We start from the raw sequence: 57,671 nt of genomic DNA, 5'->3' as shown, positions 1-57,671 counted from the left end.
AGGCCGCGAAGCGGCTGTGGGATAACAGCGACATAGGTACTTCACTTTCTTTCTCGAACCGCCGGGGCACCGGATGGTGCCGCGGCAGAGTCTCTGAGGCCTGCCCGCACGGTCAGGTCCGCAACGCCGGGTCGGTATCGAGCAGCGCGGCAACCTCGGCCCAGCCGCCGTCGGCGACGATCCCGAAATGGGTGTAAGGCAACCGGCGCGGGATGATCCGGGCGCCGGCAGCGCGCCAGCCGGCCAGCTGGGCGGCGACGCGCGGGGCGTCCTGGTCCTCGCCGAGATCGGCGGCGTAGAGCGACATGTGCCCGGAATACCGGGGTGCCTCGGATTTCGTGACCATCCGCAGCAATTCGCCGGCGGCGCCGCGGACGAGCGCAGCGAGATCCGGGGCGTCCTCGGGCAGTTCCGGAAGCAACCGGTCCAGCCGGGCCGGATCGGCCAGCGCCTCGGTGGCCTGTTCGGCGAGGTCGGCGAGCGGATGCGAATCGACCATCCCCACGAATGCGACCTCCGCGCCGGCCGCGGTGAGCGCGGCCGCCATGGCGTGCACGATATTGCCGCCGAGCGAATAGCCCAGCAGGTGGTACGGGCCCTCCGGCTGGATTTCGCGAACGGTTTCCAGGTAGCGGGCGGCCAGTTCGTCGATGGTCTCGGCCCCGGAATCCACACCGCGCAGGGCGGGTAACTGGAGGCCGATCAGCGGCCGGTCGGCGCGCAACCGCCGGGCCAGCGGAGCGAACTGCCAGGCCGTTCCGCCCACGGGATGCACACAGAACAGCGGCTCGGCCGCGCCGCGGTCACGTAACCGCAGCACATGGTCGAGGCGCCGGCCCAGCATCGCAATCTCCTCGGACACCGTCTCCGGCGACAGCGTCTCCAGCACTGCGGGATTCGTCGCAGCGGTCGCCGGTGGCACATGCTCCGGTGCCACAGTCTCCGACACTGCAGTCTCCGACACTGCGGTGTTCGGCGCTGCGGTTTTCGGCGCTGCGGTTTTCGGCGCTGCGGTACTCGAGACAATGGAACCCGCGTCGGCGGAGCCGTTTCCGCCGACCGCCACCGCTTCGATACGTGTCGTGAGGGCGCGAACGGTCGGCGCCTCGAAAACGTCGTCGACGACGACCCCGTATCCGGCGCGGCGCAACCGCCCGACCAACCGCACCGCGGTCAGGGAATGACCGCCGACGGCGAAGAAATCGTCATCCGGCCCGATCGCCGCGATACCCAGCACCGCGGCCATGGCCGCGGTAACCGCGCCGGCCACTCCCGGCACTCCCCCGGGTTCGCCGGGAACCGCCGTCAGCGACCCGGAAGCCGCGGTCTGCACACCCGAAGGCGCGGTCTGCGCTTCCGGAGCCACGGTCTGCGCTTCCGGAGCGGCCGGGCCGCCCTGTGCCACGGTCGATGCGCTCGAAGACATGGCCGGCGCGCCGAGGGCGGCCGCAGATACATCCGGACCCGCCGTCTGCCTCCCCGGAGCCGGCGCCGGTACGCCCGGACCCGCCGTCTGAGCCGCAACCGGTGTGCCTGGAACGGCGGTCGGGGTCACGACCTGTCCAGTGGCGGCCACATCCACCGGGTATTCCGGGACGGGCAGCGCCTTGCGGTCGAGTTTGTCGCTGACGGTCATCGGGATCGCGTCGAGCTCGACGAATGCCGCAGGAATCATGTAGGAGGGCAGCACATTCCGGAGCGCGACCCGCAGTTCCTCGGTATCGACGGTGGCGCCGGACCGAGCGCGGAGGTAGGCGACCAGGCGTTGGTCGCCGGGAATATCCTCCCGCAGGATCACCGCGGCCTGGGCGATCTCGGGGCGGCGCAGGACCGCCGATTCGATATCGCCGAGTTCGATCCGCTGGCCGCGCAGTTTCACCTGACTGTCGGTGCGGCCGATGTAGTCGAGTTCGCCCTCGGCGCCCCAGCGCACCAGATCACCGGTGCGGTACATGAGTTCACCGCTGCCGGCGGGGTCGGCGACGAAGGTATGCGCGGTGCGCGCCGGTTCGTGCAGGTAGCCGCGGGCGAGCTGCACGCCGGTGAGGTAGAGCTCGCCGACCGTGCCGAACGGCACCGGGCGCAGTTTCTCGTCCAGTACGCGCACCCCCGCACCGCCGGGCGGGCGGCCGATGGGGACCGTGTCCAGATCGGTGTCGTCGGTGACGTGGTAGGTGATGCAGACCGCGGCTTCGGTGGGGCCGTAGAGGTTGTTCACCTTGGTGCCGGTGACTTCCCGGAACCGCTGCGCGGTGGCCGGTGGTAGCGGTTCGCCACCGGTGAACACGCAACGGAGCGCGGAACATCCGGTGAGATCGCTTTCCTCGGCCATCGTCGTGAGCATCGAGGAAGTCATCTGCACCGCGGTGACCTGCTCGTCGGCCATGAGTTCGGCCTGGTAGTAGGGGTCGCGGTGGCCGTTGGGCCGGGCGACCACGATCCGGGCGCCCACCAGCAGCGGCAGGTAGATCTCCAGCAGCGAGGCGTCGAAGGTGGCCGGGGTGCGGTACAGCATGGTGTCACCCAGCCCGAACCGGTGGTGTTCCTGCAGCCAGGCGAAGGTGTTGACGATGGCCGCATGGCTCACCGATACGCCCTTCGGCACACCGGTGGACCCGGAGGTGAACAGCAGGTAGGCGGCATTGTCCGGGCGCAGCGGTGCGAGCCGGTCCGCGTCGGTGAGCGTATTCGCCGCGAAACCGGTGAGGTCGAGGGTGTCGGTCGCGATGACAGGCGCCCGTCCGGTCGCGAAATCGTCGGTGCTCGTGGTGAGGACGAGTGCCGGAGCGGCGGTCTCGAGAATCGTGTCCAGCCGCTCGGCCGGCTGCCCCGGGTCCACCGGAAGGTAGACCCCACCGGCGCGACTGATCGCGTGCGCGGCGATAACAGCCTCGCCACAGCGCCGCATCGCGACCACCACCACCGTCTCCGGGCCGATCCGCTGGGAAACGAGCCAGCGCGCCAGGCGATCGGCGCGTTCGCCGAACTCACGGTAGGAAATGGTCATGCCCTCGGCGGTGAGTGCCGGGGAGGCGGGATCTATCTCGGTTGCCGAGGTCCAATCGGCCAGCGTCGCACCGTGACTGTCCGGGTGCCGGGTTCGGTCGAGTACCGCACCGACGGTGGCGGCCGGATCGCCGACCAGCGCGGTGAGCACGGCACCCAGCCGCGCCGCCATCCGCTGCCCGTTCGCTTCCTCGATCGCGCCCGGCGCGTAGTGCAGCATGAGCCGGAACCGGTCACCGGGCAGTGCCGTCACGGTCACCGGATAGTGGGTGAGGCTGTGCACGGCGACGTCGGCAACGCCGACCTCGTGTGTTTCCTTCGGCGCCACACCGGTTTTGGGGAAATTCTCGTAGACGACGAGCGTATCGAAGAGCCGCCCGACCCCCGCCGCGCGTTCCACGGTCGCCAGGCCCAGATAGCCCTGGTTCTGCAGTTCCAGTGTGGTCCGCTGGAAGGCGGCGAACTGCTCGGCGACCGGCCGCCCGGTATCGAGGGTCATCCGCACCGGAACCGTATTGCTGAACAGGCCGACCATGCCGCCCACACCGGGCAGGTCCGCGGGCCGGCCCGACACCACCGCACCGAACACCACATCGGTCCGGCCGAGCTGTTCGGCCAGCACCATCGACCACGCACCCTGCAGCAGGGTGTTCATCGTGAGCCCGTGGGCCCGGCCGAAGGATTCGAGCGCGGCCGCGGTCTCGGAGCCCAGCGGTACCTGCAACCCGACCGCGGCCGAACGTGGCCCGGGTGCGCCGATCAGGCTCGGTGCCTCCAGCCCGGCGAGGTAATCGCCCCAGCGGCGGGTTTCCGCGACCGTATCGCGGGCGGCGAGCCACGCCAGATAGGTGCCGTAGTAGCCGGGTTCGGGCAGTTCCTCACCGTGATAGCGGGCGAGCATCTCGCGCAGCACGATCGGGATCGACCAGCCGTCGGCCAGCAGGTGGTGGGCGGTGAGCACCAGCCGGTGCACGGTATCGGAGAGCCGGATCAGCAGGGCGCGCAGCAGCGGCGGATCGCCGATATCGAACAGTTCCGCGCCCGCGGTCTGCTCCAGCGTCAGCGCGCGGTCCGCGGCGTCCGGCCGGTCGCGCAGATCCTCGACCCGCCAGGCGATCTGCGGGTTGCGGGGGATCACCTGGACCGGTTGGTCGACGCGGTCGTAGTGGAATGCGGCACCCAGGTTCGGGTGCCGGTGCAGTACTTCGGTGAACGCGGCGGCCAGCCGGTCGGGGTCCACCGGGCCGGACAGTTCGAACCGTGCCGTCAGGGTGTAGACGTCGGCGGCGCCGTCGCGCAGCGCGTGGAACAGTAACCCTTCCTGCAGCGGTGACAGCGGCAGCACATCGGCGACGGGCCCGTGCACGGTGGCGAGTTCCGCAAGATCCTGCGGCGGTAACGCGATCGTGACGGATTCCGCGCGCGGCACCGGCGCCGGGCGGTTATCCGCCGAAACCGGCACGGGGTCGGCCGCGGCCGCCAGATCCGCGAGACCGCGGCGGGTCAGCAGATCCTGCGGTGCCAGGACGAAGCCGCGTTCGCGCAGTTTCGCGCAGACACCGATCGCGGTGATGCTGTCGCCGCCGGCGCCGAAGAAATCGTCGTCGATATCGACGGTATCGCTGTCGCGACCGAGTAGTTCGGCCACCACCTCGGCGATCGCCTGTTCGGCCGGTGTAGCCGGTGCCCGCCCGCCGGTGGATTCCACCGGATCGGGTAACGCGGGCCGGTCCACCTTGCCGTTGACCGTCCACGGGAGTTCGTCGAGCACCACGATCCGGGTGGGAACCATGGGGTCGGGCAGCGTATCGGCCAGCCGGTTGCGTAACCGGGCGCCGAGATCCGCGGCACCGTCGTGTATCTGCGCTGCGGCCTCGCCGGTGGCGACCACATAACCGATCAGGCTCTGCCGGCCCGCGAGCTCGCGGATATCGGCGGCCGCGGCGACGACCTCGGGCAGCCCGCTCAATGCGGCTTCCACCTCACCGATTTCGATCCGGTGCCCGCGGATCTTGATCTGCGCATCCGCCCGGCCCGCATAGAAGTAGCCCTGCCCCGGCACCCAGCGCGCCAGATCGCCGGTGCGGTACATCCGGGCACCCGGCGGGCCGAACGGGTCGGCTACGAAACGTTCTGCGCTCAGTCCGGGCCGGCCCAGATAACCCTGCGCGATCCCGGCCCCCGCCAGGTACAGCTCGCCGGGCTGCCCGTCCGCGACCACCTGTAAACCGTTGTCCAGCAGGTAGGCTCGCACTCCGGGTAGCGGCACCCCGATATGCGGATCGGTGCCGCATACGGGTGCGCCGATGGCGTCGACCGTGGCCTCGGTGGGCCCGTAGAGATTGACGGCGCTGATTCCGGCGGTCTGTACCTGCTGCCAGAGGTCCGGTGGGCAGGCCTCACCGCCGAGGACCAGCAGGCGCGGCGCCACCTCGGCCAGCCCATGTGTGAACAGGGCGGCGGCAAGTGTGGGGGTGCCGTCGGCGACCTCGATCCCGTCCGCGCCGAAGGCGGCCACGAGCGCGGCGGGGTCGCGGCGGGTCACACTGTCGTACAGGTGGATCCGGTGGCCGTCGAGCAGCCACAGCAGCGGGTCGAGCGCGGCGTCGAAGGCGAACGAGGTGGTGTGGGCGATGGCCAGCCGGTGGCCGCCGGCCCGCTCGACGGTTTCGGCGTAGATACCGGACCGGTGCCCGGCGACCAGTTGCGCGAGGGCGTTGTGGTCGATCACCACACCCTTGGGAGTGCCGGTGGATCCGGAAGTGTAGAGAACATAGGCGGCGTGGTCGCCCCGGATGGCGGCTTCGGCCGGGCGGCTGTCCGGATACTCCTGCACCGCGGCGCGTACCTCGGCGCCGTCCACTGCGACCGTACGGCAATCGAGTTCGCCGACCAGCGTGTTGTCGGTGAGGACCAGCACCGGAGCGGAGTCGTCGATCATCGTCTGCAGCCGCGCCGCCGGATGTTCCGGGTCCAGCGGTAGATAGGTCGCGCCGGCCCGCCAGACGGCCAGCAGCGCCACCACCAGATCCGCCGTGCGCGGTAGTGCGACACCCACCCGGTCTCCCGGCCGCACGCCCTGGTCGCGCAGGTACCGGACCAGCCGATACACCTGCGCGCCCAGTTCGGCACCGGTATATCGCCGCGCGCCGGCGACCAGCACGGTATCGCCGGCGTATTCGGCGACCATCCGGTCCAGTGCCGCCGGAACCAGCTCGGTTCCGGCCGCGGCCGCCGGCCCGCGACGCTGTGCCAGCAGCCGGGCCCGGTCGTCGGGGTCGATCAGTTCCAGCGCACCGACCTGTACCTTGTCCAGTTCGGTGAAAGCCTCGATGACCCGGACCAGCCCTGCCATGCGGCGATAGGCGGTCTCCGGATCGTTGGTGCGCGCATCGCATTCGAAGTTCAGCAGTACGGATTTGTCGGGCAGCGGAGTCGCGACTAGGCCGAGATCTTCCGGCGGCCCGCCCGCCACATTGCGCAGGACCCCTTTGGCGCCGTCGAAGTCGAGGGCGAAATCGAAGACCTTCAGGTTGATCCCGACCCCGTGCAGCAACTCGCCCGCACCGAAACCGCTCAGGTCACGGGCCAGGTCGGCACCGCTGTAGCGCTGGTGCCTACGCATCTCGCGCAGCGATTCCGCCACCCGGACGCCCAGTTCGCCCACTGTTTCGTGGGCGTGCACGGCCAACCGCAGCGGCAGCACGTTCACCGCCATCGACGGTGTACTGAGCGCGACCCGCCCGACACGGCCCATCATCAGCATCGACAGCACGACATCGGAGGTGCCGAGCTGTCGTTGGATATACGCGGCGTAACAGGCGATCAGCCCGTCCGCCCAGGTGATCCGGTAGCGCTCGGTGCATTGGCGCAGCCGGTCGAGGGTGGCGACCGGCAGGATCGCCTCGGCGCGGATCGTACGTTCCACCGCGCCGCCGAGGGCGGTACCGCGCCCGTCCAGCGCGGGTGCGGGGCTGAGCTGGTCGCGCCAGTACTCCTGGTCGGCGGTGAAATGCTCGCTCTCGCGGTAGGCCTGCTCATCGGCCACCAGATCAGCAATGGTGCCGAAGGTCGCCTTGGGGGGTTCGGTGCCCCGGCGCAATGCGGTGTAGTGCGCAGCCACCCGGCGCGACAGCAGCGCCGCACTGTAGCCGTCGACGATCAGGTGGTGGTACAGCTGCACACACCACACTTCGCATTCGGTGAGCCGGATCAGCGTGTAGTTGTAGAGCCGCCGATCGACCATGCCCCGGCACCGCTGCGCGGCCTCGTGCCGTTCGAGGGCGACGGCCTCGTGGGCCAGGGAAATCGGGTCTGCGGCGCCGCGCAGGTCGATCATCGGCCGCAGGACTGCGGGTTCGTTGCTGACGAATTGCCGGGGGCCGGAATCGGTATCGCGGAACCGCAGCCGCATGTTCTCGGCCTCGGCGACGGTCAGCGCGATGGCCTCGGCCAGTGCGTCGACATCGATCGGCTCGGCACCGGATATTTCGAGGACCTCGCCCACCAGGTAGCGGCCGGATTCCGGGTCGAACTGCTGCGCGTTCCAGATTCCCAGCTGGGGGCCGGTGAGCGGTAGTCCTGCACCGCTGATCGTCGACGCGTTCTGCACTGCCGCCGGCACGGCAACTCCCTTCGCTGTGAACCACTTTCGTCTGCCGTGCCACCGGTGGGAACACCGCGGCACAACACACGACCACAGTTGAGGTTAGCCTAACCTTTACTAAAGTGAAACATCTTGACTGTAGTCGGACTTTGCGCTCAGTTTGTTCGATCAGCCCACCCGGACCGCCTTCTCACCGAGCGGAACCACCAGTGGCGTGCCCGTTTCCGGATCGTCGATCACCCGGCAGCCCAGGTCGAAAACCTTCTGCACCAGTTCCGCCGTGACGATCTCGCGCGGCGCCCCGGCCGCGACCACCGCACCGTCGCGCATGGCGATCAGGTGATCGGCGTAACGGAACGCGTGATTGAGATCGTGCAGTACCGCGACCACTGTCCGGCCGGTATCCCGGTTGAGTTCCCGGCACAGGTCGAGCAGCTGGATCTGGTGCGCGATATCGAGGAAGGTGGTGGGCTCGTCGAGCAGCACGATCGGCGTCTCCTGGGCGAGCACCATCGCGATCCACACCCGCTGCCGCTGCCCGCCGGACAATTCGTCGACCAGCCGCCCGGACAGATCCGTCACCCCGGTGGCGGCCATCGCCGCGGCCACCGCCTCCTCGTCGTGCCGCGACCACTGCCGGACCAGTGATTGGTGCGGATACCGGCCCCGAGCCACCAGATCGGCGACCCGGATCCCTTCCGGCGCGGTCGAACTCTGCGGCAGCAGCCCGATACGGCGGGCCACCTCTTTCGCCGGATAGGAACCGATGGCCTTACCGTCCAGCAGCACCGCGCCGGATTCGGGTGCCAGCAGCCGCGACAATGCCCGCAGCAGCGTCGATTTACCGCAGGCATTCGGCCCGATGATGGCAGTGAAGGTGCCGTCGGGGATATCGACGGTGAGCTCATCGCTGATCACCCGGTTGCGGTAGCCCAGCCGCAGCCGGTCGGCCCGTAACCGGGCGTCCGTGGCGGCGGGCGGGGTGACGGTTTGCTGCGCAGATTCGCTGCGCTCTAGTTTTTCGTCCACGAAGATTCCTCAGTTCCGTCGAGCCTCGACCACCAGCAGATAAGCCAGATATGCACCACCGACCGACGCCGTCACCACACCGACCGGCACGGAGGTCGGCGCGAAGACGCGGCGCGAGATCCAATCACATACCGCCAGCAGAAACGCCCCCATCGCCGCCGCCGGAAGCAGCGCCGTCGTCGGTGTCCGGGCCAATCGGCGGCCCAGCTGCGGGGCCGCGAGTGCCACGAAGGCGATCGGCCCCGCAACGGCCGCACCGACAGCGGTGAACGCGACACTGAAGATCGTGAGGAGCAATCGCGCCCGGCCCACCCGGACCCCCAGCGCCTGCGCCGCATCGTCGCCCAATTCCAGGATCGGCAACTGATGTGCCGCGGGCACCACCGCGAGTGCGAGCACGGCCAGCACCACCAGCGCCGGCGTGATCTCGGCCCAGGTCAGCCCGTCCAGCGTGCCCACCCCCCAGGCCGCGGCCGACATGGCGGTATCGAGGTCGGCGCGCAGAATGAGCCAGGTATTGGCCGCGGCCAGCATCGAACCGATACCGATACCGACGATCACCAGCCGGAATCCCTTGATGTTCTGCCGGAATGCGAGCAGGAAGATCGCCAGCGCGGTGACCAGTCCGCCGCCGATCGCCCCGGCCGCGGTGGCGTAGTACCCACCGCCGGCCAGGATGACCAGCAGTGCACCCGTATAGGCACCGTTGTTGAACCCGATGATATCGGGGCTGCCCAGCGGGTTCCGGGTCACCGACTGCAGGATCGCGCCGCTGATTCCGAGCGCCGCGCCGAGCACCAGCGCCATCAATACCCGCGGGAACCGCCACTCCAGCACCACGAGTTCGTCACTACCGACCCCGCTGCCCAGCAGCGCCCGCAGCACCCGGTCGGGCGGGATATCGAAATCCCCGGAGCCCAGCGCCAGGAGTGAGACGACACAGGCGGCGACGAGCAGCACCGCCGACACCACCACGCTGCGCACGCCGAACCGGGCCGTGAGGCGGCGCAGCCGCAGTACACGGACCGTGCGGCCGAACTCGATACTCGCCACGGCGCCGATCCGCGGTTTTTCACGCAGGGTCACGACTACCTCATCTCCGAACGGCGGGCGAGCCAGATGAGTACCGGCGCACCCAGGAAGGCGGTGACCACACCCGCCGCGATCTCGTCCGGCGGAATGGCGATCCGGCCGAGGACATCGGCGAAGAGCACCAGCGTCGGCGCGAGGAGCAGCGAATAGGCGACGATCCAGCGATAGTCGGGTCCGACGATCCAGCGGGCGATATGGGGTACCGCCAGGCCGACGAAGGTGATCGGCCCGACCGCGGCGGTCGCCGTACCGCACAGCAGGATCAGCGCCAGGGCGGTGAACGCCCGGGTCCGTGTCACATGTACGCCAAGCGCGCGCGCCATATCGTCGCCGAGCGCCACAGCGTTGAGCGAGCGGGCGGCGACGGCCGCGAAAACGATACCGATGAGAATGAAGGGGGTTGCGCCGGCGAGAACGTCATAGCCGCGGCCGGTCAGTGCACCGGCGTCCCACTGCCGCATCTCTTCGAAAGCGCTCGAGTTCAGCAGGATCAGCCCCTTGGTGATACCGGTGAGCACGGCTGTCACCGCAACACCGGCCAGGGTGAGGCGAATCGGGTCGGTACCACCGCGACCGACGGTCCCCAGCCGGTACACCACCACCGACACTACCGCCGCGCCGGCGAATCCGAACCAGACATAGGAGGCGATCCCACTGGCGCCCAGATAGGCCACCGCGACCGCAATCGCAAAGGCCGCACCCGCATTGATCCCGAGCAGCCCGGGGTCGGCCAGCGGGTTTCGCGTCAGCCCCTGCATGAGACATCCGGCGATTCCGAGCGCGCTACCCGCGAGCAGGCCCAACAGGGTGCGTGGCAGGCGATATTCACTGATGATCAGATCGTCCGGTGAGCCGCCGGGCTGCCACAGCGCAGTAAAGATCTCCGTGATCGGAATAGGCTTCACACCCACCACGAGGCTGAGTACGCAGGCAAGTATCAGGAAGGCAGCGGCAAGTAACCAGCCCATCCACCTGCGGACCGAGACCCGGGTGTGGTATTCATAGGATGAACCGGCCGTCATGACGCGGTGCTACAGGAACTGTGCATCGAACCCGTCCCTTCCCGGCGTATATGAGATACGTCACGGTCATAGCTCACAAATTTTGTTAACTAACCTTTATAGTGAGCGCAGGCTAACCTAACCTGAACAGGCTTAGCAACAGACTGTGCCGAGGAGCGAAAGGATAACGGGATGTACTCCGCTGCCGGCTGTATCGCCTCCCCATCCGCTCCGTCCCGGCTCGGGACCACCGGCCACACCTGGCCGGGTTGTAAGAGATACACAGGGATGAGGGATTTGATGGCGCAGCATTTCGTCACCTGATCGCCCAGGTTGAGACGATCCGAACCGCCGGTGGGCATTTCGTACCCACCGGATTTCACCTGCGAGTGCGCAGCAACCGAACCTGACCCGCGTTTTCGCGCGTCCGGATCCGGAATTTCGTGCTGCCGCTTTCGCCGGCTCCCGCGGCCACGGCCGTATCCGGCGACATTCGCTAGACCATGAGGGACACACGATGAACATCAAAGGGATTGCTGCCGGTGCGGCGATGACGGCGGCGGCGGTACTCGGCGTTGCCGGTGGAACGGCGACCGCGGACACCTTCGTGCCGCTGCCGGGCGGCGAGAAGGCCGGGCCGAACGGGAAAGTCGCGCGCGTCAACGAGAGCGCGCTGATCTCGCCGTCGATGTCGGCCAACGGCGCGGGCCGGGTCGCCTGGGTGAGCGGACAGATTCACGCGGACGTCACGCAGACCCCCGAGGGCGACCCGGGACCGTGGAAGGGCCCGACCAACTCGCCGGGTACCAACAACTCCTCCACCCACGGCTCCTCGCGGCTCAGCACCGGCTACATCATCGGCTGCCAGGTCAGCATCGCCGAGAACGCCTTCCAGGCCGGTATCGGTGGCACCCTGAGCACCTCGACCCTGGGTGGCAGCGGATCCCTGAGTGTGAAACTCGGTCCGGGCGAAGTGAAATTCGTTCACATCGAGGGCGTCGACATCAAGAAGCCCGGTCCGTACTGGATCGACTACAAGGATGTCGAGATGAACGTCGAGGGCTGCGGCGGCTTCGCTCAGGCCCGGTCCTACACGGTTCTCGAGATCATCGGTGACCACTACTCCAAGTCCACCCTGTACGGAGCCCCGTTCAGCATCGGCTGACGCTCGTCACCACTGGTCGATCAATCCGTCGCTGAACGGAATATCTCTTCCGAGAGGGAAAATCTCATGTCTGTAGTGAAGAAGAGCGCCGTGCGCATCGCGAGCGTCGCCGCCGCGGCCGTCGCCGCTGTCGGTCTGTTCTCGACCGGCGCCGCCAACGCCGATACGTTCGTGCCGCTGCCCGGCGCCGAACTCCACCACACCCTGCCCAACGGGCTCGGGGTCACCGCGCGGATCGCCCACGAATCCGCGCTGATCAACCCCTCCATGGGTTCCACCCCGCTGCACCGCAACGCCTGGGTCTCGGCCAGCGCGCAGGTCGAGGTGCACGGTGAGCACAACGGCACCAAGATCACCCCGGGTTATGTCGTGGGTTGCCAGGTCGATATCAGCGGCGGTGGCGCCAACGGCGGAGCCGACGTCACCTCCGACTACGCCGGCGAGAACGTCACCGGCAAGCTCAGCACCGGCGGCAACCTGACCCTGGGCCCCGGCCAGGCCACCTCGTTCCTGCTCCTCGATATCGAGAAGCCGGACGTGTACGGCAACGAAGGCCATACGTTCGCCACCAAGTTCACCGGCCCCACCGGCTCGGTGACCTGGTCCGACAGCACCATCGGCCTCAACGGCTGCGGTGGCTACGCTCAGGCCCGCGCCTTCGTGCGAGTCGAGGTGGCAACCGATAACGGCACCTCCGAGTTCCGTGTCTGGGGTCAGCCCTTCAGCCTCGGCTGATCGAGTACGGTCTGCAGAATCGACGTAGCCCCGGCCGTTTCGGCCGGGGCTACGGTCGTCTCCCGGGCGCTGCGGCCGGCATTCTGGTGGCAGCAGCCGCCCGGGCAGTTACCAGGTCCGCCTATTAGGCTGGCCTGCCTATGGCTACCGGCGCGACTCTGCACACCTTCGCAGTCCAACTCTCCGACGTCGATCGCGGCGTTTATCAGGAATTGGAGTTGCGCCTGGCCCGGCATCCGTCGGAAACCGCGGAATTCCTGATCACCCGGCTGCTGGCCTTCTGCCTCGAATACGAGGACGGGATCACGTTCAGCGACGGCGGGGTGTCCTCGACCGATGAACCCGCCGTGCTGGTCCGCGATCTCACCGGGCAGATCACCGCATGGATCGAGGTCGGTGCGCCCGATGCCGACCGGGTCCATCGCGGCAGCAAACTCGCCGGCCGGGTCGCCGTCTACACCCACCGTGACCCCGCGAAGGTCCTCGCGGCGCTGCCTGGGAAACGGATCCACCGGAGCGAGTCCATTTCTCTCTACAGCCTCGATCGCACCTTCGTCGACGCCGCAGCCGCCGCCCTGGAACGCCGCAACACGGCCACACTGTCGGTCCTGGAACGGCAGCTCTACCTCGAGCTGAACGGCACCGACCTCACCACCCCGATCGACGAGCACCGGCTGCCCTGACCCGGCTGTTGACATCAAGTCAACTTCAGGTTTCAGAGTTGTCGTATGCATCCGGACGACGAACAGACCATCAGGACGACGCTCGCGACCCATACCGCGCTGTGGACAAGCCATGAGATGGACGAATGGGGCACCTACTTCACCGAGGACTCGGATTTCATCACCCACCGCGGAATCTGGTGGCGCACCCGCCGGCAGAATATCGACGGCCACAAGGACGTCCCCGAGTCGGTGTTACGGCAGAAGAAGAGCTACACCCAGCAGGTACTGGATATCGCCATGATCACGCCCGAGGTGGCCCTGGTCCACACCCGCTGGAGCTGGCCGGAGCATCGGCTACCCGGTGCGGACGCGACCGAGGACCGCACCGGCCTGATCACCTTGATCATGGTGAAACGTCAGGGCCGATGGCTCATCAGGGCCGCGCACAATACGCGGACCAACGGCCTCGACGACTTCACTCCGGGCCGCGGAACCGGTGCGTAGCGAGCGCGAACGCGACGGCTTCGTCCGTGCCGCCCGGGATTTCGACGGTCCGCCGGATCGGGCTCTACGGCGGCGCGGCCCGGCGATCAGGGTTCGATGAGGCCCGCGCGAATGGCATAGCGGGTGAGGGCGAGGCGGTCGCGCAAGCCCAGTTTCTGCAGGATGTTGGCGCGGTGGCGGTCCACGGTTTTCACACTGATCACCAGGTCTGCCGCGATCTCGCGCGAGGAATAACCCTCGGCGACGAGTTTGACGATCTCCTCCTCGCGCGGTGTGAGCAGGGTCTGCGGAACGGGTTCGTCGCGTTCGGCGCGTTGCAGCCATTCGCGGATCAGGGAATTCACGGCACCGGGGTACAGGTACGGTTCGCCGCGCAGGGTGGCGCGGCAGGCCTCGAGCAGATCGCGGTCGGCGACGGATTTCAGCACGTAGCCGGAGGCACCGACCCGCAGGGATTCGAAGAAGTACTGTTCGTTGTCGTACATCGACAGCATCAGGATCCGCACCCCGGGGGTGTTGCGGTGGATCTCGCGGGCGGCCTGGATACCGGTCAGCCGGGGCATGGCGATATCGAGGATCGCGAGGTCGATGGGTACGGCTGCGGCCTGCTGGACGGCCTCGTGCCCGTTGGCGGCTTCGGCGACCACGGTGAGATCCGGTTCGGCGTCGAGGATCATCCGCAGCCCCGACCGGACCAGTGCGTGATCGTCGGCGAGCAGGATGCGGGCCGGTGCCGGTGCTGTCATGGCGCACTCCCTTCCCCGCGGTGCGGGATGGTCAGGCAGACCACCGTGCCGTGTCCGGGTGGTGAATCGATGGTGAGGGTGGCGTTCACGAGCAGCGCGCGTTCGCGCATCCCGCGGATCCCGGAACCGTCCTCGGCGACCCCGCCGCGGCCGTCGTCGGTGACCCGCAGTATCAGCGCTTCCTCGCCGACACGCAGACTCAGCCCGACCCGGCCGGCGTCGGCGTGGCGGGCGATATTGGTCAGGCTCTCCTGCGCGACCCGATAGCAGACCAGTTCGATATCCGGCGCCAGCCGCGGCAGGTTCCGGTCGACCTCGCGATGCACCCCGATCCCCGCGGTGGTGGAGAACTCACTGCACAGCGCGCTGAGCGCACTGGAGAGCCCGAGATCGTCGAGCACATCGGGGCGCAGCCGCCGGGCGATCCCGCGGACCTCGTCCAGGCAGCCGCGCACCGTCTCCTGAGCACCGTGCAGGACATCGACCACATCGGTGGGTGCGCGGTCGGCGGCCCGTTTCATCGACAGCAACGCCACCGTGAGACTCTGCCCGATCTCGTCGTGCAGTTCGCGGGCGATACGCTGCCGTTCGCCTTCCTGGGCGGCCAGGGCGGAGGCGCTGGCCGCGGCCCGTTCGGTTTCGAGCCGGTCGACCATGGCGTTGAACGAATCGATCAGATGGGACAGATCGCCGTTGCCCCGGCCGTCGACGCGGCCACTGCGGCGCAACGGGTCGACCCGCCGCATGGAGGCGATGAGTTCGTCCAGCGGCGCCAGGCTCGTCCGCAGCAGGAAGGCGTTGGCCGCGAGGATGACCGCGAGACCCACTGCCAGCACCGGTATCTCGGTCAACCGCACCCGCGAGGACACCGTCGCCGGTGACAGTGCGAGCACCAGCGTGCCCAGCGTGAACACCAGTCCGTTGATGAGGAAGATCCGCCGGAACAGCGCATCCGCCGGGGTCCGGGTGTGCCGCCGGAACAGGCCGATACCACTTTCCGGACGGTCCATGACCTCAGTCTGGCCGCTGACCGCCGGGGTGTCCATGAGGCCGGGCACCCATTTTCCGGGCGGCGGACTACACAGTGCCGGCCACCACAGATGGGTACCGGCACCGATGGTCGGCGGCACCCTCACTCGCGAAAACTGAGAGCGAAGTCAATCGGTGGCGGGAGGAGCGTTCGGGTGTATATCGACCGCAGCACCGTACCGGGCCAGGGCACCGTGCACCATCTGCAGACTCGCAGCGGTGACCGGTTCGCACTGGTCACCGCCGCCGACGGCGGGAAACAGATCCTCGTCTACCACGGCGCCGGCGACGAACCCGTCCAGTCCGTTGCGCTGGGCACCGATGAGGCCGACCAATTCGCCGACCTGCTGCACAGCGCACCGCTACCCGACCGGGTCGCCCGCCTGGAGCGGTTGGTGGACCAGCTCACCGGCGACGGGTCGCGGCCATGACCATGCTTTCCCCGCACGCGCGACGGGACCCTCCCATGCAAGCTCACGATATCGCCGTCCACCTGCCGACCGTCCGGCCCGAAGATCCTGTCGCGAAGGCCATGCGCCTGATGGTGGTGAACCGGCTGCCCGGCATGATCGTGGTGGACGAGGCGGACCGGCCGGTGGCCGTGCTGCCCGGTACTCAGGTGCTGCGGCTGGCGATTCCCAGCTCCTATCAGAACGATCCGGCTCTCGTGCGCACCATCGACGAGCTGAATTCCGAACTGTTCTGGCGCGAACCGGGCCATCTCACCGTCGGTGACTGTCTCCCGCAGCACGCGCCGCGGCCCGCGGTCGTCCGGCGTGACGCGACTCTGCTGGAGATCGCGGCGCTGATGGCACAGCGGCACAGCCCCCTGGTAGCCGTGGTGGACCGCGCGCACGCCCTCATCGGCGGAATCACCCTCGAACGATTGCTGATCAGCCTGGCCGTCGCCGGGCCCGAGGACTGAATCCGCCGGGCCGAGGCGAGGTAGCCGATGAATCAGATCCTGGCGGTGGCCATTTTCGTCGGGGCGTTCTGGTTCATCGCGACCGAACGCGCCGACAAAGTCAAGGTCGTGCTGATCGCCGCGGCGGCCATGACCGTACTCGGGCTGGTGCCGGGTGAGGACGTCTTCTACAACGCGCACGCCGGAATCGACTGGAATGTCATCTTCCTGCTGCTGGGCATGATGGTGATCGTCGGCGTCGTCAAACACACCGGCCTGTTCGACTTCCTGGCTATCTGGGCCGCGAAACGTTCCCGCGGCAGCCCGTTCCGGCTGATGGTGATGTTGATGATCATCACCGCGGTCGCCTCCCCGCTCCTCGACAATGTCACGATCATCATGCTGGTCGCGCCGGTGACCATCGTCGTATGCGGGCGGCTGGGTTTCGCCGCGCAGCCGTTCCTCATCGCCGAGGTCCTCGCCGCCAATATCGGCGGCGCCGCCACCCTGGTCGGCGACCCGCCCAATATCATCATCGGCAGCCGGGCGGGACTGAGCTTCAACGATTTCCTGATCCACATGGCGCCCGCGGTGACGGTGATCTTCATACTGTTCGTGCTGTTCACCCGCTGGCTGTTCCGCGCGCATCTGCGGGAACCCTCGAAGCACATCACCACGGTGATGACCTTGCAGGAACGCCGCGCCATCACCGACCCGCGGCTGCTCACCCGGTCGATGCTTGTCCTCGCCGGGGTGGTGATCGGGTTCGGGCTGCATTCGTGGCTGCATGTGGCGCCGTCGATCGTCGCGCTGCTCGGCGCCGGCGCCATGGTGCTGATCTCCGGGCTCGATATCCGCGATATCCTGCGCGAAGTCGAATGGGCGACGCTGGTTTTCTTCATGGGCCTGTTCGTGATGGTGGCCGGTCTCGTGCACACCGGTGTCATCGGCCTGCTCGGTGATGCCGCCGTCGCCGCCTTCGGCGACAACCCGCTCCTGGCCTCGGGTGTCCTGGTCTTCGGGTCCGCGGTGGTGGCCGCGTTCATCGACAACATCCCGTACACGACCACCATGGCGCCGGTGGTCGAAGGTCTGGTCGAACAGACACCCGACCCGAAACAAGGACAGGCGCTGTGGTGGTCGTTCGCTTTCGGCGCGGATTTCAGCGGCAACGGCACCGCGGTCGCCGCGAGCGCAAATGTGGTCGCGCTCGGGATCGCCCAGCGGGCCGGGCATGCGATCACGTTCTGGCAGTTCACCCGATACGGGATCGTGGTCACCGTACTCAGCAGCGTGCTCGCCTGGGCGTATATCGTCCTCCGCTATTTCTGACCTGCCGCCGTTCGTCCGCTCCGAAGAACCGGCCGGGCGGTTACCCGGTGATGCGGCGCACCGGTTCCCGACGGTCGCCGGATCAGGACGACTCCAGCGGGACACCGTTATCGGCGAGCCACGCGCTGATCTCCGCGAGGGCGCGGCCCGCCGCCGCGGTCCGCAGCGGCGGCGGGGTCATGAACAGATAGCGCTGAAAGGTGGCGCCCTGCCCATTTCTGGCCGCGGGGTCGGCGCCGGCTCGCAACAGTTCGAGGACGCTCTCGTGCTCGTCCAGTTCGGCGGCGACGTGTAACGGGGTCTCACCGGAGTTGTCGGCGATATCGGGGTTCGCGGCGGCGGCGAGCAGGGCGCGAATATTCCTGCCGCGCTGGTGGAAAACCGCCGTCAGCAGCGGGGTCCGGCCGTTGCGCGGATTGATCGCATCGGGGCCGGTGTAGTCGAGAAGATTTGTCAGGCATACGGAGTCGGCGGTCGCGGCCGCCAGGTGGACGGGGGTATCGCCGTCGTGATCCGGCCGGAGCGCATCGGCGCCGGCGGCCAGCAGCACGGCACATGCGGCATCTGCCCGGTTCAATACGGCCCAGTGCAGCAGAGTGATCCCTTCGGCACCCGCAATATCCGGGTCGATACCGCACGCGAGCGCCGCGGCCAGGCGTTGCTCGTCGCGGGCCGCGATCGCCGTCGCCGCAGATTCGATATCGGTTCCGTCGAACGGTGTCGCCATCGGCGGCCTTCCCTTCGATCCAGGCGCTGTCCGGAAATTCAACTGGCGGGCCGATCCGACCACGGTTGCGTCAGGTCCAGCGCGCGGCGCACACCCGGCATCTCGTGGATATCGATCGCATGCGCCATCCGGCCGTTGTTCTCGGCGAGCAGCGGATCGGGCAGATCTATTCTCGCACCGAGCGCGGGCCGCACCTGAGCGAGCCCACCCGCGGTACCGGCCGCGCCGGCCGTACCGCCGATCGCCGCACCGACAGAGGCCCCGACGAATCGGCCGGTCGTACTCCCGGTTACCCGGCCGGTGGTCCCGCCGATCGCACTGCCCACCGCACCGCCGAGCGACGACCCCAGGATCCCGCCGGCGAGCCCGCCGATCATCGAACGGTGTACCCGGTGCGAGTCCTGTAACACCGTCAGCGGGTCACCGGCGACAACATAGGTGCGGATATTCCCGGCCGCGGCGTACTCCCGTGCCGCCGTCGCGTCGATACCGAGACCGCGGATCGTCTGATCGGACAACCCGGCGGCGTTGAAGGTCACCGCCGGTGCGCCCGATTTGAGCGCGGCCGTGGTCGCCAGCCCGCCCCCGAGGGAATGACCGGTGATGACCAGCTCGTCACCGAAGGCCCCGCGGGCGAGTTTGCCCAACCGGCCCGCCAGAACATACTGGCGGGCCGGTATTCCCAGGCCCTGGGCGAAGTTGGTTTTCCAGCTGCGCAGGCTGGTCCGGTAGGTGCCCGCGAAGGCCAGGACGTACCGCCCCGCATCGTCGCGGTACAGCGCACTGGTCAGCCCACTGGGCAGGTCGTTCATCGCTTCCGGCGGGATTCCGGCCCGTTCTGCTTCCGCCTTGTCGAGCCGGACGAACCCGGCTATGGGGCGGGAGCGGTCCGGGAAATAGACATCATCGGCCAGATCGGCCAGTATCCGGTCGGCCGGTTGCGCCTTCCGGGAACGCATACCCACGGCGAAGGCGCCGCTCCCCCGGGCTCGGGAGTCGCTACCGTCACCGGATCGCCGCAACGGGCCGGCATCGGCCGCATCCAGCCGGTCGGCACGCCGGAATTCGCCGGCCCCCGAGTGCGCAGTCCCGGATATCGCGCGCACCCGTCCCGCCAGGTCGCCACACCCCTGGTGCACTGCCACCCGGATTCGGCCGGCCATATCGGCGAGCCTCTTCGCCGGTATCACCGCCGGAGATGCGGCGCGCGCCGGCCCGTCAGACCTCGACCGACGGAGAGAAGCAGGCCCGGACCCGGCTGTAACCGGCCGATATCTCCGCACATTCGGCAACAGTGGCCGCGAGGTCGCCCCGAGGCGGAGCGTTGTCCCATATTTGCGCGGTCACCGGAGCCATGGCGGCAACTGCGCCCCCCGCCGGTTCCGCACCGACAAGCCTGGAACAGTGCGAATCATGCGATTTCCTCTCGAGGGATGATGACCGATGACGCAACTCGACGTCACCGGCTGTTCCACCGTGTTCCGACGGTAGGCAGCGCCGGTCGGCAACGGAATGTCCCGCGTGACCACAACTTGTGCCGCCGGTAGTGCACTGTGCACATTCGACAGCCCGCGAAATCACTGTGCACTATGCACAAAACCGCCTCCCAACTGTGGCTCGCCGACACCTTTCCCGATCTCGTCCCGCTGGTTACCCTTCGGGTCACGCCGGCCAGGAAAGCTGAGGAAGGCACCGCCATCGGCCTACTCGTTCGCCATACCGTGAAAGGTCCGCGCCATGACCGTTTCCGCCGGACCCCCGACGCGCCGGGACGGAGCGGCCGAAGAACCGCTTTCGGCGCGGGTTTCCGCCCTCAGCGTTGAGATCGGGACGGGATTACGCACGCGGGAGTCGGAGATCGCAGCGGTCATGACCCGGCGGATCACCCAGCAGATCGATTACACCCGCGCCGAACCACGGCTCACGGAGTTACGCGCCGCCAGCATTCACGCCAATGTGGCGACCATGATCGAGGTATTGGCCAATGACATCCCGGTCGATCATCTCCAACCGCCGATGGCGGCAGTCGAATACGCGCGGCGGATGGCGCAGCGGGAGCTGCCGTTCAACTATCTGATGCGCGCTTACCATATGGGCCAGGACGTCATGATGCGTATGTGCCATGACGAGGTGGACCGGCGAGCCCTGCCGGCCGGGCTGGGACTGGCGGTACTGCAGCGACTCACCGAAAGCGTCTACGCGTATACCGACTGGGTCAGCCAATACGTCTGTGACACCTACGAGACCGAACGCATGCGGTGGGTGAACGCCCGCGGCACGGTACACGCCGCCACGGTGCACGCATTGCTGGGCGCGACGACACCGGACCCGGCGGGGTTCGAATCGGAAACCGGCTACCGGCTCGACCGGACACATCTGGCGGTAATCCTCTGGTACACCAGCGGCGACGAGTCCGGCACCGCCGCCTCGCTGGATGCCTGCACCCGAATGCTCGCACGCGCGTTACGCGCCGACGGCCCACCGCTGGTGACGGCCATCGACCGGCGCACGATGTGGGTGTGGTTTCCGTTCGGCCGGCGACCCGCCGTGGACCCCGGCGCGCTGCGGGCGGACGCCGGCCTGCCGGCAGGAGTACGGCTGGCCGTCGGCATGCCGGGCCGAGGTCTCGCCGGATTCCGCCGCTCCCATCAGCAGGCCGCGGCCGCGTACTTCGTCGCCACCGTGCCGGGAACGCCCGCAGACCACCGGACGATCGGGTTCGGCGATCCCGGTGTGGCGGTGGTCTCGCTCCTGGCCAGGGACCTCGATTCGACGCGCGAATGGGTCCGCGAGGTGCTGGGGTCACTCGCCGACGACACCGATCAGGCGGCGGCCCTACGCGATACCCTGAGCACCTTTTACGAGACCGGTGAAAGCCATGTCCACACGGCGCAACAGATGACCCTGCACCGGAATACGGTCAAATACCGCATCACCAAGGCGGTCGACGCCACCCGCGGCACCGGAACCGGGCACGAGAAGCTGGATATCGCGCTCGCCCTGAGGATTTGCCGGTTCCTGGGCCGGAACGTGCTCCGGCCACCGTCCTGACATTGCCGCCGCCCGGAAGATTTTCCTGGGCGCCGATCGCCGACTCGGGACACCGAACGATCACCGAACAAAGACAGGACAACCGATGCCCCACCCTTTTCCACCCGGCGGTTTCACCGGCGGCGGAAAAGGACTCGTCGCCCATCTCGTGACTCGGCTACGTGCCATTGCCGAGAATTCCACCGACGTCCTCGGAAACAGGCATATCCGCGGTATCTCAGGCACGCTCGTCAGCGGGTCGCGAATCACGACCGATCGTGACCGCGACCTCGCGGCGCGGATCGCTGCCGTGAGCCGAGACGGCAACGAACGAGATCGCGCCATCGACCGGCACCTCGATCCTGGCACGCACCAGGACATATACGGGCGACCGCTCCGGCGGCGGACCTTCACCAAGGCTGAGTACATCACCATGTGGGAGCGCCGGACCGGGCGGCGGATGACCGCGGACGAACTCGGAACCCTGGACCGCGGCTGTGTCGGAATGACCATGTTGCGGCTCGGCCGCACCAGCGGGAACCCACCTCTGAATCTGATGTTCGGCCATCCGAGAACACCGCGGCACGACACCGCGCTTGCGCTCGGCGAAGCCGCCAATGCCGAGATCCGCCGCTGTCGTGCACTACGGGTGGCCGCCTACGACGATCTCGCGGAGGCCCGGCACCGCCCGGGTGCCGACGACGCGAGTCCCGCTGTCCGGCAGCGAATCGATCGGGTGATGGAGACCGAGTACGACCTGCAACAGGCACGGGTAGCTGCCCGGAACGCCTGGGTGGATATTCCGGCCGAGCGGGTCCTACAGGCCCGTTCGGACCGGGCCGAGGCCCGTGTCCACGACGGTCAACAGGCGCTCGCCCTCGCCAGGAACTATGCGGCGAAGTTCGAGGACCTCTTCGCCACCCGGCCGGCCGGCACCACCGACCTGCTGCGCCGGATACAGGACGACCCGGACCTGTCGAAACTGTCCGGTGTCGCCGACAACCTACCCACAACCGGCGCCCCCGCCGACTGGGAGCCGGTCATCTTCGCCAAACATCTCTGGTCCGGCCAGGATTATGTCCGCGACCGGACCGGCCGGGAGATCCTGCACAACGGCCGCCCCCGCGGTGAAGCGACCGACACCCCGAAATACGGCCGCTTCACCCCCAGACAGGAAACCGGCCAAGTGAATATGTGGGGCGATTTCAATCAGAACCGCCTGGGCTTTCTCAACTTCGATTACGCCTGGTACGACACGCCGACGGATACCTGGTGGCGCGCCAACCACTCCGACACAGGAGACCCACAACGGCCGATGCTCGTCTATCAGAGCACCTCCGAAGATTTCCTCGCCGGCAGCGCCGACTTCGATACCACGGTCGTCGGAATCGGATTCACGGATACACGCCGATAGGTCGCCGCGCACATGTCCCGGCCGCGTTCATCAGCGGCCGCGTGAACCGCACGGCCCGATCCCGGGCACCGGTTATCACCGGTCGGCTCCCGTATCGAAAACCGCCTTCAGATAGCGGTCGCATCGATCGGAACCGATCAGCCCCGTCGCCATCCGGTTCATCGTGTAGGCGAAAGTGATCCGCCGGTCCAGATCGTTGACCACCATCGAACCGCCGTAACCCGACCACCAGCACACCCGCCCGTCCGGCACGTACGGCACGGTCTGCGGATGCGGCAGGCCGTAGCCGATACCGAAACGCAGCGGGGTCAGCAGTGCTTTGTCGATACCGTCGGCCTGCTCACGGAAGATCAGGTCGAGGGTGTCCGGTGACAGGTGACGCCGCCCGTCGAGCACTCCCCCGCACGAGATCAGCGATTGCACCCGGGCCACCGACCGCGCGTTGCCGTGCCCGTTGACCCCGCCGATTTCCGCCGCCCGCCAGGCCGGGGTCGCGGTTTCGGCAATATCGAGCAGCGGGCTGGTGAGGGTTTTGACGAGCACGCTGTCGCGGTCGAGTGCCGCCATATCGAACCGGGTTGCTCCCGGCGGTATCAGGGTGGCGATGCGGCCGGCCTCTTCGGGGCCGGTGCCGATGGAGAAATCGGCGTTCAACGGTCCGGCCAGTTCCGCGGCGAAGAACTGCCCGAGCGTTTTCCCGGTGATGCGGCGGACCAGTTCCCCGATCAGGTGGCCGTAGTTGAGTGCGTGGTAACCCGATGCCGTGCCCGGTTCCCACCACGGCGCCTGCGCCGCCAGCCGGGCCGCCGCGGCCTCCGCGTCGTAGATATCGGCCAGCTCGATCGGTGGTTCCCAGCCCGATACGCCCGAAGTGTGCGACAGCAGATGCCTGACCTCGATCTCGGCTTTCCCGTTGGCGGCGAACTCCGGCCAGTAGTGGGCCACGCGTTCATGAACGTCGAGTTCGCCGCGATCGACCAGCAGCAGCGCGCACAACGCGGTCATGGTCTTGGTGACGGAGAAGACGTTCACCAAAGTGTCGGCTTCCCACGGTGTCGTCCGGGCGGGATCGGCGTAGCCACCCCACAGGTCGAGCACCGGCTCCCCGTCGACAGTCACGCACAAGGCCGCACCGAGCTCGGCCTGCGATTCGAGCTGCTCGTCGAATACCGCACGCACCTGCGCGAATTCGTCACGGCAGAACCCGGCGGAACCGCTCGTCACCGCGCGCCCTGCATCGCAGCGGCGGACACGGGTAGCGCATTGCCCGCGGCGGCGGCACGGGCAGCACCGGCCTCGAGTTCCTTGGTCAATCGCTGGACATAGGGCTGGAACTCGACCTGGATGGTATGCCGCGGCGACTCGTAATACCGTCCGCTGCGCCGGGATTCCTGCTCACGTAGTTGCCGATCGATCTCCGCGCGCGCCGGCAGATGGTAACGCCCGGTCAGGTAGGCGGCGACGAATTTGCTCTGCTGTTCGGCGAAGTTGACCAGTGTCGGCAGTGGCTGGGCCAAGCCGAGGAAGAAGAGGTTGTCGATCTCCGGTTTCATCATCATCGCGAACAACGGAAACCGGTTCTCCGTATCCGGGAGCAACGTGGGGTCGGCGAAGAACGGGAAACTGATGTGATACCCGGTGGCGCACAGCACTACGTCGATCTGCTCGCTGCTGCCGTCGGCGAAATGAACACGGTCACCGGCCAATTCGGTGATCGCGGGTTTGAACTCGATATCGCCGCAGCCGGCGCGATGCAGAAATTCTTCACTTGCCGACGGATGCGCCTCCAGCGGTTCGTGGTCCGGTGCGGGCAGCCCGTAGTTCTGCATCTCCCCGCGGAATTTGCGCACGGCCCGCTGCCGCAGTTTCAAGCCGAGCTTCGGCGGAATCCAGGGCGGCAGCGAACGGCGGTCGCTCGCCTGGCCTTTCACATATTTCGGCAGTACCCAGACACCACGGCGCGCCGAGACGAACAGTTTCTCGGCGAGGAACCGTTGCGACAGCTCGGAGGCAATATCCAGACCGGAATTTCCCATACCCACCACGACGATCCGCTTACCGCGCATATCGATCGGGTCGAAGGGGTCGTTGTAGGCGTGACTGTGCATGAGTACGCCGTCGAATTCGCCCGGATAGTCGGGGAATCGGGGGTCCCAGTGGTGGCCGTTGCAGACGATCAGCGCGTCGTAGACCTCGGTGTCACCGGCGCTGGTCGTCACCGTCCACAGGCCGTCGGCGGCGCGTTCGGCGCCGGTGACCAGCGTGTTGAAGCGAATCCGGTCGCGCAGGCCGAAGTGGTCGACGTAATCCTTGAAGTACTGCAGCAACTGCGAATGGTGCGGAAAGTCCGGCCAGTCCGCGGGTGGCGGGAAGTCCTCGAATTGCAGCCGGTACTTCGACGTATCGATGTGGAGGCTCTGGTAGCAGGCCGACATCCCGTTGGGGTTCTTGAAATACCAGTTACCGCCGACCTCGTCGGATGCTTCGTAGCAATCGAACGGGATCCCGTATTCGGCGAGGCGTTTGGCGGTGGTGATCCCCGAGGGACCGGCGCCGATAACGCATACCTTGGGCAGTTCCGGTGAATTCATGCACAACTCCTGTCCGGCCGCGAGGAACGGCGCCGTGACCTGAACCACAACGTAACACTCGCTGGACACACCGTCCAGTGAGTGTTCACACCCTCTAGGATGGCGCTCATGCCGACCGAACCGCCCGCAGTGCGCCGCGGCACGCTGCGCGAGGAACAGAAGCGCTCGACCACCGCGCGCATCGTCGACGCCGCCCGCGACCTCTTCGAAACCCGGGGCTATTCCGCGGTGCGCGTCGACGACATCGCCGCCGCTGCGGGTTGCAGCAGGGCCACCTTCTACCTGCATTTCACCGGTAAGCCGGAAGTGCTGCGGGCGATTGCCAACCAGGGCCCGCAGGCCGCCGGTGTCCGGTTCTTCTACGCCGATCTCGACCGAGTTCTCACCACCGGGTCGCGGGAAGAATTCGCGGCCTGGATGGCCCGCGCCATCGATTGGTTCTTCGAGAACAAGGACATGCTGCCCGCCTGGGACGAGGCCACCGCCCTCGAACCGGAATTCCGCCGGACCGTCCGCGAGGGCATCATGACGCTCGCCGACAGCATGCCGCATTATCTCGACCGCTGGCCCGCCGCGCGCCGCGACGAGGCGCGGTTACGCATCGAACTGCTGGTGGCGCAGCTGGAACGTTTCTTCACACGCTGGGCCATGCAGGGCACCATCGAGGTCTCCGCGGAGCAGGCGGCCGAAGTTCTCACCGGTATCTGGTTCCCGGCCCTGCAAGCACCCGGGCACGAACAGGAGGCCGGGACACCGGGGCGGCCGGGATAGCATGGCCGGACGCCTCCTCGCTCGATCGGAGCCGCATGGACGCACCACCGCTCTACTACCTGACCGGCCCGGCAGGCCACCCCAACTACGGGGATGAACTCATCACCGCCGGGTGGCTGAACCACCTCGCCGAAACCGCGCCCGAGGCGGAGGTGTGGGTCGATACGCACTCCCCCGGGCCCGCGCAGGTACTGCTCGGCGATCTGCATCCGCGGGTGCGCTTCACCGATACCTTGTGGCGGCTGTGCCGGGAGGCGCCGTCGGACGACCCGTGGCACGTGGCCGCATGGGTGCGCCGGGCCGTCGCCGACCCCGGTCTGGCCCCGCGGTGGGATCGCGGTATCGCGCTGCTGCGGCGCGCCGACATCATCCATCTACTCGGCGGCGGCTATATCAACCGGATCTGGCCACGACATATCGGGCTGCTCGCCGGGGCCGCCGCAGCCGCCCGCGCTTCAGGTGCCCGCTGCGCGGTGACCGGCCTCGGATTGTTCCCGGAGCCGGAAGGCGCCGCGGAGCTGGTGCGGGCCACCGCCGCCGAATTCGCGATCGCCGACGTCCGCGACCGGGCCTCCGCGGACCTACTCGGGACCAGCCCCGGCATCGACGATGCGTTCCTGGCGCAGCCGAAGCTCCGGACGAACGCGGACGATCCGCCCGACGTGATGCTCTGTCTGCAGGGCGATCAGGTCGATATCGGTCTCGACGTGCTGGCGTCGGCCGTCTTGCGGATTCTGCGCGCCTGGCAGATCCCGCCCGAACGGATCGGGGTGGTCGAGGCGATCCCGGGCGAAGACCGGAAGGTATTCGATCTCATCGAACACCAGCTACCCGGTGCACGGTTCTATCCGTTCGTCGATATCTGGGAGCACGGGTTACCGGTCGCCGCCGGACAGACCTGGCTGACCACCCGATTCCATATGCATCTGGTCGCGGCGACGGCGGGCGCCACCGGGGTGGCGATCCCGGTCAGTGCGGATTTCTATGCCACGAAACATCGGTCGCTCATCGAGCTCGGGTCGGGTTGGACGATGCTCGACGACCTCCATCAGGTGCCGCGGCGGCCGGCGGGCACCGGCTTCGACGACTCGGTGATCGCGGCAGCACGCCAGGCGAAGCTCGCACTTGCCCGGACCGTCTACGCGCCTACAGCGACGACCGACGATACTTTCGCGACGGCGCCCTGATCGCTCTCGGCGTGTGGCCACCGCACCGGCCGCGAACTCAGGGCAGCAGACGGTTCAGCGGTCGGCGGTCAGGACTACGGCCGAGTTCGGCGGCGCCGATTATTTCGCGGCCGGTGCGGCCACCGGGTGGTCTCGGATTACTCCGGGCTCGGTCCGCCCGGCACTAGGGTGGCGCTATGCGTGTTCTGATCATCGGAGGAACGCTGTTTCTGGGCCGGCGAGTGGTCGAGCGTCTCCACGCACGCGGCGACCAGGTACTGCTGATCCACCGGAGTCACAGTGAACCCGCGGACTGGCTACCGGTCGAGCACTTATTCACCGATCGGCACGATCTCCCACGGCATCGCGACCGAATCCGTGATTTCGCCCCGGACGCCGTTATCGACAGCTTCGCGCTGACCGGCGCGGATGTCGATGCGGTACTTCCGGTGCTACCCGAGGTACCGACCGTGGCGCTGTCCAGCCAAGACGTCTACCAGGCGCATGCGGCGCTGCTGGCCGGTCGTTGCGATTCGCCGGTGCCGATTACCGAGGATTCGGAGCTGCGCCGTAACCGTTATCCGTACCGCGGCGCGGACCTGCCGGAGGTGCCCGACGACTACAGCAAACGCGATGTCGAAGACCGCTGGCTCGCGCGCGGCGCGGTGGTGTTACGGCTACCGCTGATCTACGGACCGCACGACCGGCAGCATCGGGAAGACCTGATACTGCGCAGGTTACGCGCCGGCCGCACCCGGATCCCGATCGGTGCCGGAAATCTGCTCTGGACCCGTGGATACGTCGACGACCTGGCGACCGGAGTCCTCGCCGCCCTGGACAACCGGACAGCGGACGGCCTCCCCGTCAACCTCGGTGAAACGCAGACCGTGCCGGTCCGCACCTGGTTGCACCAGATCCTCGACGCTGCCGGGGCGACCGCGGAACTGGTCACGGTCCCCGACTCCGTCCTGCCACCGGACCTGGCCCTGACCGGCGCACCTGCCCAACATCTGCTGTTCTCCGTCGCCCGCGCGCAGGACCTCCTCGGCTGGGCACCCGCCGATTCATTCCAACGGGTCGCCGAGTCGGTGCGCTGGCATCTGGAAAACCCACCATCCGGCGCCGGATGGACCGATGCGGACACCGCCGCAGACGACGCAGCCCTGGCTCACGCAGAATGAACAGCCGCATCGAAGTGATATCCGGCGGAGCCACCATGAGGCAGTGAACCGGGCTCGGCGCACTCTGCCCGAACATCGGGCGCTGAAAACTCCCTCCAGGACCCCGGTGCGTGACCTCTGCTGGGCGCTTCGATGAATTGCATCTGAACTTGCAGGACTTGCACTCATTGCAAGTGAGATTGCGCTTAGCGTGACGGCGTGCTGATCACCAACCTCGCCAAGGCGCGCGGAGCTCAACTGACGGTGACGGACCGTCGCCTGGTCGCCGTGTTGCAAGCGCATCCGGCCGAGGCAGCATTCTGGTTCGCGGCCGATCTCACCGAACCATTGGGACTGCACCAATCCGCGGCGACCCGGTTGGCGCAGCGGCTCGGTTTCGACGGGTATCCCCAGTTACGCGAGGCGCTGCGCCAGGACTACCTCGCCGGCGACGGACCGTCACAGCGAGTTCGCGGCCGCCTCGACCGGCACCCTGACGATGTCCTGCAGGGGTTCGTCGATGATGAGATCGCGGCGCTCACCGCGCTGCCCCGGCATATCACCCAGACCGAGATCGACGATCTGGCGACTCGTATCGCCGGCGCCGAACACATTTTCCTCTTTGCGCACGGTAATGCCACGGTGCTTGCCGAACTGTTCGCCCGCCGCCTGCGCCGGTTCGGTATGCGCTCGACCATGTTGACCGGCGCCGATCGTGAACTCGCCGAACACCTGTCGTCCATGCAGACCGGTGATCTACTACTCGCCTGCGCGTTCCGCCGGGTGCCGGCCGCACTTCCGCCGGTGCTCGAGATCGCACTCGGCCGGGGCACATATTGCGCGCTCATCACCGATACGTTGCTCACCTTGTCGCCACAGCCCGACGCCGTCCTCGCCGCCCCCCGCGGCGGCAGCGACGACTATCTGTCGCTCACCGTGCCGATGGCGATCGCCAACGCTCTGGTGCTCACGATCGCGCGCCGATCCCCGGACCGCGCCATCCGCTCACTCGACCAGCTCGGCACGCTGCTCGAACGCTTCGACCGCTGACCACGCTCCCTACCGACCGTTGATTCACTCGAAAGAACAGGATCACCCATGTCCGCCACCCGATTCCGCACCCGCGGCACCCTCGCGGCACTGCTGGCCCTCACCGTCGGTCTCACGGCCTGCTCAGCCACCGATTCCACCGGCGGCAGCGATATCGACTGGGACGCCCTCGGTCACGAAGAACTCGTCGAACTCGCCAGGCAGGAGGGCGAGGTCGTGGTCTACGCGTTCACCAGCCGCATCGCGGCCGTCGAGAAATCGTTCGAGGCCGAATACCCCGGTATCGACGTAATCGCCAGTGATATCTCCTCCAGCGAGCTGATCACACGTCTGGACACCGAACATCGGAGCCGCAGCGCCACCGCGGACGTCGCCTATGTTTCCGACGCCCCTGTCGTCGTCACGGAACTGATGGCCGACGGTGTGCTCGAACCGTATCTGCCGAGCCGGGTCGCGGACGCCGTCCCTGCCGAGTACCGGGAGCCACTACTCGCCAATCGTCTCTCCACCAAGGTGCTGATGTACAACGAACAGGCCCACCCCGACGGCGCTCCGGTATCGAATCTCTGGGAGCTGACGGAGCCGCGCTGGGCGGGCAAAGTTGTCCTGGTCGACCCGAATGTGCGCGGCGACTACCTCGACCTCGCCACCGAGCTGTCGCTGCGTAGCGACGAGATGGCCGCCGCCTACGCCGACCATTTCGGCCGCGAGATCGCGCTGGACGACGGCGTACCCGATGCCGGATTGCAGTTCCTGAAGAACCTGTACGGCAACGACGCCGTACTGGTCGACGACACCGATACGGTCAACGCGGCCATCGGCGCAGTGGGACAGCAGGATCCACCGCTCGGGTTCACCTCCTACTCCGACCGTCGCGACAACGAAGACGAGGGCTGGGCACTGCAGGTCGCGGCCGGAGTCGCGCCGTCGAACGGGATCGTCTTCCCCGCCTACCTCGGCGTCACCACGAACTCGGCGAACCCGGCGGCGGCCCGGCTGCTCATCGACTACATGATGGGTGACGACAGCGAAACCGGTGGTACGGCATACGAGCCTTTCTACGTCGCCGGCGACTACCCGACACGCACCGATCTCACAGCACCGGCGGGGGCGCTGCCGCTCGGCGAACTCGGCGCCTGGCAGATCGACCCGGAGGCCTCCGCCGAGCGGCGCGACGAGGTCGCCGATTTCCTCCTGACCATCCAGTGAAGCCGCTGTCCCGCGCGGGCGCGGTGGCGCGCCGACCGGTCACCTGGCTGGCCGGCGCCGTACTCGCGGTTCTGCTGATACTTGTCGCGCTCCCCCTGTTCGGCCTGGTACGCGCCACACTCACCGACGGGGACGACGCATGGAGCGATGTCCTGGCAAGCCCGATGTCCGGGTCCCTGTTCTGGACACCGTTGATGGGATCGCTGGTCGTCGGGCTCGGCACCGGGCTGCTGGCCACGGTGCTCGGCGCGTTCCTCGCCTGGGTGGTCGTCATGAGCGACGTTCCCGGCCGCAAGATCATCGGTGTGCTGGCGGTGATCCCGTTCGCGCTACCGAGTTTCGCCATCGCCCTCGCGTGGGAGAGCGTGTTCCGCAACGATCTGGTCGGCGGAAATGCCGGTCTGCTCGCCTCGCTCGGGGTGCCGGTTCCGGACTGGCTCGCCTGGGGGCCGGTGCCCGTCGTACTCACTCTGGTGGCGCACTACTATTCGCTGAGTTTCGTCGTAGTCGCCGCGGCACTGGCGAATATCGGCGGCGACCTGGTGGCCGCCGCCGAACTGACCGGCGCTTCGCGACTACGCGTCGCGGGCCGTATCGTCCTGCCTGCCGTGGCACCCGCCGTACTGTCCGGCTTTCTGCTCGCGTTCGCAGAAGGCGTGTCCAACTTCGCGGTGCCTGCCCTGCTCGGGCTACCCGTACGGTTCCAGACGCTGAGCACCCGCCTGTACGGTGCGATCTCCACCGGCGACGCGGAACGCGGATACGTCCTGTCGATCCTGCTCGTCCTGGTGGCTGGGATCATTCTGTTCGCCGGCAACCGGATGACCCGCGGCCGCTCGTATTCGACGATCACCGGAAAGGCCACCCGCGCCCGCACGACCCGCACCGGTCCCTGGCGGCTGCCGCTCGCCGCCCTCGCGTGGGCACTCGTCGTGGTCACCGCGGTCCTGCCCGGGATCGTGCTGGCCGCCAGTACCCTGCTGCGGCGCACCAACAGCCTCGACGGCGGACTGACCCTGCACTATTGGATCGGCGAGTCCGACCCGTCCATCTCCCAAGGTATGCGCGGGATCCTGCGCGATCCCGTCATCCTGGAATCCTTCGCGGGCACCGTGAGCCTCGGCCTCGCCGTCGCGGCCGGAGCGGTGGCGCTCGCCGCCCTGGCTGCCTACGTGGTGCGCCGGATGCCGCGCGCCCGGCCGGTCAACGGGCTGATCGGGCTACTGAGCTATGTACCGTTCCTCATCCCCGGGGTCGCGCTGGGTGCCGCGTTCATCGCCCAGTTCGGTGCGCCCATCGGTCCGTTCGGGTCGCTGTACGGAACGTTCTGGATCATCGTGCTTGCCGGTATCGCCGCCAGCCTGCCGTTCGCCTACCAGACCGCCACCGCATCGTTCGGCCAGGTCTCCCCGGAACTCGACGAATCCGCGGTATTGACCGGTGCGTCCGGCCCGCGCCGATTCGGCCGGATCACCGCACCGCTGGTGGCCCGCGGCCTCACCAACGGTGGCGTCCTCGTCTTCGTGACCATGGTGCGCGATCTCTCGGTGGTAGTCCTGCTCGTCACGCCCGCGACCCCGTTGCTGTCGATGATGACCTTCCGCTATGCCTCGGAGGGCTTCACCCAGCAGGCCAATGCCATCACCCTCGTCATCGCCGTCATCTCGGTCGCGGCCACCCTCTTCGCCCGGCGCCTGACCGGGCGCACCGATCGGAGCAACCCATGACAACGCTCAGCATCCAGCGGCTCGGGAAGAGGTTCGGTTCCTCCATCGCGGTGCACGATGTCTCGTTCGAGGTGCCCACCGGCGCCTTCGTCGTACTGCTCGGTCCCTCCGGCTGCGGTAAGACCACCACGCTGCGCATGCTTGCCGGCTTGGAGGACCCCACCAGCGGCACCATTCATTTCGGGGACCGCGTCGTCGCCGACGGCGACCGCGGGCACAGCGTTCCGGCACGTAAACGCGGTCTCGGCATGGTGTTCCAGAGTTATGCGCTGTGGCCGCATATGACCGTGCGGCAGAACATCGAATGGCCGCTGGCGGTGGCAGGCTGGTCACGCGAACAGCGGCAGGAACGGGTCGGCGAGGTACTCGCCTCGCTCGAGATCAGCGAACTGGCCGATCGCGCGCCCGCCGGTATCTCCGGCGGGCAGCAGCAGCGGGTGGCGATTGCCCGCACCATCGCCCCGCGCCCGGAGGTCGTGCTGTTCGACGAGCCGCTTTCGAACCTGGATGCCCGCCTGCGGTTGGAGATGCGTGGCGAACTGGGCCGGGTGCATCGCGCGAGTGGCGCAACCAGCGTCTACGTCACCCATGATCAAGTGGAAGCACTCGCCCTGGCGACCCATATCGCGATCATGAAGGACGGCCGGCTCGAACAGTTCGGTATCCCGGCCGATCTGCTCGAGCGTCCGGCCACCGCGTTCGTCGCTTCCTTCCTCGGCAGCCCGCCCGCAGTGCTGCTCCCCGTATACGCGGACGCCGGATCCCTGACCTGTCAGGGTGTCCCGATCGCGCCCGCCCCCGACGGGATATCCCCTGCTCAGGCCATGTATCGCCCGCAGGATGTGCAGCTGGACCCGCAGGGAATGCTGGCCTTCGAGGTCCTCGAATCCACCCCGTCCGCGGGCGCCCATCTCATCACCGGATTCCTCGGCGGCGAATCGGCGCAGCGGTCGCGGATAACGGTGGTCGGTGACCGGCCCGCCCGCCCCGGCGAGCTCACCCGGGTCCGTCTCCCGGCAGAGCCCGCCGCACTTTTCGGGGCGGACGGCGCGCGACTGTGAATTCCGACGATCGGACCACACTCCTGCTGGTTCGCCACGGAGCCACCGCCTGGACTCGGGATCGGCGCCTGCAGGGCCGTACTGATATCGATCTGTCCGCGGCCGGCCGCCGCGATGTCGCCGCACTCGGCGCCGCGCTCGTGACCTGGGCGCCACGCTCGCTCGTGGTATCACCGTTGCGCCGCACCCGGACAACGGCCGCGCTCTTGTCCGACGCGTTCCGGCGAGCCGGCCGGGACATACCCGATCCGGTGATCGACGCAGGCTGGACAGAGCACGGCCTCGGCGACTGGGAAGGGTTGACGCCATCCGAAATCGGGGCCGATTACGGCCGCTGGCGCGCCGGGGAACTGATACCACCCGCAGGTGAATCTGCTGCCGGAATCCGGGCGCGGGTCACCGCGGCGGTTCGGCGCGCAGCCGCCCTACCGGGCCCCGTCCTCGTCGTGACACATGGCGGCACCATCCGCGCCGCGCTCTCGATCTGTGTCGGGTTACCGGCAGGTACGGTCGAACCGGTCGCGGCGCCCAGTCTCACCGTGCTCGACGTACCCGCTGTTCCTACCGATCGGTCCGGCGCGATCGCCGGTCGGCTACGCCATTTCAACCTCCGCTGATCATCGAGTCGCCCCCCGACGTGGAACTATGCGATGCGGCCACTTTCGGTGATACGAGCGAACAGGACGGCGACATGAACGACAACAGCGCACCGGATGACCGGAAATTGTCTCTGTTCGTGGGGCTTTCAACAGTCGACATCGCCTATAGCGTCGACAGCTACCCCGCAGAGGACACGAAAACCCAGGCCCGCAATCAGTACATCGGCGCGGGCGGGCCCGCCACCAATGCTGCTGTCGCCTACGCGGCACTCGGTGGTGCACCGACACTCGTCACCGCGGTGGGCACACAACGGCTCGGCGACCTGATCCGCAACGATCTGGCCGGGCACGGCGTGCGGATCGTCGACGTCTGCGCCGGTAGCGACCATCAGCCTCCGGTGTCGTCCATCGTGGTCGCGGAAGCGGCCGCCACTCGCACAGTCGTCTCCCTCGACGGCACCCGCATCGCAGTCGCATACGAACACGGTCTTGCCGAACTGCTCCCCGGAGTGAACATCGTGCTGGTCGACGGGCACTACCCGGCCTTGGCTGCCGGACTGTGCGAACAGGCCCGCTCGCTCGGCATCCCCACCGTTCTGGACGCAGGCAGGTTCAAAGACTCCCACATCGCCCTGCTCCCACACATCCGGTCCGCAATCTGTGCCGCCGCGTTCGCACCCCCCGGTATCCGGAAGGGAGACACCGCCGCCGTACTCGCGTACCTGCGCGCCGCCGGCGTCGAGAACATTGCGATCACGAACGGCGCCGAACCGATCATCGGCCTCGCCGGTGACCGCGAATTCCGCATCGATATCCCGGAAACCCGCGCCGTGGACACGCTCGGCGCGGGCGATATCCTGCACGGCGCGTTCTGCTACTTCACCAGCACCGGCCACGATTTCGTCCATGCGCTGACGTCGGCGTCGGAGGTGGCGAGTTTCTCCTGCCGGTTCTTCGGCACCCGGGAATGGTGCAATCGCCTCAGCGAGCTACCCGGACGAGGTACTTCTCGCCCCTGGGCGTGAGCACGAGATCGGCCCGCGCACGCGTTCCGGCGACGAGCTCGGCGTTGGGCAGATCGTTGTGCATGATCCGTGCGCGTGCGACCTCCGGAGCCTTACCCCCGGCGAGGTGTCGCTCGTGGAGCCGCTGCTCGATCAACTCCGTCCCGGCATCCAGATACCAGCACTCGTCGAGCAGCGATCGCACGTCCCGCCAGCCCGGTTCGTCGAGCAGCAGATAGTTGCCCTCGACCACGACGATCCGCTGCCACCGGAAAACCACACCGTCCGGCACCGGGTCGTGGATCTCGCGGTCATAAACCGGCCAGCCGACCTCGGCGCCCACCGGTGCCGAACGCAGCTCCCGCAGCTTCGCCGTAAATCCACCGATATCGAAAGTGCCCGGCCGTCCTTTATTTTCGAGCTCGCCCGCATCGGAGAGGTCCTGGCTGGTCCGATGAAAGCCGTCCATCGGCGCGATACCGGCGAACTCCTCGTCCGGCGAATTCGATGCCGTGCAGAGCGCGAACGCGAGCGTGGACTTTCCCGCGCCCGGCGGTCCGGCCAGTCCCACGAAATACCGCCGATCCAAGCCGTCGGAAGCCGCCCGTACCCGCCGCGCCAGATCGCCGACAGAGGCCACGAACACCGCGCTCAGCCGCCGCTCGGCTCGAGCGAACGCAAGAGAGCTGTGTCCAGCCACCGCTGCACACCACCGGTGGTGTGAGCGGAGCCGAGTGCTTCGGCGGTGAGCGTCCAGTAGCGTGCTGTCGCGCGATCGGTGATCGAGACCCCGCGGGCCAGCTCGCGCCGGAAGCCCTCGGTATCGCGCCGCCCGCGGGCTGTCGCGTGCGCGGCGATATACAGGTCCAGTTCCGGCCCCGGTTCCGGCGGGTCGTCGGCGATCATCCGCTGCGCCGCAGCGGTGTGGGCGGGCACGAGGTCGGCGAGGAACGCTCGCCGGTTCCGTATCACAGATTCCCCCGCTCCCCAGATCTGCCGGGAGGTCACCTGCATCAGCTCGGCTGATCGCGCCAGCTGCCCGAGTTCGGCGAACAGGAGCACGTGACGCGGTGCCGGCGCCGCGGGTAGCCGCGGGATATCCATCTCGACGAAATCGTCGAACGCCAAAGCCGGCATGGCAGCCAGGACCCGCCGCCAGAAGTCGATGAGGGTGGTGCGGACAGCGCCACGCTCGGCAACTGCCGCCAGTTCCGTGAGCATCAGCGGGTCATCGGCCTGTTCGATCGCGACCAGCACCGCATGCCGCCAGGACAGCGCAGCGAGATCGGCCTCCACCGCGGCGCGCTCCACCCTCACAGCCTCCGGAACAGCACGCTCCCCCGCGAGCACGTCGGCGATCGTGGCCAACCCGAGCCCCACTGCCCGCAGTTGCCGCACCAGCACCAACCGGTCGAGCGCTTCCGGTGTGAACATTCGGTGCCCACCGCTCGTACGCTGCGCCGCCAGGATCCCCTCGTCGCAATAGAAACGGATGGTCCGCACCGGGACGCCGGTGCGCCGGGACGCTTCCCCGATACCCACCGCATTAGAAGTGATGTAGGTCACAACCACTGGAACCTCCACCCGACTGGAATTCCTACGCTACCGGAAACGATCCAGCACAGGAGGCCCGCCGATGAACGTCACCACCACTACCGAAGAACTCGCCTGGACGGCCGTAGCCGCCGAACGCGCCGGCCTGGCCGACCTATTACAGGAACTGACCGCAGAACAGTGGAACCACCCATCCTTGTGCGAAGGCTGGCGGGTCCGCGATGTGGTCGCCCATATCCTTCTCACCTCCCAGGCAAAGCTGCCCTGGCTGCTGTGGCAGACGGCGCTCGCGCGCGGCAGCATCGCCCGGATGAATTTCGGCACCGCCGTCCGCTACGCCGACCGCAACTCCACCGAAGCCCTGCTCACCGAACTCCGTGCGATCACCACCCTCCGGCACCAACCGATAGCCACCAACGCCGTGGACCGCCTGATGGATCTCCTGGTCCACGGCCACGACATCGCGACCCCCTTGGGTATCCGCCGCGAAATGCCGATCGACGCCGCCCGCTGGTCCGCCGCCCGGGTCTGGCAGATGGGCTGGCCTTTCCACGCCCGCCGTACACTCGCCGGCTACCGCTTGACCGCCACCGACACGGACTGGTCCGTAGGTTCGGGGACACTGGTAACCGCCCCCATCGCCGACCTGCTGCTGCTCGTCACCGGCCGGAAATCGGTAGCCGGCCTGCGCCCGTAACAGCTTGGTTCAGTCGGTGAAGGATCCGGGCCGCCACGCTACGGCGACCGGACGGATCGCTCTCGATTTACTTCCACAGAAGGATGTCCACCGGCCCCGGGTTTCCTAAACTGATCGAAATGTCGAGCACCGAAGGTCCATTGCCGTACTTCTTTCCCAAATGGATCGATCGGCTCGGCTTCCGCTATCTCAACCCGTTGATGCGACGACTCGCACCCTCACTACCGGGCTACGCCGTGGTGGAACATATCGGCCGAAAATCCGGCAACCGGTACGAAACCCCGGTCCGCGTGTTTCGGAAGGCCAATGTGATGGCGGTACTCCTGCTACACGGCGAAACCGACTGGGCTCGGAATGTGCTCACCGCAGGCGAAGCCATCCTGCACCACCGCCGGACCACTGTGCCACTAGGCGACCCACGGATCGTCTACCCCCGCAAGGCAACACCGGACATTCCGCGCCTCGCGCGCCTGGGCAACCGCATCGCGGGGCTCCTCGCCTTCCGCATAGATGACGGCCCCGCCGAAGTCCGGCGGCTCGAACGAGACAGCCTCGATGAACTCATCACGGTGGCCGAAGCAGAGCACGGCCCGATCGGCGACGAAGAGGTCCAGGCGCTGCGCAACCGACTCCGCAACGCTCGTCGCGGGGACGACAACACCGTGTGAGCGGATACGCCGCCCCCGGCCGAAACCAGGACAACCGGCCAGTACTCAGGGGCGTCTCTTCCATACCGACTTGCCACTCCGGAACGACTCGGGCAGCGTGCGCGCTTATCGGGTCCGTTGCCCTCGGGACCCGCTCTCGACTCTGTGCAACGTCTCATTGCCACGTCCGAACGGCACACGGTGGAACCGGAAACGCTACCGGTGCGTCCGATACAGTGGGTCGGCGTACGGAAGGGCGGGCATACGGGTGGATATCGGGCAGGGGCAGGCTGCCGCATTGTGGGAGCAGGCGGGGGCCGGGACATTCCGGATGGATTCGGGGGCGGCAAAGCAATGCGCGGATGTGTTCGTGCAGTTCGCCGACAGTCTCGAGGACGAGTTGACGACTGCCGACGAGACGCATCGGGCTGAGGGATTCGGCGGGTTCGAATCCGCGACCGAATTGCAAACCGGCTTCGCAGGCAAAGGCGCGAAGCTGACAGAAGCGCTGGTCGGTCTTCAGGAGGCGGCGTTGCGGATGGCAGCGGCCTATCTGCGTGCCGGCCAACTGTTCGAAGAAGCCGACGACATGAATCGCCGGGCGTTGATGGCTACCGGGGAAGGAGTATCGGAATGACGCGGTATGTCGGAGGCATTGTCGCGGCACTCGCGGCGATGGTGGTGGTATCGGCGTGTTCGACAGGGTCCGAAACCACCGGGACCGCATCGCCAGCTCCCTCCGCGATGGAGGCAACGGCGCCTACTCGGCCAACGCTCACGGCACCGAGGTTGCAGCCGCCCGTTCAGGAAGGGCAGCATGTCAACAAGAACCGGCCGGACGTGGTGTTCGACCCTTGTACCTGGATCGACGATGACACCATTCGACAAGCGGGGTTCGATTCCGCAACCCGCAAGCGCGGACAAGACTTCCTTGCGGAGTGGACGTTCCTGATCTGCCGATTCGAATCCGATCTCATCAACGTCTCGGTGATGTCCGGAAACGTGACGCTGGAAGAAGAAACAGAGAAGAACGGTTCGTGGCAGCGACCGACCACAGTAAACGGACGTGAGGCGACCATCGGAACGGAACCCGACCGGGACGACTCCTGCACTGTGAATATCCGGACCGCCGCCGGCGTCGTGTTTGTCAACCAACGGCTGAATCTCGAGGGTCGGATCCAGCAAGCCGACCCGTGCACGGGGATCGAGAAGACTGCCGCGCTCATAGAGCAGGAAATCGGGGAGGGGAACTGAACAGTGAGCGATACACCCGGGGACGGATTGCCAATACTCGCGCCAGGTCTCGGTGTCCAACCCGACGGCGTGCAGACACAGATCGATACCCAAGAAGCGAAGATCCTCGCCCAGCAGGGTCGGGACAGCGCTGCCAGTAGTCAGCGGCATATCACCTACGATTCGCAGGATCCGTCGTATATCACCGCGATGGAACATTTCGAAGGTCTCTCGCACGCGGAGATCTACGAGGACGTGCGAGCCATGAATATCGGCGCCATCACAGCGCTCGGTAAGGCATGGCGCGATATCTCCAACGGATTGTCGGCCAAAGTGGTGGGTTCCCGGCTCGCGCTGAACAGAGCACTGTCGGAGGGGTTCGGTGGTGAATTCGCGGCTGCCGCAGCGACCGCCGCGGACACGTTCTTCGACGGTGCCGACAATTTGCAGCGCGCAGTCTCTGCGGTCGGGTACCGGATCGGTTCGGTGGCGGGTGGTGCCGAGGCAGTGCAACTGTCGGTGCCGCCCCCACCTGTGCGTGCCGTGTCCACCGACGGGATGACAGACGAGACCCAGCAGGTGGTGGCGTCGATTGTGGGCGCGGCAGCCCCGGCGGCGGACGCCGATTTCGCGCGGCAGCAGGAAGAGCAACGCCAGGTCGCCATCGGGGTGATGAACTCGGTCTACAAACCGACATATCAGCCCGCGGGTGACGGTGTGCCGACCTTCGTTCCGGTTTCCGCGCCGGGCGACGGACCAATCGGACCGGGGCCCACCGGCAACACAACCACTGCCGGACCCGGTGCGCCCGGGCCGGGCTCCACCACTGGAGGCCCGCCGGGCGAGAACCCGGCCGGCGACCAACCGGCAGGTCCCGCCGGCGAAGATCCGCAGTCCACCACGGCCGCGAGCACGCAGCAACCGAGCACGACGCCGGCGGGAACAACTCCGGGGACCACCCCGGGCGACCCCCAGCGCGGCACACCCACCGGAACCACCGCCGCCCCCGGCGCTCCGTCGTATCCGGGTACACCCGGTCGGCCAGGTACTCCCAGCACCCCTGGCAGCCCGGGACGTCCGGGAACACCGCAAGCGCCGGGACGCAACGTCCCGGGCACCCCCGGCGCACCCGGATCTCCGACAGCGCCCAGCGCCGCCCCGGCGGCCGCCGCCGCGAACCGCGCAGGCAGGCCCATGGGTACGACCGGTATGCCGGGCATGATGCCTCCGGGCGGCGCACGCAAGGGTGAGGACGAGCAGGATCGCCAGACCCCGGATTACCTGATCATCGACCGCCGCGAGGAATTGCTCGGTGCGGAGCAGCCGACGGTTCCGACCGCAATCGGCGACGATGCGGCGGCAGCCGAGCCGGCGGACGAGGGCAATCACCGGTGAGATGGGAGTTCAACCCCGATGAGTTCATGCACGTCTGGAGAGTCACCGGCCGGGACAGATATCCCTTCCCGCTGAGTGTGGTGTCGTCCGTCCGGTGGGAATCCGACTACGACCGGCTCGCCGCCGAACTCGACCGACGCCTCCCGACGAATGCGGACCCCGACCTGGACGCCGCCCTGCGAGTAGCCGCTGATCCGGAAACAACGGTCGCACTGTACGGCTCGCGCACCGAGCCCGTGCGCGCCTACGCCGCGCTCGACGGCACAGTCGGTATCGCCATGGTGCAGCGGCCCGGACCGGATGCCGGAACCGGCGGCACCATTGTGCTTCGAGCGGGAACACCCAAGGTTGTCCCCATGATGGTCGATGCCGTACTCGGCGAAGCCCCGAAGGGGTCCGGTCCTACGCTGGTCGACGATATCGACCGGATGCGGGAAACCGACGGCATGTGGATCAGTTCCACACCACAGACCCCCGACCGGATGCGCCGCCTGCTGCGCGCACCGCGCGTAGGGTCCGGTCATATCGAGGTCCGCCGCGGGATACGTGCGGAACGCCCGTTCCCGCCCGGCTACCTGAGCTGGTTCGATGTGCGCGACGACGGCCGCTACGTGTACCGGCAGGAGTACCGCGATTTCCGGATCGATCCTGCCTCGAATGCCGAACTGAAGCGTCTGCTCGTGCAGCTTCTCGGCCCCGGCTGAACCGCCACTGTCCGGTGCAGGCAGCCCCCCGCACTCGTCCACTGGCCACACCAGAGCCCAGACCAGCACCGCCAGAGGCAGTCCCACCGCCACCGCGAAGCCCAGCCCGATCAATGCCCGGCCCTTGCCATCGACCACCGGGCAAACGACAAACGGGGCAGGACCGTTTCGACATCGGCAATACCCATAACCCTGTTCAGCTCCAACGGGCCCAGATGATCCGGGCCGGGAATGACGACTGCGTCCACGTCGGCTGCACGCACCTGGTCCGGAAGCGGGAGCACTGAGGCCAGGTCGTGCCACATCACCAGATAGCCGAGATGACGTGCCAGACGTTGAACCTGGGCCCGGTCCCAGTCGATAGACCTGCTGATGTCCGGATCTACATATCCGAGGGCGGTCGGCCGGTATCGCATCGAATGTCCCCTGTCTGTCCCCTGCTGCCGCTGACTGCCACCGCCACCGGGGGCTCGAGGTCCGACCCGGCAGCGGTGGCGAGACGAATCCTGCGCGCAACGCACCGACCGCATCGGTAGAGGCGAACCACTGTGCCGGGTAGGGGGATTCCCCCTACCCGAGACGCTGGTGAGACCCCACCTGCGGCTCTATCCTGGGGATTACCTCTTCGCGGATCGCACCCCACCAGCCGAGGGGCCGGGGTAGCCGCGAAGCGGACCTATCCCGCGAAGAAGGCAGGCCGCTATGCCGACCCCTGACGAACTCGCCGCACGCGCAATAGGCGAGCGCATCCAGAACATTCGCACCCGCACCGGCCGAACCCGCGCGGTTGTCGCCGGGCTTGTCGGCCGGTCCGAGGATTGGTTACGCGATGTCGAGAAGGGCCGTCTACAGCATCCACCGGCACTCGACATGCTGTTACGAATCGGCCAGACCCTCGGCGTGCGGGATCTCACCGAGATCACCGGCGACCACGAGCTGCTGGTCGGCATCTCCCGCCGTGCCGGACATCCCGTGGTACCCGACATACGCGCGGCGATAGAAGGTGTCGACCTCACCCCATCGCCGTCGCCGGTCGACACAGTCGAACTCGCCGCGCGGGTCCGACGCGCTTGGCGCCTGTGGCATACATCGGCGACACCTCGCGCCGACGCGGGCGCGATGCTGCCCGACCTGATCCGCGACGGCCGCCGCGCCTTGCGCACTCTCGACGGACCGGACCGCCGCGCCGCCGCGGCGGCACTGTCGGGTACCTACGCTCTATCCGAGCAGGTTCTCGCCTGGGTCGCCGACGCACCATTGCTGTGGCTCGCCGCCGACCGGTGCATGTCGGCCGCCGAAATCGCCGACGACCCGGTAACTCTGGCGTCAGCATCCTGGGTGCTCGGCAACGTCTGGCGGTCGACAGGCCGGGAGGAAGACGCCTACCGCCTCATGGCCGAAGCTGTCGCGCTCCTCGAACCCCATTTGGACGGCAACCAGGACGCACAAGCCCTCTGGGGCGCCTGTCAACTCCACGGCGCGATAACGGCAGCACGGATCGGCCGTGAAGGCGACGCGTTGCGTGGTATCGATCACGCGATGGGTATGGCACGTGCGCTTCCCACTGGGGCAGCGCACCCTTGGACGCTGTTCGGCGTAGCAAACACCGAGATCAGCACCGTCTCCGTACAAGTCGACCTCCGAAAATCCGGTGGCGCGTTGGACGCGGCAAGTGCCGTCGACCCTGATGCCGTGCCGTCGATCGACCGCCGGTCGCGGCTGTGGCTCGAACTGTCCCGTGCATATGCCCAACAGCGAGATTGGCTCGGCACACTCGGCGCGCTGCGCACGGGCACAGCCGTAAGCGAAGAGTCGATGAAATGCCACCCGCTGGCACGCTCGCTCGCGGCTGAACTGGTCACGCACGGCGGCCGGCTCAACGAACGCGAATCACGCGCGCTCGCTTTGCGGCTCGGTGTCACCGCCTGACTCCCGTACCGCCTCGGAACGGTCACCTCGGTGGCAGGATCGATGGCTGGGACCTGGCCTCTTCGGAAACGTCGGATCCCGGCTCGGTGAGGTTGTCTAACGAGGTCCGCCGCAGGATACGTTCGGAACGCCCGTTCCCGCCCGGCTACCCGACATTCCGAGGTTGCGGAAAGACTGCGACAAGTTGCGCATTCGGAGACCGAGTCCAGAAATCTGGTACTCGCTGCCTTGAAGGAGTGGAACCGATGACCAACCTTTCCACCGCAAACTGGTTCAAAAGCAGCCGCAGCTCCGGACAGCACAACTGCGTAGAGGTCGCGTTCCTCGGCGGTGGGACGGTCGGCGTGCGCGATTCGAAGAACGCAGCCGGCCCGGCGCTGACCTTCGGCCCGGCCGAATGGGACGGATTTGTTTCGGCCCTCGCCACCGGACGGTTCCGGCACTGACAGAAGCTGCGTCCGGCCGCACGATCAAACCGATCGGGCGGCCGGTCCCCGAAAGCTTCCAATAGTTCATGAGCGGGTTTACGACCCGGTTCATGCCCTATTCGGGTGAGAGCAGATACTTGCCGTTCGGGGTGAGTACGTCGTGGCGGAGTACTACTGGAGGTCTTTTTCCGATGAAAATGAGCTTGTCAGGACCAGTGAAGTGCACGGTCTGTACGGGGTTTCCGCCATCCATGAAGAGATAAACTCCCTCTGATGTTCCCTCAGCCCACACGACATCATTTGTGAGTCCCTCCCAACATACAGAGGCCGGACCTGCCCAGGTCACAAGCTTTTCGGTGGTGGCATGTTCGGAAACCTCAATCATTCGGTCCCAGTTTCCATGCCAACCCGCGACTGCCGCGATAGCGTCCAGCGTGGTCGACTCTGTCCCGGTTGCCGCTCGATGGGCCTCGATATTGAAAGGTTCGTGCGGACCCAGCACGGCTTCACTGTCGAAGAAGTCCTGTGACGTGTCGATCTTCTTCGACGCCGAATCGGCTTCACGATCGACGGTTTGCGAACTTTCTTTGAGTTTGAAGGCGGTGTCGGCAATGTGATGAGTCTGCCACCCGAGTACTTGATCGATGGTCAATGGATCCGGGCTCATCGCGGTCCCATCTCTTCGAGTCCTTTGCCAGCTCCGCCTACGTCGCCGGCGATACCCTGATCGGTAGCTTCGAATGAGGCCGCTTGCCGATCGAGTTCATCGGCGAACCAGGTCTGCCGGCTCGGCGTGGTACTGCACCACCCTGTCCATGGCCTTGAGCGATTCCTCGATCTTGACCGCGAGATCGGAGTTGGTCATTCCGGCTCGGGCGGCGTCGCGGCTTGCCTTCGCGATCGGTGCGACGCCGTTCATGTTCGTGGCGTGCACCCGCAGTTCACCGGCCAATGCCCGCATCTTGGCGGGGTCGAGGTTCGTCATCAGCGCACGTGGTTTTGCTCGGTGGTGGCACGCTCACCGGTGCCGTTGAACGTCCGCTCGGCCGTTGCCATGGCCTCCGCCAAGGCAAGCCGGTGCGTATCGGCAATGACCGTTGCCAGATGGTCCGGGCCGTCGTCCATGGCATAGTCGGCCAGCCAGATCTTGGTGATACGGCCGGCTACATCGGTTTCGATGAGTACGCTGCCGTCCCTGGACCGGATCGAGCCACGGATTTCGGCCAACTCTGCGTTGATCCGGGCGATCTCCGCTGCCCGGTCACTGGTGTTCACTTGTTCTCCCCTCACCCCGGCGAACTGCGCCGCCATCGGGTGCCGTCCAGTTCAGTCGCGATCATCCTCGCATACCCGGTGCTCCAACGTTGCTGTCACACAGCCTCTCCGCCTCCCGCGGTGGCAGCCCGCCAGTCCGAGCCCCGGTACACCAGAGCGAGGCATGCGGCGACAGAACGCACCGCACACGCGCGATGCGCGCCTACTCTGTGGACCGTGGCGGTTCACGAGCAAGTGACCTATTCGGTGATCCGCGGGTTCAGGCCGTTGTTGCTGGATCTGTACGTACCCGACGACGTGGAGCGCCCGCCCGTGGTGGTGGTGTGGATTCATGGAGGATCGTTCCATTCAGGAGACCGGCGGTGGCTGCATCGCACGATCCCAGACGGCGCGGTCTTCACCGGACTGCTCGAGGCAGGATTGGCTTGCGCTTCGATCGACTACCGGCTCAGTAAAGAAGCGACTTGGCCTGCGCAACTCGAGGATGCGGCGGCCGCCGTGGAATTTTTGCGACTGCATGCCGATGAGTACGGACTCGACGCCGGGCGTCTCGGCATCTGGGGCGATTCAGCCGGAGGTCTGCTCGCATTGACGACCGCCTTCACCAGAACCGATGTTCGGGCCGTGGCGGCGTGGTATCCGATCACCGACATTCTCGATATGGAAAGCACGGAGGATGACTTGCCGTATTCGCCCTGGCTGGGCGGCTGGCCCTCGGAGATGCCGGACCGCTGCGCCGAGGCCAGCCCTATCACGTATGTACGCCCCGGCGTGCCACCGTGCCTACTCGTCCACGGTGAGCAGGACACGATCGTGCCGGCGCGCCAGAGCCGGCGACTGCACGCGCGCATGACCGCAGTCGCGGCCGAAATTACCTACCGCAGCGTCCCGGGGGCGGAACATGGATTCGAGGGGTATCAAGATGTGGCGGAGTTGGTGACCGAAACGATCACGTTCCTGCGCGCCCGGCTCGCCTCTGCCTGACGGACGAGGTGGCCCGTAGGTTCGGGCACTGAGTCCGCCATTCACCACCACTCGCGGGCGGCGGCGATGGCATCGACCTGCCGCATCGGGCCGAGGCCGACTGCGGTAAATGATTGGACTCGGCTCCGGGTTTGTGTTTGAGTTCCGGGCGACCGATCGTCCGTTTCGGGCTTTACGCCCTTGGAAGAGGTGTTTTGTGATCCGGCCCGCGCCGAGCGCGCCCGACTGCATCGCGTAGTCGTCTCCATCGCCGTGCCTCACGGCTGTCTATGAGACGACGTCCGTTGCCTTCGTATTCCCTGGCATCCCCTGATCGAGGCGGTATGCGGCCCTGACGTGGCCGAAACCGCCCACAGTCCTGCCCTGGATTCCGAAGCCGCTCGGCCTGCTCGCAGGGATCACTTCATCTCCCGGATCCCGGACTGATCCGGCCTTCCGCTCTGTCGGCATACGCCCGTGCGCAGTGGCTGGGCACACTCCGAGATCCCTGTTCAAGGGTTTCTACGTTGTCTTCTTCTTCATCCGGCACCGACGCGTCCAATATCGGCACCGACGCGGTGATCGAAGCTCTCTTCGCACTACACGAGGGCCTGGCCAGGCAAGGGCCGGGCTCGGACGCTACGACACTGCGGCTACTCGCGGCCGCCGGACCACTTCCAGAACGCCCTCGAATCCTGGACGCCGGATGCGGTCCAGGAGCCGCCGCCCTGCTGCTGGCCGCCGAGGCCGGCGCGATCGTGACCGCGGTCGATCTCCACCAGCCCTACCTCGATGAACTGGTCGCCGAAGCGGCACGTCGTGGACTCGACGGGCAGATCTCGGTGGTGAACCATTCGATGGACCGGCTGCCCCACCCCGATCACAGCTTCGACGTGATCTGGGCCGAAGGCTCGGTCTACACCGTCGGCTTCGACACGGCGCTTCGGGCTTGGCGGCGGCTGCTGGCACCCGGAGGTGTCCTGGCGATCACCGAAATCGAATGGACCGGTACCGATCCCGACGCCGAGGTCCGGGCCTATTGGGACGCTGCCTACCGGTTACGGACACATGCCGGCAACACCGACGCGGCACGGGCGGCCGGCTACCGAGTGGACGCGCACTGGCCGCTACCGGAGAGCGACTGGTGGCAGGAGTACTACACCCCGCTCACCGCGCGAATGCGTCTGATGGATGCGGACCGCTCGGGGATGCGCGAGGCACTCACTGCACTGCAAGCAGAAATCGCCATGCGCAACCGGCACGGCCGCGACTACCGCTACGCCGCCTACATCCTGCGCCCCTACGACCACACCACCGAGAACGGAACAACCATGACCACCTGGACCACTCGTCCCGAAACCCGCAGCGATATCCCGGCCGTCCGCGCGGTCGAACTGGCCGCCTTCCCCACCGCCGAGGAAGCCGACATCGTCGACGCCCTGCGCGCCGACCCCGAGGCGTGGATCGACGGGCTGTCCATGCTCACCACCACTGCCACCGGCGAGGTCGTCGGGCATGCGCTGCTCACACGCTGCCGCGTCGGCGAGGAAGCCGCCTTGGCACTGGCGCCGTGCGCGGTCCGGCCCGAATACCAGCGAACGGGCGCGGGCTCCGCGGCGATCCACGCAGCCCTCGACTCGGCCGCAGCCATGGGCGAAAACCTGGTCGTCGTCCTCGGACACCCCGAGTACTACCCACGTTTCGGTTTCACTCCGGCCTCACGGTTCGGAATCCACGCACCGTTCGATGCCCCGGACGAGGCAATGATGGCGCTGGCCTTGGACACCACCCGGCCGATTCCCAGCGGGACCATCGCCTACCCGGCGGCGTTCGGCATCTGACGAGACATGACGGAAAGGAATCAGGTCATGGACCTCCCCCGCATCTTCACCATCCGCGAAAACAACCACCGCATCCACAACCCGCTGACCCCATCCAAGTTGTCCGCCCTGGGCGAATCACTCCACCTCGCACCAGGGACGCGGGCACTCGACCTGGCCAGCGGCTCGGGCGAAATGCTGTGCACCTGGGCGCGGGACCACGGCATCACCGGTACCGGGGTCGACATCAGCACCGTCTTCACCGAGCAGGCCCAGGCCCGCGCTGCGGAACTCGGTGTCGCCGCTCGGGTCGAGTTCGTCCACGGTGACGCCGCCGGTCACGTCGCGGACGAGCCCGTCGATCTGGCCGCCTGTGTCGGCGCCACGTGGATCGGCAACGGTGTCGCCGGAACGATCGAACTGCTCGATCGCAACCTCCGCCCCGGCGGCCTGATGCTGATCGGTGAGCCGTACTGGCGGCGGCCCCCTCCGGACGAGGAGACCGCCAAGGCCTGCCGTGCCACCGCCATCGCCGACTACCTGGAACTCCCGGACCTGATCGGGCAATTCCAGGGTCTCGGCTACGACGTCGTGGAAATGATGCTCGCCGACCAGGACAGCTGGGACCGGTACACCGCGGCACAGTGGCTCAGCATGCGCCGCTGGCTCGACCGGAACCCGGACGACGAACTGGCCCCCGAGGTGCGGGAGGGTCTCGACACAGAACCGGCGAGCTACACGCGCTATCTGCGTGAATATCTCGGCTGGGGAGTCTTCGCCCTGATGAAGCGCTGACGCGCACCCGCGTGGGGCCGGACGGCACGCATTCCGGTCCCACGCGGGAACAACGCTCAGCGCCAGTCATTTTCGGGTTGTTTCTCGACGTCGCGACTCTGTCCCGGCCGTGCTACCCCGTCACCGGTCCGCCTGCGAAACCGGCTACCCCGCGAGGGGAGTTGAGCAGTTCCCCTCAGAACGGCGCAAGAATGACATCGTCCACGAAGCGGAGAAAGTCGCGATCGACCGCGGCCGGATCCGCGGCCGTGAAGTATCGCATGAGATATCCCTGGAGCGCGGTGAGCCCGACAACCGCACGGGTGGCGGCGATATCGCCGGGCATTCCGATGGCGACCAGACGTGCTTCGAAGTTGCCGATCAGCCGGTCCAGAGTTTGTGCGGTGTAATGGGCGTAGGGGCTTTCCTGGGCACAGGCGGCGCCGAAAACTTGCTCCAGAATCCGTACGCTGACGTGCTTTTCCCCACGGGTGATCGAATCCCAGTCGGCCAGAATGTAGGCGCGTAGGTCAGCGGCCGAGGAGGAGACTCCGGGGTCCGGCGCGGCCCGGCGCTGTTCGTGCTCTATGACTTCGAGAATCAGCTTTTCCTTCGAACCGAAGTAGTAGATCAGCATCCGTCCGCTGGTGCCCATCTGTGCGGCAAGCGACCGCAGGGAGGTATCGACGACGCCGCTGCGGGACAGTATTTCGCAAGCCTGGTTCAGCATCATTTCGCGTTTCTTCGAGTCGGGTCGGCCTGCCATAGCTTGACTGTAACAAGTGTTTCAACTAGACCTTCCCAGGTGAGCAGACACGATCACAGCTCGCTGCACTGCGAGCAGAGTGCTGTGGGATTCAGAACGGCGATCGGCCGGGGCCGGCCATGACACTGACTCGCACCCGCGAACGCCTACCTGTCCGCGTCACTGCAGACGATCCGGCGCAGCCTTATCGGCGGTGGCGTCGTATTGCTGTCGTAGCCGGTCTCATCGGTGCAGCCCTGGCCGTGCTTGTGCCGTTCCTACCGGTGAATCAGGAGCAGGCGTCGTTGTCGTGGCCGCAGCCCGGCCGATCGAGCAGCGTCACGGCACCGCTGGTGTCCTACTCGCCGGCCGATATGACCATCGTCGTGCCGTGTTCGGCCGCGGCGAGTCTCGGTGCGGCCGGCGGAAACCTGCTGTCGACGATCCCGCCGCAGTCCGGTCAGGCCTGGCATTACGGCCTGAACGCCGTGGTCACACCGGCCCAGAACGGTGGCCGGTTACAGATCGTGCTTCGCGACCGGACTCTGCTCGACACTCCGACGACCGAGCTACCTGCTGATTGCCGGGTGGCGGTCACCTCCGACAGCACCCGCACCAGCGTGGACACAGGCGTAGGCGAGCCCGTGGTGCTGCACGGCGATCATCGCCCGCAGTTGGTCGGGTTCTTCACCGATCTCGCCGACCCCGCAGCGGCGGGCGTGCACGCTGATGCGCGGATCGACTCCCGGTTCACGACCTCGCCGACGGTCTCGAAGCAGGGAACAATCGTCGCCGCCCTGCTCGCCACCGCGCTGGCATTGTGGGCCCTGCACCGGCTCGACGGTTCCGACAACCGCCGAAACCGGCGGGTGCTGACGCGGCGCTGGTGGCGACCGCGCCCGATCGACGGCGTGATTCTCGGAATCTTGGTGCTGTGGTACTTCATCGGTGCGGGCACCGCCGACGACGGCTACATCCTCGGCATGGCCCGAACCGCCGAGCACGCAGGCTATTTGGCGAACTATTTCGCCTATTTCGGAGTGCCCGAGACCCCGATCGGCATCCCCTATGACTACCTGTTCGGATGGCTAGCACAGATATCGACCGCGAGCATCGTGGTCCGGCTACCGGAACTGATCATCGCGGTCGTGTGCTGGCTACTCATCAGCCGCGAAGTGGTGCCGCGCCTCGGGGTTGCGGCGCGGACAGAGCGGGCCGCAGTATGGGCGGGCGGCCTGCTGTTCCTGGCGTTCTGGTTGCCTTACAACAACGGTCTGCGCCCAGAGCCCGCGATAGCCCTCGGGGTGTTGCTGACCTGGGTATCGATGGAACGCGCGCTGGCAACCCGGCGGCTGACACCGGCTGCGCTGGCATTGATACCCGCCGCGCTGGCCGTGGTCACCAACCCGTGTGGTCTGATCTGTTTCGCGGCACTCCTTGCGGGGGCTCGCCCGCTGACCCGGATCATCGTCGACCGGGCCCGCAGTTTCGGCTATGCGGCCCTGATCGCGCCCGCACTTGCCACCGGTACGGCAGTGCTCACAATCGCTTTCGCCGGTCAGCCGATTGCCTCTGTCACCGCGATGTACGAGGCACACAAGGTGGTCGGCCCGAATATGCCCTGGCACGACGAATATCTCGTCTACCAGAACCTTTTCCAGGCAATGCCCGACGGCTCACTGGCGCGACGATTCGCCATGCTCGCCATGTTCTCGGCTCTCGCAGTATCGGTTCTGGCGTTGTTCCGGCACAGCGGCAGGATTCCCGGACTGGCCGCGGGACCGGCGCGGCGGATCGTGGGCACCACAATCGCCGCGATTCCGTTGATGATGTTCTCTCCCACGAAATTCACTCATCACCTCGGTGTTTTCGCCGGACTGGCGGGCGCGGTGGCGGTGGTTGCCGCGGTCGCGGCGGGCCCCCGAGTACTGCGATCCCGGCGCAACCGGACATTGTTCGCTGCGGCAGTGCTCGGGGTACTGGCGATGTCGTTCGCCAGCTCGAACAGCTGGTGGTATGTGGCCAGCTACGGAATCCCGTGGTGGGACAAGCCGATTTCGATCGCCGGTATCCCGGTGGGCACCGTGCTGCTCGCCCTGTCCCTGCTCACCGTTGTGGCCGCGGGCTGGTTCCATATCCGCGAACCGTTCCGCCGTGCCGAGGGACCGGTCCGCAGGCGAATCCCCGCGTTCACGCTGGCAGTAGCCCTTGTGGTGACATTCCAGGTGGCGTCGTTCGCAAAAGCGGCCGCAGACCAGTACCCGGCGTACTCGATCGCGAAATCGAACCTCTCCGCACTCGCCGGGTACCCTTGCGGCCTGGCGAACGACGTACTGGTGGAGCCCGATCCCAACGGCGGGGTCCTACAACCCCTTTCCAGCGACCCAGCCACGGCGCTCGGCGCCGGAGGCAATGAAGGGTTCACCCCCAACGGAACAAATTTCGACGACCTGCTTCCCGACGCGTCGGACGCCGCGGCCGCTTCGGTCGGTCAATCGCTGGGCAGCACCGGCACAACAACCAGCTCCGATACCGCCACCAGCGTCGGAACCGGTGGCGTCGTCCGAGCGGGCATCAACGGCAGCACCGTTCCCCTGCCGTTCGGCCTGGACCCCGCAACCACTCCGATGCTCGGGACCTACGGCAACCCGGGACCGAAGAAGAACCTCGTATCCGGGTGGTACGTCCTACCGGACGGTGGGCGCGGCGAGATCATCGCCATCGCCGCCGCAGGCCGAATCGCCTCGACCGACCTCGATGGCCTTCCGGTCAGCGGACAGCGTCTCTACATCGAATACGGTGTCGCCGGAGACCGGGGCGTCCAAACGCTCGGCCAGATCACGCCCGACGATGTGAACGTGCTCCAACCGTCCTGGAGAAACCTCCGGATCCCGCTCGAACAGTTGCCCGACCAGGCCGATGCAGTCCGCCTGGTCGCCTCCGTCGACAGTTCGGACCCGACACAGTGGCTGGCCGTGACACCACCCCGCGTGCCGCAACTACAGACGCTCGACTCACTGGTAGGACACACCAGCCCGGTATTGATGGACTGGCTCGTCGGCCTGCAGTTCCCGTGCCAGCAACCGATGCGGCACAGATACGGGATCGCCGAAACGCCCGAATACCGCATCACCCCGGAGTTTTCGGCCGCCATCATGACCACGAACTGGCAGAGCCATGCTTCGGGTGGGCCGCTCGGCTACACCGAACTACTGGCCCGCTCCGAGGTCATGCCCTCCTATCTGCGCGATGACTGGAAACGCAACTGGGGTGAGATCCACAGACTCGTTCCGTACGACCCGACAGCCACGGCCGCACTGCCCGTCACAACAACTGTCCACCGTTCCGGGGTCTGGAATCCAGGGCCGCTGAACTTCGCAATCAGGTAGAGAAATATTCCCGCGCTGGAAGCCGCTTTCGCCGGCGAACATGCCGGGATTACGTCCAGGAAGGACTGGTGCAATCGTCACGCTGAGCATCCGCCACGCTCAGCGCCAGTCGTCGATCACGTACGTGTCGGCACGGTTGTAGCCGGATTCGTTGGGACGATGCATGGCCACGCCCTGCAACCCGGTGCGGTATCCGCGGTCGATCATGTGTCCGTAGGCGTCGGCGCGGGCCAGGTTCACCCCGGCGTCGACGCGTTCGAGTCCACGGGTGGCGGCGAGTTGCTCGCAGGCGTCGAGGAGGCGTTCGAAGCGGTTCGCGGCGTCGCGGCCCGGGCGGACGGCCCCGAACTTGACGTAACAGACGGCGGCGCCCGCCTCGGAGCCCGGGCCGAGGTGACAGACGGCGAGGCCGTCGAGCCCGGCGGCGCCCTCGAGTAGAACGGTGTCGCCGATACCCTGCGCGTGTACGGATAGGATCTCGCCTTCGAGGTCCAATCCCTCGTACACGGTGTCGGTCAGCGACCGGCACGACGCCAGGTACTCGGGGCGTTGCGCGGCGTCAACCGTTGCGTATGTCGGCGGCGGTGTGCCGCGCGGATCGGCCACGGGTTTGCCCATCACGGCCGTGAGGAATCGAGGCCAGAACCCGTACCGGCGATACAACTCCAGATGCTTCGGACTGTCCGGAAACGTGAACAGGCCTGCATGGCGGGTATTCCACGTTTCGAAGCACTCCATGATCGGGTCCATCAGGTGCCGGCCGATGCCCTGGTCCCACAGATCCGGGCGCACGGTCAGCGGTCCGAAATACCCGACGCTGCCCCAGTGCGCGGCGAAGTTCGATCCCCCGAGCCGGCCGCCGATATCAGCCGCGAAAGCGGCGTCCGGGTTTGCCGCCCAGCGAGTACGGACCAGCTCGGCGGATCCGAAGGTCGTACTCGGGTCGCGTACGCCGAGGGCGGTACCGAAGGCAATCCGGCAGATTTCGTCGGCGCCGTCGAGGTCCGCTCGAACCATCGGACGTACCGACACGACATCCTTCGACGAATTCATGACTTCCTCCCGTAATATCCGAACGGATATACTAGGCAGATGGCTGTAGAGCGTCTTCTCATGCAAGCCCGCGAAGCCGCCGGCCTGTCGCAGGCCGTGCTGGCCGAAGTGGCCGGCTCATCCCAGCCCACACTCTCCTCCTACGAACGAGGCCAGAAGTCACCTACCCTCCATACCGCTGCCCGGATCATCGGAGAAGCCGGCTTCGAATTCGCACTGACACCCAGGATCGAATTCGTCGAAGCCGACAGCACTCGTAGCCGCCCGATCATGACACCCACAGCCCTCCCCCGGCTGGCCCCAGAGAAGGCCCTGGCGACGATCGAACTTCCCTTGCACCTGAACTGGTCCGACCGCGGTCGCCGTTACAATCTGCGCGACCGACGCCAGCGCGCACGTGTGTACGAAATTGTGATACGCGAAGGCGGACCGGCCGACATCCTCGCCTATATCGATGGCGTTCTACTCGCGGACATCTGGAACGAACTCGTACTGCCACCTGCAGTACGGACCGCCTGGGAGCGAGTTGTCATTGACACGGGTGACGCGGAACCGGGTGTGGCGTGACAAACAAGGACTGCCCACGCGACGGTGCGGATCTGACGTTTGTGGGGCGGGTGGGGCTCGAACCCACGACCAATGGATTATGAGTCCACGGCTCTAACCGACTGAGCTACCGCCCCTCGTCGCGACCAGGGGCCGCAGGTGTGGGATGGTACCCGGTTGGCTGGGCGGGGGCCAATCAGGCCGGGTGCGGTTCTCGGCGGGTGGTTAGGGTGGGGATGTTGCCGAGCGGAGGAGGGCTTGTGGCAGGGTTGTTCGTGCGGGCGTTGCAGGCGCATCAGTGGATATACGAGAAGAGCGGTGGGCTGGTGGGACACCGGCTGCTGTTCGGGAATCCGACGCTGCTGTTGCGGACCGTGGGACGGAAGACCGGATTACCGCGGACCTCGGCCTTGACCTACGCGAAGGACGGCGCGGATTTTCTGGTGACCGCGTCGAACGGCGGGTCGCCGCGGCCGCCGGGGTGGCTGGCGAATGTGAAGGCGCGGCCGGAATGTGAGATCCAAGTGGGGCGGCGCGCGTTTCCGGTGGTGGCTCGGGCGATTCTGCCCGGCGATCCGGAGTACGCGCGCCGCTGGGGGTTGGTGGACGCGGTGAACAAGGGCCGGTACAGCGAGTATCAGAAGAAGACCCGGCGTCCGATTGCGGTGGTGGTGCTTTCGCCCGCGGTGGCGAATCAGTCGGAGTAGGTATCCGATCCGGCCCGCACCCGCTGTCTGCGCGAAACGAGTTCCTCCGGTGGCCGGCTGGCGAGATGGACTACGGAGGCAACGAGAATCAGGATTGCGAGTACTACCAATGCGGTAACCACGGCACGCACAGTAACGGTGGCGGGTGAACGCTGCATCCGAGAATGGTCTATGCCTGTTCATGAATTACGTTGATTCGGAAGCGGATTCGAAAGTTATCCGAAATTCTTCATGAACATCGAGTGTGGGCCGGATAATTTGAGACACAATCAGAGGCTGGCCGACATTCTGTGGAAAAGCGCGTTTCCACCCTATATCAAATTGATATAATTCCCGGCGTGGCGCACAACGGCCGAATCAAAGCCTCCAGGGCCACAACGGGTTTCGAGGGCCCTACAGAAAGCCCGTACACACCCCCTAGGGTCCCGTCGAATATTACACGCAACTATTGGTTACAGCCATTTCGGACGCGGTAGTGCCCGTCATTTCGATCAGCCACCCCCGCCTCCACCACCCCCGCCACCACAACCGCCACCGCCGCCGCCACCGCCGCCCCCGCAGCTGCTTCCGCCTCCCCCATCCGACCCGCCGTCACCCGAACTCCAACCACCTGAACCACCGTCGCCGACGAAATAGGTACCGCCCGCGGTATACCCGCCCCGCCGCGCACGGTTGCCCCGCCGCCCGCCGGAACCGGCCTTACCGACAGCGACGACGATTCCTACGATCGCCGAGACACAGAGCAGCCCCAGCATCAGAAGGACGAAAAACCCCAGCACCAGTTCCATTACTCCACGGTACCGACGAACGGCGTTGGCGCACGGTCTCATCCGAATGCAGGGCTTGACAGCCGACAGCGGCACGAAACTGCTTTCCGAGCCGAGCCACCCCGGTGCAGACGGATAATGACAGCGTGTTCACCTTCACCCGACCCCGGCGCCGAAATATCGAGCAGGCCGCCGCGGAGCACGCGGTCCGCGCACTCGACCTCCCGGAGGCCGTCTACAAAACCTGCCCATGGGAACCGCGGGAGCTCGTCGCCACCGGTTTACGGCAATGGCTGCGCTGCTGCGGCCCGGCGCTGGCCGACGACCAGGTCATCGGAATGCCGTCCCGCGCGGTCGACGAAGCCTGGCACGGTTTCATCCTGTGCACGCGCCGGTATGCCGATTTCTGCGAACGCGCCTACGGACAGTTCCTGCACCACCATCCGGAGGGCGCGGAACCGGCCGGTTCGGAGCCGGCCGATATGGCCGGTCAACTCGGCCGGACCGTGGTGGCATGGTCGCTGGTCGCGCAGCCCGGCGAGGAATGCGTACTGTGGGATCTGGACTCCCGGCTCGGGCTTGCGGACCCTTGGGGTATCCCGGCCCGGCGCGTCGCCGAGATCGAGGCGACGCTACAGGAAAGCACCGGCAGACATTGAATCCGGCTATCGTTCCGCGATAACCGCCCGAAACGGGCAATCCGGAAACAGGGAGCGTATTCTTCTGCGGTATCTTCGGCTGGGTGAGTTACTCAGCCGCCGCAGCGGCCACCACCGAACTTGCCCTGATGCCGGGTTTCCTCGATCCGGTCAATCTGCTCAATTCGTTCGGCACCTGGGTGTTGCTGGGCCTACTCCTTGTGGTGTTCATCGAATCGGGCCTGCTGTTTCCCCTGCTGCCGGGTGATTCGCTGCTGTTCACCGCGGGGCTCATCGCCGCATCCAAATCAACCGAAATCGAACCCTTCGCACCGATCGGGGTGCTACTCGTTCTGATTCCGATTGCGGCGATCGCCGGCGACCAGGTCGGATACCTGATCGGCTCACGGGGCGGAACGGCGTTGTTCAAGAACAACGACGCCAAGATCTTCAAGAAGGCCTACATCGACGAATCGCATGCATTCTTCGAGAAGCACGGGCCGATCACCATCGTGCTGGCCCGGTTCGTACCCATCGTGCGCACCTACGCTCCACTGGTCGCGGGCGCGGCGAAGATGAAGTACTCGGTGTTCCTCACCTACAACGTGCTCGGCGGTGTGCTGTGGGGCGCGGGTGTGACGATGCTCGGTTATCTGCTGGGGCAGATCGAGTTCGTACGCGACAACATCGACATCATCTTCCTGCTGATCGTGGCGGTTTCGGTGCTGCCCATCGTGTGGGAGGTGTTCAAGCGGTACCGGTCGGGACGGGCGAACGGTAATGCGCCGAAGAACAGCGAGGAACCGATCGACCACCCCGCCGCCTGATACCGGGCTCCCGGCCGCGCCCAGTTGCGGCCGGGGCGTCATCAGATGTCGGCACCGGGCCGTCTCCGAGGCTGTGTACAGCGCCTCGCAGACGGCCCGGTGCCGTATCCGGCACACACACCCCGCGGCCCGCGGCAACGATCTCGGTCGGCGACGCGCGGCTTCCGGCTCATAGACAACGACGCGGCCGACCGGTTGTCCGGTCGGCCGCGTCGTATGCACAGCTGCTGGCAGGGTGGGCCCGGCATTCTCGGGGC

General features: G+C 66.9%; 54 protein-coding genes and 1 tRNA gene (1 of these 55 running past the window's edge). 34 read left to right on the top strand and 21 right to left on the bottom strand.

Annotated elements, in window-relative coordinates:
- From ON22_RS07810 to ON22_RS07790, 5 genes are all read right to left on the bottom strand, one after another.
- A protein-coding gene (locus ON22_RS07810) for an ABC transporter substrate-binding protein (protein ID WP_033244898.1) crosses the window boundary here: on the bottom strand, positions 1–34 show its start. 965 nt of this gene lie to the left of the window's left edge; 34 of the gene's 999 nt are visible here — the first part of the coding sequence; its start codon is at positions 32–34; the stop codon falls past the left edge of the window.
- A 78-nt stretch (positions 35–112) separates the two neighbouring features.
- The gene (locus ON22_RS07805) at positions 113–7,630 is read right to left on the bottom strand and encodes a non-ribosomal peptide synthetase (RefSeq protein ID WP_033244897.1); all 7,518 of its coding nucleotides are present in this window, start codon (positions 7,628–7,630) and stop codon (positions 113–115) included.
- A gap of 150 nt (positions 7,631–7,780) precedes the next feature.
- Positions 7,781–8,554 carry an ABC transporter ATP-binding protein gene (locus ON22_RS07800; RefSeq protein ID WP_231508658.1) on the bottom strand — a complete coding sequence of 258 codons (774 nt, stop codon included), beginning with the start codon at positions 8,552–8,554 and terminating at the stop codon, positions 7,781–7,783.
- A gap of 96 nt (positions 8,555–8,650) precedes the next feature.
- Positions 8,651–9,727, bottom strand: a complete 1,077-nt coding sequence (locus tag ON22_RS07795; protein ID WP_033244895.1) for a FecCD family ABC transporter permease — start codon at positions 9,725–9,727, stop codon at positions 8,651–8,653.
- Positions 9,728–9,729: 2 nt separating this feature from the next.
- Positions 9,730–10,755: a FecCD family ABC transporter permease gene (locus tag ON22_RS07790; RefSeq protein ID WP_051157290.1), complete on the bottom strand. Its 1,026-nt coding sequence runs from the start codon at positions 10,753–10,755 to the stop codon at positions 9,730–9,732.
- A gap of 496 nt (positions 10,756–11,251) precedes the next feature.
- Here ON22_RS07790 and ON22_RS07785 point away from each other — a divergent pair, with 496 nt between their 5' ends.
- From ON22_RS07785 to ON22_RS07770, 4 genes are all read left to right on the top strand, one after another.
- A complete protein-coding gene (locus ON22_RS07785; protein ID WP_033244894.1) occupies positions 11,252–11,899 on the top strand; it encodes an MspA family porin in 648 nt (215 codons plus the stop codon).
- A 66-nt stretch (positions 11,900–11,965) separates the two neighbouring features.
- Positions 11,966–12,634, top strand: a complete 669-nt coding sequence (locus tag ON22_RS07780) for an MspA family porin (RefSeq protein ID WP_033244893.1) — start codon at positions 11,966–11,968, stop codon at positions 12,632–12,634.
- A gap of 140 nt (positions 12,635–12,774) precedes the next feature.
- Positions 12,775–13,317: a YaeQ family protein gene (locus ON22_RS07775; protein WP_033244892.1), complete on the top strand. Its 543-nt coding sequence runs from the start codon at positions 12,775–12,777 to the stop codon at positions 13,315–13,317.
- 45 nt (positions 13,318–13,362) lie between these two features.
- On the top strand, positions 13,363–13,803 hold the full coding sequence (locus tag ON22_RS07770) for an SgcJ/EcaC family oxidoreductase (protein ID WP_033244891.1): 441 nt from the start codon (positions 13,363–13,365) through the stop codon (positions 13,801–13,803).
- An 86-nt stretch (positions 13,804–13,889) separates the two neighbouring features.
- On the opposite strand, the gene ON22_RS07765 is transcribed toward ON22_RS07770, so the two are convergent.
- Together ON22_RS07765 and ON22_RS07760 are read right to left on the bottom strand one after the other, a co-directional pair.
- Positions 13,890–14,549 carry a response regulator gene (locus ON22_RS07765; RefSeq protein WP_033244890.1) on the bottom strand — a complete coding sequence of 220 codons (660 nt, stop codon included), beginning with the start codon at positions 14,547–14,549 and terminating at the stop codon, positions 13,890–13,892.
- On the bottom strand, positions 14,546–15,559 hold the full coding sequence (locus tag ON22_RS07760) for a sensor histidine kinase (protein WP_051157331.1): 1,014 nt from the start codon (positions 15,557–15,559) through the stop codon (positions 14,546–14,548). Before ON22_RS07760 ends, ON22_RS07765 begins: the two co-directional genes overlap by 4 nt.
- 174 nt (positions 15,560–15,733) lie before the next feature.
- On the opposite strand from ON22_RS07760, the gene ON22_RS07755 reads away from it, so the two are divergent.
- From ON22_RS07755 to ON22_RS07745, 3 genes are read left to right on the top strand one after another with little or no spacing between them, the layout of a single operon-like run.
- On the top strand, positions 15,734–16,009 hold the full coding sequence (locus ON22_RS07755; RefSeq protein WP_033244889.1) for a cation:proton antiporter regulatory subunit: 276 nt from the start codon (positions 15,734–15,736) through the stop codon (positions 16,007–16,009).
- A 35-nt stretch (positions 16,010–16,044) separates the two neighbouring features.
- Positions 16,045–16,503, top strand: a complete 459-nt coding sequence (locus ON22_RS07750) for a CBS domain-containing protein (protein WP_033244888.1) — start codon at positions 16,045–16,047, stop codon at positions 16,501–16,503.
- A gap of 27 nt (positions 16,504–16,530) precedes the next feature.
- Positions 16,531–17,814 carry an ArsB/NhaD family transporter gene (locus ON22_RS07745; protein WP_033244887.1) on the top strand — a complete coding sequence of 428 codons (1,284 nt, stop codon included), beginning with the start codon at positions 16,531–16,533 and terminating at the stop codon, positions 17,812–17,814.
- 82 nt (positions 17,815–17,896) lie between these two features.
- Here the strand turns inward: ON22_RS07745 and ON22_RS07740 are convergent, their stop codons facing one another.
- Together ON22_RS07740 and ON22_RS34470 are read right to left on the bottom strand one after the other, a co-directional pair.
- The gene (locus ON22_RS07740) at positions 17,897–18,541 is read right to left on the bottom strand and encodes an ankyrin repeat domain-containing protein (protein ID WP_051157289.1); all 645 of its coding nucleotides are present in this window, start codon (positions 18,539–18,541) and stop codon (positions 17,897–17,899) included.
- 38 nt (positions 18,542–18,579) lie between these two features.
- A complete protein-coding gene (locus tag ON22_RS34470) occupies positions 18,580–19,704 on the bottom strand; it encodes a Tle-like phospholipase domain-containing protein (RefSeq protein ID WP_156052326.1) in 1,125 nt (374 codons plus the stop codon).
- 574 nt (positions 19,705–20,278) lie between these two features.
- Here ON22_RS34470 and ON22_RS07730 point away from each other — a divergent pair.
- Together ON22_RS07730 and ON22_RS07725 are read left to right on the top strand one after the other, a co-directional pair.
- Entirely contained in the window at positions 20,279–21,592 is a 1,314-nt protein-coding gene (locus ON22_RS07730; RefSeq protein WP_063820550.1) for a PucR family transcriptional regulator, read from the top strand.
- 85 nt (positions 21,593–21,677) lie between these two features.
- Positions 21,678–22,985 carry a hypothetical protein gene (locus ON22_RS07725; RefSeq protein ID WP_033244886.1) on the top strand — a complete coding sequence of 436 codons (1,308 nt, stop codon included), beginning with the start codon at positions 21,678–21,680 and terminating at the stop codon, positions 22,983–22,985.
- A 75-nt stretch (positions 22,986–23,060) separates the two neighbouring features.
- Here ON22_RS07725 and ON22_RS07720 read toward each other — a convergent pair whose 3' ends face one another.
- Together ON22_RS07720 and ON22_RS07715 are read right to left on the bottom strand one after the other, a co-directional pair.
- Complete coding sequence (locus tag ON22_RS07720; protein ID WP_033244885.1) at positions 23,061–24,209, bottom strand: EstA family serine hydrolase; 1,149 nt, start codon at positions 24,207–24,209, stop codon at positions 23,061–23,063.
- On the bottom strand, positions 24,206–25,576 hold the full coding sequence (locus tag ON22_RS07715) for a flavin-containing monooxygenase (RefSeq protein WP_033245338.1): 1,371 nt from the start codon (positions 25,574–25,576) through the stop codon (positions 24,206–24,208). The genes ON22_RS07720 and ON22_RS07715 overlap by 4 nt, the downstream gene beginning before the upstream one ends.
- 108 nt (positions 25,577–25,684) lie before the next feature.
- Between ON22_RS07715 and ON22_RS07710 the strand changes: the two genes are divergently transcribed.
- From ON22_RS07710 to ON22_RS07670, 9 genes are all read left to right on the top strand, one after another.
- The gene (locus ON22_RS07710; protein ID WP_033245337.1) at positions 25,685–26,347 is read left to right on the top strand and encodes a TetR/AcrR family transcriptional regulator; all 663 of its coding nucleotides are present in this window, start codon (positions 25,685–25,687) and stop codon (positions 26,345–26,347) included.
- A gap of 35 nt (positions 26,348–26,382) precedes the next feature.
- A complete protein-coding gene (locus ON22_RS07705; RefSeq protein WP_051157286.1) occupies positions 26,383–27,534 on the top strand; it encodes a polysaccharide pyruvyl transferase family protein in 1,152 nt (383 codons plus the stop codon).
- A 176-nt stretch (positions 27,535–27,710) separates the two neighbouring features.
- Positions 27,711–28,694 (top strand): NAD-dependent epimerase/dehydratase family protein, encoded by a 984-nt coding sequence (locus ON22_RS07700; protein ID WP_033244884.1) that lies wholly within the window; start codon positions 27,711–27,713, stop codon positions 28,692–28,694.
- Between the two features lie 198 nt (positions 28,695–28,892).
- Positions 28,893–29,723 carry a MurR/RpiR family transcriptional regulator gene (locus tag ON22_RS07695; protein WP_051157285.1) on the top strand — a complete coding sequence of 277 codons (831 nt, stop codon included), beginning with the start codon at positions 28,893–28,895 and terminating at the stop codon, positions 29,721–29,723.
- Between the two features lie 48 nt (positions 29,724–29,771).
- Positions 29,772–30,932, top strand: coding sequence for an ABC transporter substrate-binding protein (locus ON22_RS07690; protein WP_033244883.1), 1,161 nt, complete (start codon positions 29,772–29,774; stop codon positions 30,930–30,932).
- The gene (locus ON22_RS07685) at positions 30,929–32,659 is read left to right on the top strand and encodes an ABC transporter permease (protein WP_081595406.1); all 1,731 of its coding nucleotides are present in this window, start codon (positions 30,929–30,931) and stop codon (positions 32,657–32,659) included. The genes ON22_RS07690 and ON22_RS07685 overlap by 4 nt, the downstream gene beginning before the upstream one ends.
- On the top strand, positions 32,656–33,720 hold the full coding sequence (locus ON22_RS07680; protein ID WP_033244882.1) for an ABC transporter ATP-binding protein: 1,065 nt from the start codon (positions 32,656–32,658) through the stop codon (positions 33,718–33,720). The genes ON22_RS07685 and ON22_RS07680 overlap by 4 nt, the downstream gene beginning before the upstream one ends.
- Complete coding sequence (locus ON22_RS07675; protein ID WP_033244881.1) at positions 33,717–34,337, top strand: histidine phosphatase family protein; 621 nt, start codon at positions 33,717–33,719, stop codon at positions 34,335–34,337. The genes ON22_RS07680 and ON22_RS07675 overlap by 4 nt, the downstream gene beginning before the upstream one ends.
- 74 nt (positions 34,338–34,411) lie before the next feature.
- Entirely contained in the window at positions 34,412–35,344 is a 933-nt protein-coding gene (locus tag ON22_RS07670; RefSeq protein ID WP_051157328.1) for a PfkB family carbohydrate kinase, read from the top strand.
- On the opposite strand, the gene ON22_RS07665 is transcribed toward ON22_RS07670, so the two are convergent.
- Both ON22_RS07665 and ON22_RS07660 read right to left on the bottom strand, forming a co-directional pair.
- Positions 35,301–35,963, bottom strand: a complete 663-nt coding sequence (locus ON22_RS07665; RefSeq protein WP_231508626.1) for a nucleoside/nucleotide kinase family protein — start codon at positions 35,961–35,963, stop codon at positions 35,301–35,303. The two genes, ON22_RS07670 and ON22_RS07665, sit on opposite strands and share 44 nt — an antisense overlap.
- 11 nt (positions 35,964–35,974) lie before the next feature.
- Complete coding sequence (locus ON22_RS07660) at positions 35,975–36,895, bottom strand: MerR family transcriptional regulator (RefSeq protein WP_051157284.1); 921 nt, start codon at positions 36,893–36,895, stop codon at positions 35,975–35,977.
- Between the two features lie 64 nt (positions 36,896–36,959).
- Between ON22_RS07660 and ON22_RS07655 the strand changes: the two genes are divergently transcribed.
- From ON22_RS07655 to ON22_RS07625, 6 genes are all read left to right on the top strand, one after another.
- On the top strand, positions 36,960–37,574 hold the full coding sequence (locus ON22_RS07655) for a maleylpyruvate isomerase family mycothiol-dependent enzyme (protein WP_033244880.1): 615 nt from the start codon (positions 36,960–36,962) through the stop codon (positions 37,572–37,574).
- Positions 37,575–37,693: 119 nt separating this feature from the next.
- Positions 37,694–38,242, top strand: coding sequence for a nitroreductase family deazaflavin-dependent oxidoreductase (locus ON22_RS34465; protein ID WP_157170403.1), 549 nt, complete (start codon positions 37,694–37,696; stop codon positions 38,240–38,242).
- A 343-nt stretch (positions 38,243–38,585) separates the two neighbouring features.
- Positions 38,586–38,858: a hypothetical protein gene (locus ON22_RS07645; protein WP_169332457.1), complete on the top strand. Its 273-nt coding sequence runs from the start codon at positions 38,586–38,588 to the stop codon at positions 38,856–38,858.
- The gene (locus ON22_RS34460) at positions 38,855–39,475 is read left to right on the top strand and encodes a DUF3558 domain-containing protein (RefSeq protein WP_081595405.1); all 621 of its coding nucleotides are present in this window, start codon (positions 38,855–38,857) and stop codon (positions 39,473–39,475) included. The genes ON22_RS07645 and ON22_RS34460 overlap by 4 nt, the downstream gene beginning before the upstream one ends.
- 3 nt (positions 39,476–39,478) lie before the next feature.
- Positions 39,479–40,849 (top strand): hypothetical protein, encoded by a 1,371-nt coding sequence (locus ON22_RS37505; protein WP_156052324.1) that lies wholly within the window; start codon positions 39,479–39,481, stop codon positions 40,847–40,849.
- 26 nt (positions 40,850–40,875) lie between these two features.
- Complete coding sequence (locus tag ON22_RS07625; RefSeq protein WP_033244876.1) at positions 40,876–41,553, top strand: ESX secretion-associated protein EspG; 678 nt, start codon at positions 40,876–40,878, stop codon at positions 41,551–41,553.
- Between the two features lie 110 nt (positions 41,554–41,663).
- On the opposite strand, the gene ON22_RS07620 is transcribed toward ON22_RS07625, so the two are convergent.
- Entirely contained in the window at positions 41,664–41,969 is a 306-nt protein-coding gene (locus ON22_RS07620; RefSeq protein ID WP_033244875.1) for a hypothetical protein, read from the bottom strand.
- A gap of 286 nt (positions 41,970–42,255) precedes the next feature.
- Between ON22_RS07620 and ON22_RS07615 the strand changes: the two genes are divergently transcribed.
- A complete protein-coding gene (locus tag ON22_RS07615) occupies positions 42,256–43,482 on the top strand; it encodes a helix-turn-helix domain-containing protein (protein ID WP_033244874.1) in 1,227 nt (408 codons plus the stop codon).
- A gap of 245 nt (positions 43,483–43,727) precedes the next feature.
- Positions 43,728–43,928 carry a DUF397 domain-containing protein gene (locus ON22_RS07610; protein WP_033245327.1) on the top strand — a complete coding sequence of 67 codons (201 nt, stop codon included), beginning with the start codon at positions 43,728–43,730 and terminating at the stop codon, positions 43,926–43,928.
- A gap of 97 nt (positions 43,929–44,025) precedes the next feature.
- Here ON22_RS07610 and ON22_RS07605 read toward each other — a convergent pair whose 3' ends face one another.
- The 3 genes from ON22_RS07605 to ON22_RS36595 all read right to left on the bottom strand — a co-directional run bounded on the left by ON22_RS07605 (position 44,026) and on the right by ON22_RS36595 (position 45,221).
- Positions 44,026–44,562, bottom strand: a complete 537-nt coding sequence (locus ON22_RS07605; RefSeq protein WP_033244873.1) for a hypothetical protein — start codon at positions 44,560–44,562, stop codon at positions 44,026–44,028.
- Positions 44,563–44,673: 111 nt separating this feature from the next.
- On the bottom strand, positions 44,674–44,895 hold the full coding sequence (locus tag ON22_RS07600) for a hypothetical protein (protein ID WP_033244872.1): 222 nt from the start codon (positions 44,893–44,895) through the stop codon (positions 44,674–44,676).
- Positions 44,895–45,221, bottom strand: coding sequence for a YbaB/EbfC family nucleoid-associated protein (locus ON22_RS36595; RefSeq protein ID WP_043739921.1), 327 nt, complete (start codon positions 45,219–45,221; stop codon positions 44,895–44,897). Before ON22_RS36595 ends, ON22_RS07600 begins: the two co-directional genes overlap by 1 nt.
- A 180-nt stretch (positions 45,222–45,401) precedes the next feature.
- Here ON22_RS36595 and ON22_RS36590 point away from each other — a divergent pair, with 180 nt between their 5' ends.
- The 3 genes from ON22_RS36590 to ON22_RS07580 all read left to right on the top strand — a co-directional run bounded on the left by ON22_RS36590 (position 45,402) and on the right by ON22_RS07580 (position 48,763).
- Positions 45,402–46,169 carry an alpha/beta hydrolase gene (locus tag ON22_RS36590; RefSeq protein ID WP_051157279.1) on the top strand — a complete coding sequence of 256 codons (768 nt, stop codon included), beginning with the start codon at positions 45,402–45,404 and terminating at the stop codon, positions 46,167–46,169.
- Positions 46,170–46,675: 506 nt separating this feature from the next.
- A complete protein-coding gene (locus ON22_RS38410) occupies positions 46,676–47,989 on the top strand; it encodes a bifunctional class I SAM-dependent methyltransferase/N-acetyltransferase (protein ID WP_197039677.1) in 1,314 nt (437 codons plus the stop codon).
- A 27-nt stretch (positions 47,990–48,016) separates the two neighbouring features.
- A complete protein-coding gene (locus ON22_RS07580; RefSeq protein ID WP_033244870.1) occupies positions 48,017–48,763 on the top strand; it encodes an SAM-dependent methyltransferase in 747 nt (248 codons plus the stop codon).
- A gap of 175 nt (positions 48,764–48,938) precedes the next feature.
- Here ON22_RS07580 and ON22_RS07575 read toward each other — a convergent pair whose 3' ends face one another.
- Positions 48,939–49,508, bottom strand: a complete 570-nt coding sequence (locus ON22_RS07575) for a TetR/AcrR family transcriptional regulator (protein ID WP_051157278.1) — start codon at positions 49,506–49,508, stop codon at positions 48,939–48,941.
- A gap of 119 nt (positions 49,509–49,627) precedes the next feature.
- On the opposite strand from ON22_RS07575, the gene ON22_RS07570 reads away from it, so the two are divergent.
- Positions 49,628–52,876 (top strand): arabinosyltransferase domain-containing protein, encoded by a 3,249-nt coding sequence (locus tag ON22_RS07570; RefSeq protein ID WP_081595402.1) that lies wholly within the window; start codon positions 49,628–49,630, stop codon positions 52,874–52,876.
- 99 nt (positions 52,877–52,975) lie between these two features.
- On the opposite strand, the gene ON22_RS07565 is transcribed toward ON22_RS07570, so the two are convergent.
- Positions 52,976–53,995 carry a GNAT family N-acetyltransferase gene (locus tag ON22_RS07565; RefSeq protein ID WP_231508625.1) on the bottom strand — a complete coding sequence of 340 codons (1,020 nt, stop codon included), beginning with the start codon at positions 53,993–53,995 and terminating at the stop codon, positions 52,976–52,978.
- Between ON22_RS07565 and ON22_RS07560 the strand changes: the two genes are divergently transcribed.
- Complete coding sequence (locus ON22_RS07560) at positions 53,969–54,496, top strand: helix-turn-helix transcriptional regulator (RefSeq protein WP_033244867.1); 528 nt, start codon at positions 53,969–53,971, stop codon at positions 54,494–54,496. The two genes, ON22_RS07565 and ON22_RS07560, sit on opposite strands and share 27 nt — an antisense overlap.
- 42 nt (positions 54,497–54,538) lie before the next feature.
- On the opposite strand, the gene ON22_RS07555 is transcribed toward ON22_RS07560, so the two are convergent.
- A tRNA-Ile gene (locus ON22_RS07555) sits at positions 54,539–54,612 on the bottom strand.
- Positions 54,613–54,735: 123 nt separating this feature from the next.
- Here ON22_RS07555 and ON22_RS07550 point away from each other — a divergent pair.
- Positions 54,736–55,182, top strand: coding sequence for a nitroreductase family deazaflavin-dependent oxidoreductase (locus tag ON22_RS07550; protein WP_174375565.1), 447 nt, complete (start codon positions 54,736–54,738; stop codon positions 55,180–55,182).
- Here ON22_RS07550 and ON22_RS36585 read toward each other — a convergent pair.
- On the bottom strand, positions 55,170–55,340 hold the full coding sequence (locus ON22_RS36585) for a hypothetical protein (protein ID WP_156052321.1): 171 nt from the start codon (positions 55,338–55,340) through the stop codon (positions 55,170–55,172). The genes ON22_RS07550 and ON22_RS36585 overlap by 13 nt on opposite strands.
- 755 nt (positions 55,341–56,095) lie before the next feature.
- On the opposite strand from ON22_RS36585, the gene ON22_RS07540 reads away from it, so the two are divergent.
- Both ON22_RS07540 and ON22_RS07535 read left to right on the top strand, forming a co-directional pair.
- Positions 56,096–56,608, top strand: a complete 513-nt coding sequence (locus ON22_RS07540; protein WP_033245322.1) for a UCP032817 domain-containing protein — start codon at positions 56,096–56,098, stop codon at positions 56,606–56,608.
- Between the two features lie 128 nt (positions 56,609–56,736).
- Positions 56,737–57,414, top strand: coding sequence for a VTT domain-containing protein (locus ON22_RS07535; RefSeq protein WP_174375566.1), 678 nt, complete (start codon positions 56,737–56,739; stop codon positions 57,412–57,414).
- Positions 57,415–57,671 lie beyond the last annotated feature (257 nt).

The sequence above is a fragment of the Nocardia carnea NBRC 14403 genome (assembly GCF_000308515.1).
Classification (GTDB): domain Bacteria; phylum Actinomycetota; class Actinomycetes; order Mycobacteriales; family Mycobacteriaceae; genus Nocardia; species Nocardia carnea.
The sequence above is the reverse complement of the archived record's forward strand: the minus strand, read 5'-3'. Positions and strand labels throughout refer to the sequence as shown.

Bases quoted from the DNA above. Each gene is read 5' to 3' on its own strand.
- ON22_RS07655 (WP_033244880.1), top strand. From the start codon at position 36,960: ATGAACGTCACCACCACTACCGAAGAACTCGCCTGGACGGCCGTAGCC.
- ON22_RS07535 (WP_174375566.1), top strand. From the start codon at position 56,737: ATGCCGGGTTTCCTCGATCCGGTCAATCTGCTCAATTCGTTCGGCACC.
- ON22_RS07670 (WP_051157328.1), top strand. From the start codon at position 34,412: ATGAACGACAACAGCGCACCGGATGACCGGAAATTGTCTCTGTTCGTG.
- ON22_RS07750 (WP_033244888.1), top strand. From the start codon at position 16,045: ATGCAAGCTCACGATATCGCCGTCCACCTGCCGACCGTCCGGCCCGAA.
- ON22_RS34470 (WP_156052326.1), bottom strand. From the start codon at position 19,704: ATGGCCGGCCGAATCCGGGTGGCAGTGCACCAGGGGTGTGGCGACCTG.
- ON22_RS34465 (WP_157170403.1), top strand. From the start codon at position 37,694: ATGTCGAGCACCGAAGGTCCATTGCCGTACTTCTTTCCCAAATGGATC.
- ON22_RS07740 (WP_051157289.1), bottom strand. From the start codon at position 18,541: ATGGCGACACCGTTCGACGGAACCGATATCGAATCTGCGGCGACGGCG.
- ON22_RS07700 (WP_033244884.1), top strand. From the start codon at position 27,711: ATGCGTGTTCTGATCATCGGAGGAACGCTGTTTCTGGGCCGGCGAGTG.
- ON22_RS07725 (WP_033244886.1), top strand. From the start codon at position 21,678: ATGCCCCACCCTTTTCCACCCGGCGGTTTCACCGGCGGCGGAAAAGGA.
- ON22_RS36595 (WP_043739921.1), bottom strand. From the start codon at position 45,221: ATGGCGGCGCAGTTCGCCGGGGTGAGGGGAGAACAAGTGAACACCAGT.
- ON22_RS07620 (WP_033244875.1), bottom strand. From the start codon at position 41,969: ATGCGATACCGGCCGACCGCCCTCGGATATGTAGATCCGGACATCAGC.
- ON22_RS07615 (WP_033244874.1), top strand. From the start codon at position 42,256: ATGCCGACCCCTGACGAACTCGCCGCACGCGCAATAGGCGAGCGCATC.
- ON22_RS36585 (WP_156052321.1), bottom strand. From the start codon at position 55,340: ATGCAGCGTTCACCCGCCACCGTTACTGTGCGTGCCGTGGTTACCGCA.
- ON22_RS07745 (WP_033244887.1), top strand. From the start codon at position 16,531: ATGAATCAGATCCTGGCGGTGGCCATTTTCGTCGGGGCGTTCTGGTTC.
- ON22_RS07730 (WP_063820550.1), top strand. From the start codon at position 20,279: ATGACCGTTTCCGCCGGACCCCCGACGCGCCGGGACGGAGCGGCCGAA.
- ON22_RS07790 (WP_051157290.1), bottom strand. From the start codon at position 10,755: ATGACGGCCGGTTCATCCTATGAATACCACACCCGGGTCTCGGTCCGC.
- ON22_RS07705 (WP_051157286.1), top strand. From the start codon at position 26,383: ATGGACGCACCACCGCTCTACTACCTGACCGGCCCGGCAGGCCACCCC.
- ON22_RS07575 (WP_051157278.1), bottom strand. From the start codon at position 49,508: ATGGCAGGCCGACCCGACTCGAAGAAACGCGAAATGATGCTGAACCAG.
- ON22_RS34460 (WP_081595405.1), top strand. From the start codon at position 38,855: ATGACGCGGTATGTCGGAGGCATTGTCGCGGCACTCGCGGCGATGGTG.
- ON22_RS07785 (WP_033244894.1), top strand. From the start codon at position 11,252: ATGAACATCAAAGGGATTGCTGCCGGTGCGGCGATGACGGCGGCGGCG.
- ON22_RS07580 (WP_033244870.1), top strand. From the start codon at position 48,017: ATGGACCTCCCCCGCATCTTCACCATCCGCGAAAACAACCACCGCATC.
- ON22_RS07770 (WP_033244891.1), top strand. From the start codon at position 13,363: ATGCATCCGGACGACGAACAGACCATCAGGACGACGCTCGCGACCCAT.
- ON22_RS07680 (WP_033244882.1), top strand. From the start codon at position 32,656: ATGACAACGCTCAGCATCCAGCGGCTCGGGAAGAGGTTCGGTTCCTCC.
- ON22_RS07610 (WP_033245327.1), top strand. From the start codon at position 43,728: ATGACCAACCTTTCCACCGCAAACTGGTTCAAAAGCAGCCGCAGCTCC.
- ON22_RS07760 (WP_051157331.1), bottom strand. From the start codon at position 15,559: ATGGACCGTCCGGAAAGTGGTATCGGCCTGTTCCGGCGGCACACCCGG.
- ON22_RS07690 (WP_033244883.1), top strand. From the start codon at position 29,772: ATGTCCGCCACCCGATTCCGCACCCGCGGCACCCTCGCGGCACTGCTG.
- ON22_RS07710 (WP_033245337.1), top strand. From the start codon at position 25,685: ATGCCGACCGAACCGCCCGCAGTGCGCCGCGGCACGCTGCGCGAGGAA.
- ON22_RS07625 (WP_033244876.1), top strand. From the start codon at position 40,876: ATGCACGTCTGGAGAGTCACCGGCCGGGACAGATATCCCTTCCCGCTG.
- ON22_RS07600 (WP_033244872.1), bottom strand. From the start codon at position 44,895: ATGACGAACCTCGACCCCGCCAAGATGCGGGCATTGGCCGGTGAACTG.
- ON22_RS07775 (WP_033244892.1), top strand. From the start codon at position 12,775: ATGGCTACCGGCGCGACTCTGCACACCTTCGCAGTCCAACTCTCCGAC.
- ON22_RS07570 (WP_081595402.1), top strand. From the start codon at position 49,628: ATGACACTGACTCGCACCCGCGAACGCCTACCTGTCCGCGTCACTGCA.
- ON22_RS07765 (WP_033244890.1), bottom strand. From the start codon at position 14,549: ATGACAGCACCGGCACCGGCCCGCATCCTGCTCGCCGACGATCACGCA.
- ON22_RS07715 (WP_033245338.1), bottom strand. From the start codon at position 25,576: ATGAATTCACCGGAACTGCCCAAGGTATGCGTTATCGGCGCCGGTCCC.
- ON22_RS07780 (WP_033244893.1), top strand. From the start codon at position 11,966: ATGTCTGTAGTGAAGAAGAGCGCCGTGCGCATCGCGAGCGTCGCCGCC.
- ON22_RS07560 (WP_033244867.1), top strand. From the start codon at position 53,969: ATGGCTGTAGAGCGTCTTCTCATGCAAGCCCGCGAAGCCGCCGGCCTG.